Consider the following 54966-nt stretch of genomic DNA (forward strand, 5'->3'; position numbering starts at 1 on the left):
CCGAGGTTGAGCACGAACGTTCCGATGACGGCCGCGAGGATGACGGTGATCGCGACCATCAGGATAACGCCGATGACTGGACTTACTGCCGAATCGTCTGTAAAGAGGTTCTTCAATTCCATTGTGTCTGACTCCCTACTCTGGGTTCTCCCCCACATCATATAAGCGTGCTGTCAATAATATCAACGTTGATAATGTATCTGTGTGACCAGCTCAGCGGAGAACGGAATCCCTTAGCCACCGGCGGTGCTTGTTACAGATGTGTCCCGTCCCCAGCGCATCGAGTCGTCCATCGCGCGAGCACTGGCCGCCGCAGGCGTGATCCGGGAGCCACACTTTCACGACACCGTCGATTTAGCGTGGCCCCGGGTCGTCACTGGCTTCGCCATTATGTCCAAGCGGACAGTCGATCTCGCGCTGGTGGGTCTGGTCATCGGACCCACGGCCGTCGCGGGGTTAACGCTCGCGAGCGCGTTCTGGATGGTCGCGAAGTTCCTCGCGATCGGTCTAGCCGGTGGGACCGTGGCGCTGGTCTCGCAGAACTACGGCGGCGGCGACGACGACCGCGCGGCCGCCGTCGTCCGGTTGGCCGTCGTCCTCTCGGTTCTGACCGGCATACCGGTCGTCGCGTTCTTCGGCCTCGGAGCCGAGCCACTGGTATCCCTCCTCGGTGGCGACGCAGAGAGTATCGGCTACGGGGCGACCTACCTCGCCGTGGTCGCGCCGGGACTCTTCTTCGAGTATCTGAACCTGATCGCCAGTCGGACGTACGCCGGCGTGGGCGATACGGTAACGCCGATGGCGGTCCGGGCCGGCGGAGCGGTGGCGAACATCGCCCTCTCGGCCACCTTCGTTGTCGGACTCGATATGGGCGTGGCTGGGGCGGCCCTAGGCACGGCGGTGTCGACGGGGCTCGTGACAGTAGTGTTCACGTGGGGGATGACGGGACGCTCGTACGTCCGCGGCCGCGGAGCGAGTCCCGTCCCGCTCACGCTCTCGGGGCCGTTCTTCGATCGGGAACTGTTCCGACAACTCGCGAGCGTCTCCGCCCCGCTCATCGCCCGACGTGCCGCGCAGGGCCTCGTCGTTTTCCCGCTGCTTGCCATCGCGGCGACGTTCGGTCCCGTCGCGGTTGCGGCCATTGGCGTCGGCCGTCAGGTGCGGGAACTGATGGGGAGTTTCACCTGGGGCTTCTCGATTGCGTCCTCGACGCTCGTCGGCCAGGAACTCGGTTCCGGCGGCGAGTCCGAAGCCGAAGCCTACGGGTGGGGAATCGTCAAACTCTCGCTGTTGATCTACGTCGTCGTCACCGTCGCAGTTATCGGGTTCGCCGATCCGATCGCCGGAATCTTCGTCGACGACCCCGCAAATCAGGCGTTGTCGGCGCAGTTCGTCCGCGTGGCAGCCATCAGTGTGATCGCACTCGGTGTCGACGGCTCGGTGACCGGCGCACTCCGAGGTGCGGGCGATACTCGGATTCCCTTCCTCTCGGCGCTGGCGGGACTCTACCTCGTCGCACTCCCGGTTGCGTGGCTCGGAACGGTCGTCCCGGCGATCGGGATTACCGGCCTCCTTGCGGCGCTGTTGGCTGAAAAGGTGGTTCCGATGGCGGTCAATCTCTGGCGGTTCCGCACGAACCGCTGGAAGGCCGTCAGCCGCGGCTACCGTCCCGACCCGAGCGACTGACCCTCGGCCCCACGGTTTGGGAGGCGGTGAGTCGGTGGACATCCCGGCGTGAGCGCGTGTCTCGATCCGATGATTCGCTCGGGTGTTTGAAAGGGGGAACCGCGTAGTATCATATTTGATCACGTACTACACGAGCCGTGTTTGGTGTATGCGTACGGGAGGCGAGAGCCTGAGACGATTCGTGGACGAACTCGACTCCGTGATGTTCGGGGTCGGGTTCTCGATATCGCTTGTATAGTAGCGTTTGCAAGTCTTCGCTCACTCGATCGCACGACTGCGTGCGATCAGACGTGCAATCAGGTGCAAACGCTATTATATACGAGTACCTCTGGACGGAGGTTATGTGGGTGTGCGTCAGTGCGATGTTACTGATGGTGACGTTCAGCCTCTGGCTGATGTTCGGCCGCTGGGGTGGCATCAAACTCGGCAAGCCGAACGAGGATCCGGAGTTCAGTCTTCTGTCGTTCTTCTCGATGATGTTCTCCGCGGGTATCGCGGCTGGCATCGTGTTCTGGGGACCGGCAGAAGCGCTCGCACACTACGAGACGGTACCGCCGTTGATCGGCACCGATCCTCGCACACCAGCGGCGGCTATCGGAGCAATCCAGTATACGCTCTTTCGCTGAGGCATCTCCTGCTGGGTGCCGTCTCTGATCGTCGCGCTGCCGAGCGCGTACTACGCGTTCCGCAGAGACGCGCCGATGCGTGTCTCGACGCTCATCGCGCCGTTCGTCGGCGTCGACAATCTCGACGGCTTCTGGGCGAAGACGATCGACGTCCTCGTGGTCTTCGCGACGATCGGCGGCATCGCCACGACCCTCGGCTTCGTCGGCAGACAGTTCCTCACCGGGCTGGAGGACACGGCCGGTGTCTCACTCGGGGACGCTGGAACCGTGCCCGTGATCACCGGTCTGAAGTCGCCCTCACCGTCTTGGTAACCCTCGGCGTAAAGAAAGGCATCGCGCGCGTATCACTGTTCAGTACGGCTGTCTTCGCCGCCTTGGCGGCCGCGACGTTCCTACTCGGTCCGACGAACTACAGTATGAACACCGGGCTCCAGGCCGTCGGGAGTTACTTCGGAGAGTTCCTCTGGATGAGCCTCTACACTAACGCGACGGGAACCGGCGAGTGGGTCGGTAACTGGACGGTGTTCTACTGGGCCTGGGTGTTCTCGTGGGCGCCCTTCGGCGGGTTGTTCGTCGCCCGCATTTCCAGGGGGCGGACGATCCGACAGGTCGTTGCGACGGCCCTCATCGGGGCGACGGCTTCCACGATTCCGTGGTTCCTCTCGATGGGCGGGAGCGGCATTTTTTTCGAGCGCAACAACATCGTGCCGATATTCCAGACGGTTGACCAGTACGGTGTCTCCGTCTCGCGATTCCCGCTGTTCGGGTCGCTTCCGTTCGGCGGCGTCCTCTCGGCGGTGTTAAAGCTGCTCGTGGGTACGTTCTTCGTCACGTCGGCGGACTCCTCGACGCTGGCGCTTGGGATGCTCACGGCCGGTGGTAAGGAGCACCCCTCGACGGTCGATCGGCTGATCTGGAGCGGACTGTGGGGTGGTCTCGCGTCGCTACTCATCGTCGGCGGCGGCATCGACGCCCTCCGTTCCTCGGCCATCATCACCGGCCTCCGGTTCGCGCTCATCTCGGTCGCCGGCATCGCCGGAATGATACTGGAGTTCCAGTCGGTCTCACCGCTGCTCTCGTCTGAACTGAGTCCGGGTCCGTCGGTGACAGAGTCGAACGACGCCGCGGCGGTGTCGGCCTCGACGACCGACGACGACTGAGGCGGTCGGTCACAGACCGACACCGTCTGACTCTGATCGACACGGACGCGTTGGTGCGGTTCGCGGTCGAGTCCCACAGAGCCTTATGTCGAGCCACCACAGGTGGCGTATGGTCGATACCGAGACCTATACGATCGAAGCGCCGAACGGCGACGTCGAGAAGCTCGAACTCCCCGAGGGGCTCGCCGACGTCTTCACAGAGCAGGGCGAGTCGTCCACGGCCGTCGTCGGCGACCTCCTCATCCAGTCGTTCGCCCAGCAGGCGCACGCCGTCGTGCACCACAGTCAGGGCGAGACGCCGGCGGATCTCGACGCGCTGAACGGAAAGATGGAGGAAATCTTCGAGGAGCGCTTCGGCGTCCCGCTCGAAGAGGCGATGGGTCACAGCCACTGAGGCTGTCGACTGTCCTGATCAAATGAACGCGAGGGGCACCATCGCGATCACGCCCGCGGCGACGCCAGCGAGCAACTCCCGCCGGCCGCCACCGGGAAGCCCTTTTCCGGCTTCGAGCGCCTCAGGAATGAACTCCGAAAGCACCAGATAGATCATCGCTCCGGCGGCGAAGCCGAACCCCGCAGGAAGGAACTGCCGCGCTACGCGGACGAAGTAGAACGCGAGTACTGCGCCGACCGGTTGCGGCAGACTGGAGAAGACCGACCACCAGACGAGTTTCCAGTTGCCGACACCCATCGAGCGCAGCGGGATCGAGATTGCAATCCCCTCGGGGATGTTATGGATCGAGATCGCGATGGTCATAAAGATCGCCAAGAGCGGGACGACGAACCCGAACAGTTCTGCTCCCCCCTCCAGACCGAGATCGGCGAAAGAGACGCCGACGGCGACGCCTTCGGGGAACGAATGAACCGTCAGGACCCCGAGAATAAGGATCAATTTCTTGAAATCAGCCTCCTCGTACTGCCGGGGATCGACCTCTGCGGCCTCGATGAGATCGTGGGCGATGTAGACCAGCACGACTCCCGCGAGTAATCCAATCGTCAAGAGGACGAGTTGGCGCTGCGGAACCGCTCCGATCGACACCCCCGACAGCGAGACGCTGATGTACGCGCCGAGGGCCTCGAGTACCAGTCCGAACACCGACGCCGAGAGCATAATCCCCGAGGCGATTCCCCACAACGTGACGTTCCAGCGGTCGCTCACGTCCGAGATGAAAAAGAACGGCAGCGCTCCCAGTCCGGTGGCGAGCGCCGTGATGAACCCTGCGACGAAAACGAAGACGAAGGCTCCGAGCGCCACCATAGTCGGAAATAGACGACGAACGCGTATAAATATTTCATTTCGCTTATCATTTTTGGCTAACCTAAATCAGTCGGAGGAGCCGCTCAGCGGCGTTCGGGGGGATTTCGTTTCAGATACAAAATACTTTGCGTGAGCGAAACAGATGGACGAACGATGCTCGACAGCCAGCGACGCGTCGCCGCGTTTCTCGACGAGAAGGATCTCCACGCCCCGCCAGCGTATCGGTTGCTGGATCTGACCGCGGAGGTGGGCGAACTGGCCGCGGATGCGACAACTTCCAGCAAATACGGATCCGACCCCGATGCACTGTCGGTACAGCGTGACGAGTTGGGTGATGCGCTGTTCGCCCTCCTCGCGTTGGCAGAGGAACTCGACATCGACGCTGGGGCGGCGCTCGACGAATCGCTCCGCAAGTACGAAACTCGGATCGAGGACGAGGGATTGCCGGGATCCGGGGAGTGATAACCCACGGCGAAGTACTCTTGACGATAGACACGGAGTAAGCGTGTATGCACCCGCGAGCCCGCGAGTTTCGCGACCGAGTGCGCGATCGATATGGCCTCGATCTCACGATCGAAAGCTTCCCAGAAGGGACCGAGACTGCTGCGGACGCCGCCGAGGCAATCGGTTGCGCGATCGGACAGATCGCGAGTAGTCTGGTCTTCGCCGCAGGTGGCGACCTCGTCGTCGTCGTGACCAGCGGCGCGAACCGCGTGAGCGAGGCAGAACTCGCCTCACATCTCGATGCCGAGTCCGTCTCGATGGCTGATCCCGAGGCGATCAAGGACATCTTAGGGTGGTCGGTCGGTGGCGTGCCGCCGTTCTGTCACGATACGGCGCTTCCGGTCTACGTCGACGAGACGCTCCTGACCCACGAGACGGTCTGGGCGGCCGCCGGCGCGCCCACGGCGGTCTTCCCAATCGCCCCGGACGACCTCGTCGAACTCACCGACGGGACGGTCGCGGCCGTCTGATCCGACATCAGAGCCCGTGAGACTGCCAGCAATCGGTGACGATCGAATTGCGAATGATCGATAACTCGAAACCGAGTACACGAAGGCTGGATTTAAGCACCGAGGCGGAGTAGGTCCGGACGATGGCAGAGCTATCCGAGTTGTTCGCGCCCGAGCGCATCGCCGTCGTGGGCGCGACCGATCGCGAGGGCTCCGTCGGACGGGCCATTATGGAGAACCTCATCGACTCGTACGTCGGTGAGGTCGTGCCCGTGAATCCGAGCAGGGAGGCGGTCTTCGACCGCACTGCCTTCGACGGGGTAGGGGAGACCGACGCCGACCTCGCGGTGGTGGTCGTCCCGCCAGAGATCGCGGTCGACGCTGTCCGCGAGGCCGGCGAGGCCGGGATTCGGAGCGTGGTGGTCATCACTGCGGGCTTCGGCGAGACCGGCAGCGACGGCGCCGCCCGCGAGCAGGAACTCCGCGCGGTCGCCGAATCGTACGACATCGACCTGGTCGGCCCGAACAGTCTCGGCATTATGTCGACACCGGTCGGTATGAATGCCAGTTTCGGCCCCGAAGACGCCGAGTCGGGGCGGATGTCTTTTATGAGCCAGTCGGGCGCGTTCATCACAGCCGTCCTCGACTGGGCCAACGAGCAGGGTATCGGCTTCAAAGACGTGGTATCGCTCGGCAACAAGGCCGTTCTCGACGAATCCGATTTCGTCGAGTCGTGGGGTGACGACGCTGCGACCGACGTGATCATCGGATATCTCGAGGGCATCGACAACGGACAGCGGTTCATCGAAACCGCCCGTGAAGTCACCCAGGAGACGCCGATCGTACTCGTGAAGTCCGGTCGAACTGACGCCGGGGCGCAAGCGGCCTCGAGCCACACCGGCACTATCGCCGGCTCCGACGAGGCGTACGAGGCGGGTCTCGATCAGGCCGGCGTCATCCGCGCGGAGTCGGTTCAGGAACTCTTCGACGCCGCTCGCGTTCTCGAAAGCCAGCCCGTCCCGGAGCGCGACGGCGTCGCGGTGATCACTAACGCCGGTGGCCCGGGCGTGATGACCACCGACGCCATCGGCGACTCGCGGCTCTCGATGGCGTCCTTCAGTGAAGAGACGCTCGACGCCTTCCGGGAGACGCTGCCGGCGGGTGGCAACGTCTACAACCCCGTCGACGTCGTCGGCGACGCGGACAACGAGCGGTTCCGCGACGCGGTCGACGTCGCCCTCGCCGACGAGAACGTCGGGAGCGTCATCGTCCTCGCCTGTCCGACGGCGGTCCTCGATTACGAGGCGCTGGCCGAGGACACCGTCGCGCTGCAGGAGCAACACGGCAAACCGGTCGCAGCCTGTTTTATGGGCGGCGCGCGCGTCGATGCGGCGGAGAACGCGCTCGGTGAGGCGGGGATCCCGAACTACTTCGACCCCGCGCGGGCGGTCGGCGGGCTGGACGCGCTCTCGCAGTTCCGCGACATCTCGACGCGCGAGTACCAAGAGCCGACCGAGTTCGACGTCGACCGAGAGCGCGCACGGGAGATTCTCTCCGCCGTCGAGGATCGAGCGGACACCCGGCTCGGCGTCGAGGCGATGGAGTTGCTCGACGCGTACGGGATCGAGACACCCGAGGGCAGCATCGTGGACGCACCCACGGACGCACTGGAGATCGCCGAGGGGATCGATGGCGACGTGGTGATGAAGATCGTGAGCCCCGACATCCTGCACAAATCGGACATCGGCGGCGTCAAAGTTGGCGTCTCTCACGAGAACGTTTACGACGCCTACGAGGATCTGGTCTCGCGGGCTCGCAACTATCAGCCGGATGCGACGATCATCGGCGTCCAGGTCCAGGAGATGGTCGATCTCGACACCGGCGTCGAGACGATCGTCGGCGTGAACCGCGACCCGCAGTTCGGGCCGCTCTTACTCTTCGGTCTGGGTGGCATCTTCGTCGAGACGCTCGAGGATACCACGTTTCGCGTCGCGCCCGTCTCCCGGCCCGAGGCCGCGGCGATGACCGACGAGATCGACGCCGCTCCGCTCCTGCGGGGGGCACGCGGCCGTGATCCGGTCGATATCGACGGCGTCGTCGAGACGATCCAGCGGCTCTCACAACTCGTAACCGATTTCCCGGCGATCTTGGAACTGGACATCAACCCACTGGTGGCCGCCCCCGACGGCGTCTCCGCCGTCGACGTACGGCTCACCGTCGACCCCGATCGACTCTGACGGAGGACCCACACATGCACACCAACACCCTACTCGTCACCTCGATGGAGGAAAGCACCGGCAAGACGGCAGTCACGCTCGCGCTCGGCCGCCTGGCGCAGGAGCGCGGCCTCTCGGTGGGCTATATGAAACCCAAGGGCACCCGCCTCCAGTCGAACGTCGGCAAGACGCTCGACGAGGATCCGATGCTCGCGAGAGAACTACTGGATCTCGACAGCGAGATGCACCAGATGGAACCGATCGTCTACTCGCCGACGTTCATCGACGGCGCGATCAGGGGTCAAGAGGACCCCGAAGAACTCGGTGGCATCGTCGAGGAACACTTCGGGACTCTCGCCGCTGATACAGACCTGATGCTCGTCGAAGGCGGCGGTTCGTGGGCCACCGGCGGCATCGTCGAGTTGACCGATCCCGACATCGCCGCCCGACTCGACGCCAGCGTCCTGCTCGTCGCCGGCTACGAACAGCCCAACAGCGTCGACGACGTGCTCGTCGCCGCCGACGCGTTCGGGGACCGCCTCGCCGGCGTCCTCTTCAACGGCGTCGCTGACGCCGCGTTCGACGAACTCGAACAGGAGGTCGTCCCGTTCCTCGAGCGTCGCGACGTGCCCGTGATCGGCGTGGTCTCACGCGAGCGCGACCTCGCGGGCGTCACCGTCGACGCGCTCGCCGCCGAACTGGGCGCAGAGGATCTCGTCGCCGGTGACCGCGACGGCTACGTCGAGCGTTTCCTCGTCGGCGCGATGGGCGGCGACGCCGCACTGCGATACTTCCGCCGGACAAAGAACGCCGCGGTCATCACCGGCGGCGATCGATCGGAGATCGTCACTGCGGCGCTCGAAGCACCGGGAGTCGTCGCCATCATTCTCACCGGGGGACACCGGCCGACGCCGGCCGTCCTCGGGAACGCCGAGGAGAAGGGCGTGCCGGTCTTCTTGGCCACTGGCGACACGCTCTCGGTCGTCGACCGCGCCGAAGAGGTCGTCAATACCGGTCGCGCTCGCGACGCTGAGACCATCGACCGGATGCGCGACCTCCTCAACGACCACGTCGACGTGGACGCGCTGCTCGGTTCGCCATCGATAGAGGAGACCGAGGCCGACGGCGACAGCGACGTCTGAACAGGGTAACGATGTTCGGAGTGGGCATTCTCTCCGGGTCACTGCCGGAGGTCGACGCAATCAACACTACTCGCCGGTCGGGTTCGGCTCCCACCCTCTCGGCGTCTGGTTCAGTCGCTCAGATCCGCCCTCAGTCACGACTACGAGGTCCTCGATCCGGACGCCGAACGCACCGTCGAGGTAGATCCCCGGTTCGACGCTGAACACCATCCCCGGTTGCAGTTCCCGGTCGTTGTCGCCCACGATGTAGGGATCCTCGTGGACGTCGAGACCGACGCCGTGGCCAGTCCGGTGGACGAACGCATCGCCGTACCCGGCGTTTTCGATCACTGAACGGGCCGCCTCGTCGATCGCCGATGCAGTGACTCCGGGTTCGACGGTATCGACGGCAGTCGCCTGCGCTTCGTTGACGACCGCGTGCACCTCGCGGAACTGCGCGCCCGGATCGCCGTCGAAGACCACGGTGCGCGTCTGGTCGCTCGCGTACCCGTCGACGCGCGTCCCGAAATCGAGAACGACCGGATCACCAGCCTCGATCCGTCGCTCGCCGTGCGTGTGGTGCGGCATCGCGCCGTGCGGCCCGGAGCCGACGATCGTCTCGAAGGAGACGCCATCGCCGCCGGCGTCGGCGAGGAACGACTCGATACGAGCGGCGAGTTCTGCTTCGGTCATCCCGACCGCGTCAGAGCCCAGCGCACGGACGCGCTCCATCGCCGAATCGGCCGCCCGCGCGGCGGCCCTGAGCGCCTCCAGCTCCGCCTCGTCCTTCCGGATTCGGAGGTCGGCCAGAACGTCGCCTGCGAGACCGAACTCGGCCTCGGGCCGAACAGATCGGAGATCCTGCGTGAACGTCGCCCACATTCGGTCGTCAACCAGGAGTCGCGGTGCGGCCGAAATGCCGATGTCATCGAAGAGCCCCGCGAGCCCCGCCACCGGGTCCCCGGCGTCGCCCCAGGTGCGTAGCTTCCGGACCCAGGTGGTCGAGCGGAGTTGTGATTCGTACAGTTCGGGGGCGAAGAACGTCGCGTCGCCGTCGGCAGGCACTGTGAGAAAGAGGTGCCGTTCGCGCTGCTCGTCAGCGAACCCTGTGAGGTACTGGAGAGAACGGCCGGGGACACAGATCAGTGCTTCCACGTCACTGTCGGCCAACGCTGCTTGGACCGCCTCAGTGCGGCGCTCGTACGGATTCACACGTAGTGCGTTCACGCAGGCGCACAAGAAGGTTGTCGAACGTCATTCGGCCACACCCGACGCCCGTCAGTCAGCAGTCATACCAACGTCAGCCGCGCGTCTGACCACCCGCGTTCGGGCCGTGTTGGCGGTATAATGAGTGATTAATTATAACGGATGCTTCCTAAGTCAACCTATGGAATTCGACTGGACAACGTTCTTTGAGTGCGCTGCGTGTGGAGCCGAACTCCCGGCCGAATCGGTCCAGTACGACGACTTGGGCTATCCACAGTGTCCCGAGTGCTTGGCACGCACGGGTCCCCTCGCAATCATCGAAGCCGCCGAAGCAGCCGGACCAGAGGCCGCCGACTGAGGAGCCCTAGTCCCGTTCGCTCTGGACCGTCGTTAGCCGGGGAGACCGGAACATACAGGCCCCGTTGAGCCGATACACCCTGTATGGACTGGACACGAACGCGAGAGGAAGAGGGCCTCATAGAATGGACTCGTGAGGACGGGTACGCGACGCTGCGACGGCGACATCGTCCCGACGGAACCTGGGTCGTCAGGCTCGACCGCCTGCAGCAGGCTCCAGAAGGGAGCGGTTACCGCCGCGAACGCGTCGACGACGACGAGGCGGCTGTATCGCTGCTTGAAACGTGGAAAGGCGAAGTCGTAAGCGAGTCCGACGCCCAGTGAGGAGTCCGCTCCCGGTCACTCCTGTAGCCGCTGCGTCGTCTCGATCAACGGATGCCGGGCGTAGTCGGCCACCTCGATGTCGCTGATCGATTCGAGACCCTCCTTTTCGGCAGTGCGCTGCATTCCCAGTTCGACGGTCTCGTCGAGCACGATGACCGAGGCGTCCATCTCGTCGATGCCCAATTGGTAGGCCGCCATTACGCGGTGATGGCCGTCGGCGAGAAGCAGTGAGCCGCCGTTGTCGATGACCACGAGCGGTTCCGCGAGGCCACGTTCGAGCTCGTACTGTCGTCCTTCAAGTTCGTCTGCGTAGACGCGAGCCTGTGTGGGGGTCAACTCGTCGAGTTCGACGACCCGAGGCTCCTGGTGGACGGTAGTGTCGTGGATCTTCTCGAGCGTCCGCATCAACTTCCCGACCTTCTCCGGGGTCGCGCGCTCGATCTGTGAGCGAACGACGTCAGTGCTGGAGATGATCCCGACGAGATTGTCGGCGTCGTCCACGACCGGAAGCTTCTGGATGCCCGATCGGAGGATCACGCGCGCGGCGTCGATGACGTTCATATCCGGGTCGGCGACGATGATGTCCTCGGTCATTACGGTGAATACCGGATCCTCGTCGTCGACTACGAGTAGGTCCCGGGCCGTGATGAAGCCCTCGACCTTGCGGCCATCTGAGACCGGAAAGCCATTGTGACCGTCGCTTTCGATGATCCGGCGAGCGACGTCAGCGACCGTATCGTCCATCGAGACGGTCTGCACCTCGCGAGTCATATACTCCTTGACTTTCGGTCTTCCGCTCATTGTCGGCGATACGCGGCGGCCGCGCAAAAGCGTATTCCTCGTCGCAACTGGCAGTGTCCCTTCGCCTCTGTGTCGCCCAGGGCACCGGTCACTGGTGCGGTTCCTCGGGACCGTCTATCGCACTGCCACCACTCGGAAGCTCAGCTCCGGCCCGCTTACCACCGTGCCCCTCGAGCGGGAACTCGACCGTCCAGTCGGTCTCGTCGTCGCCGGCGTCGAGGAGCGTCGTCGCGTCTTCGAGCGTCTCGAAGAGCCGACCGGCGATCACGTCCGTGATGATGGCCTGCAGTTGTTCGGCGGAATCCTCCGCCGCTTCTGCGAGGATGCCGATGGGGATCTGTCCGCCAGCCATATCGGCGTGCCCCCCCGCACTGCCGATGGCGTCGAGGGCATCTCTGAGCGTCTCTCCGAGGTCGATGTCGGTGCCCCGGGCCCGACCGGAGACGTACACCGTTCCGTCGGTGAACCCGTAGACGACGGCGATCTTGATCCCCTCCATATTCAGGATCCGGTCGGCCGCCTGCGCGAGGGCGTCGCGGTCGCTGATCGCCCCGACGTTCGTCACCAGCGCGTCGCCGCGCACGTCGCGGTTCTTGATCGCCCGGGCGAGCGTTTCCACGACAGCGGGGGTCATACTGGGTGACTCGACGCGTTCCAGCATCTCGAGGTCGGCGTGAGTGAGCAACCAGGCGGCGGCCTCGAAGTCGGTCGTCGTGACTTCACGAGTGAAGTCGTCCGTATCGACTCGGATTCCGAACAGCAGTGCCGTGCCCAGCGTCTCCTCTGGGTCGATTCCGGCGCGTCGGAGATAATCCGACAGGAGCGTGCTGGTGGCGCCGATGTCCCGTCGGAGATCGACGAACTGCGCCTCCACGTGGGCCCGCGGCGGGTGGTGATCGACGACGATGTCGATCGGCGTTTCCTCGGGGAGTCCGTCGTTGATGCCGGGCCGAGAGTGATCGACCAGCGCGACCCCGCCGTAGTCGTCGATCGACGTTCCGTCGTCGAGTTCCACGAGGTCGAGATCCAGAAGGTTCACGAGCGCGCGGTTCTCCTGATGTGAGATCTCGCCGAAGTAACACGCGTCTGCGTCGAGTCCGGCGCGGGAGGCCACGCGCGTGAGTGCGAGCGCGCTGGCGATCGCGTCAGGGTCGGGGTTGTCGTGCATCACCACGGCCAGCGGGCCCTCGATGTCGCGGAGTGTCGCAAACAACCGCTGGAGCCGGCCGGCTCCCGGTCCGTGCGTGAGGTCGTTGAGGCGATTCAGCAGTGCGAGCCGCGCGTCAACGAAGTGATCGACCGCCCGACTGAACCGTACCCGCGATTCGTGGTCGGCATCACCACTCAGGAGTCCGACGATCTTCGCGTCAGGGAAGCGTTCTCGGGCGCACTCGGCCGCGGCGGCGTTGGTGGCATCGTCGCCGCTCGCGACGTAGACGAGATCCACCTCGGACGGGTACGCGTCCGGGGCGTCCGGCGAACGTCGCACGACCTCCACGCTGTTCCCGAGCCCATCCGGCAACGTGCAGTCGTTGCCAGCGATGATCGTCAGGTCGCCGGGCCACTCGGCGAGGCGTTTGACCGTCCTGCGTGCGGTCGATCCGCACCCGAGGACCAACCGGCGTTGCATACCCCGATATCCGGACTCGGATATAAAAACCCTGCCGACCCGTCGGCTACCCGTCGCCACGACGGGTCCGGGGATGGCTATCGGAGAGTGCAGCGAGGATTCCTCCGGCGACAGAGAGCGCGGCGACCGTCACCGTCGGAACGAGAGTCACTCCAATCTCTTGCCACCGCACGAACCTCCCGGGAGACGCTGTCCGAATGCCGATGTGAACGATCCCCTCGTGATACCCCGCCGGATCGATGGCACCCCGGACGGCGAGCCACACGGTCACCGTCCAGAGCGACACGCCGAGAAGCCCGGCTACCGCGGCGGCGACGACCGCGCGCGCTTGACGCCGAATCCCGCGGCTGGCGATCCAGCCACCGGCGATAGGACCGACGCCGGTGGGGACTGTGAGCAGGACGACGAGGGAACGGAGCAACGTCCCGGCGAGGATTCTCGTCGACCCTGGTGATCGTTTCGTTGACATTTGTACGTCGTAGATGAGACCGAAGCGGGGAGACAGTTCTACGTGGCTTCACCGAGTGAACCCAATCAGGGGCTTGAAACGACACAACGCATATTGGGAAACCGGGAGATGGATTCGATACCGTGTCCGACGTGCGAGATCCCGAGGCACTCGCAGACCTACTCGGTGACGACTGTGCCCGGACGATTCTCGTCGAGGCGAAAAAAGAGCCCCGTTCGGCGGCAGAACTCAGCGACCGCGCTGGCGTCTCCGAGCCGACGGTGTACCGCCGGCTCGAACGACTCAGACAGTACGACCTCGTCACGGAGGACATCAAGCCCGTCCCCGACGGGAAGAACTACAAACTCTACCGGACGCAACTGGAGGGTATCGAACTCGACCTCAGCGACGACGGCTTCGAGATCACGGTATCGCGTGGAGAACGGATGGCCGACCGGTTCACACGCTTCGTAGAGGGAAGATAGTATGCTCGACGCAGTTCTCCAACCGATCGATCTCGACGCCCTACGCACCGTCCGCCAGGCCAGTGAGGCCCTGATCGTTCTTATGGGGTTAGGCATCAGTTACGTCGCCTACACGGCGTACCGGCAGAACCAGAGCCGCCCGATGCTGTACATCGCGGCCGGATTCGTCCTGGTGTTGTTCGTTCCGGGCGTCCTCGCCGTCACGCTGTTTCTCGTATTAAACGTTCCCGCACCGGTCGTTAACAGCATCAGTCAGTTCAGCGAAGTCGCCGGCCTGGGACTGATTCTCTACGGTCTGTGGGCTCCGCGGCGAGACTAAAACAGGTCTTCGCACGGCGGAATCGACGCGGGTCGGACCGAAATCGCGGTTCGATCGCGGCGTCAGTCGGACGGTTCAGTCGCGCGTGGACCGTCGGAGGCACGATCGGACGCGAATCCGTCAGCAGACCGGGCCGCCGTCCAGCGCGGCCGGACGACCTCTCGGTGCGACAGCGTTTCGGGGCCGTAGCGGACGACGAGCAGGGCAGCGACGACCCCGAACACGCCGGCCAGGATCGCCGCGTAGGGGACCGGCACCGCCGCCGCGCCGCCGACAGCCTGCCCGGGGACGTTCACCGCGGCGTTTACCGTCCCGTGAAGCAGCACGGCGCCGAGCACGCAGCCGTCCGACGCGTTGTAGTACCACGTCAGGATCACCGCAAAGCAAATGACGCTGGCGGCGTATATGGCTGGCGAGAGCTGGTACACGCCGTAGACGAACATCGGGACGTGCCAGAGCGCCCAGACGCCACCGACGAGGAGGCTTGCAGTGAGCGCACTGAACCGCCGCTGAAGGTGTGGGAGCGCGAATCCCCGCCATCCGAACTCCTCGTTCCCGCCGGTGAACAGCGTCGCCAGCACCAGATTGAACGCGAAAAGCGGAGCCAGTTGCCCGAGGGAACCGCTGTCAGGGACTCCGACGAGTGAAAAGACGACGATAGCGACACCGAGGACGCCGACCACCGGGACCGCGATTGCGAGCCCGTACCAGCGGAGTTGCCGTCGCCAGTCGAAGGCCGCGGCGAGCCAGGCCCGGACGGATTCACCGCGGAGGCGCGTCACGACCGCTCCCGCGGCACCGGGACCGAACGCGCCGAGGGCCATCCCCAGAATCCCTAGTCCCGACCGCGGGGCAGTTACCGAAAACGTCGCGATCCATACCGACCAGGAGAGTCCGATCGCCAGCGCGGAAAACACCACGACCGGATGTTCGTTGGTGAGTCGTGCGAGCAGTGAGTGGTTCGCTTGCATCACACTCCAATAAACGGGTGATAATCATATCAGGGCCATCGGCCGGCTTCAGTTGCTGAAGTTGTCATCCAGTTTTAGAATACTAACGCGGCCGTCCGCCCTCTATGCAGGTCGTGTCTCGCCGGTCCAGTTGCCTCTCTAAATACAGCCGAGCCGACCTACAGGTCCCGGAATCGGAAGTGGACGACCATTCACGGATCGCAGCGACCGGTAGGAGACACACGCACTTCATCGCATCGCACTCGAAGCGCACGTATGCCCAACTGGTCCCGCAGGGCGTTCCTCAGGGCTTCTTCCCTCTCCAACCTCGGTGGCGTAGCCGGGTGTTCGGGTATGCCCGACAGGACACCTCAGGACGCCAACCTTCAGCAGCAGAACCGACCGATCACCAATTACGAACTGACGAGGGTTCGGAACGAGTCGAGAGCCGCGCTCATCGCGGGCGATTCCGAGTCCGAGCGGAGCCGCTTCTACGAACATCTCACCGACGCAGAGAGCGTGCCGACGTTCAGCGACGTCGCCGAAGCCGACGAACTCGCGCGGTTTATCGGCGAAACCGACTTCGAGTCCAAGTCGGTGCTACTCCTCGTTCGCCCGATTCCGGAGTGCTACGAACTGCGGCTCACTGGCGTCTCCAAAGAAGGCGACGGCGTCGACTCCCAGTACTGTCGGGATATGCGCCCGGCAGACGTGCAGTGTAAGAAAGACGCCGAAGACACCGTCGGCGTCGCAATCCGGCTGCCCCTTGCCGGGGATTCGTTCAACAGCCTCGGGATGGGGTTCGGCAGTTCCTGCGACGACCGGCCGTCTATGGTCCACTTCGAGCCTGTCACCCCCACCTCGAACGCAACGACGACGTCGACTGCAGAAACGGGCGGTGGTTCGGAGTGACTAGTCACTCGCGTCGGCGAGTGCTCGCCGGTGTCGGAACGGCGCTCGCGGGGTGTGGCGATGCCAGCGAGGTAATCTCGAGCGACGACGATACCGTCTCGTACGACCAGTCGGCCCTGACTGATCTGGCGGAGCGGACGCCCCCACAGCGCCCGAACGCGTTCCCGCTCTCGATTCCGTCGGACGCGTTCGGCAGACACTGATCCCGGATTCGCACGCTCCTCGATAAGGGTCCCCAGTCTCCGGACCTGCCGAACGAGGCGTTCGCGGCGAAGATTGCGGAGCGCCGATCGGAGGTCTTAGAGCGGTTTCGAACGATGACCGGAGCGGAGAATCCGAACCAGAGGGACGAAGCGTTCTGGTTGGATCCGTTCGGTCCGCGTGAGCGGCTGGACGACCGCCGATTGGTCCGTGCCGAAGCCGCGGGCCTCAACGCCGCGTACACCGCGGCCACCGGCCGGTTCGATCTGCAGGCACTCCGGTCCAGGCGGAACGCTGTTCGATCAGCGCTGAACGACTTCCTCGAAGCGTTGACGCCGCCGGCGGCTCACCGCTGGAAGCTCTGCTCGTGCACCAATACGTCGAGAACCTCGTCGGGGACGTTCAGCGGTCGTTCCGCGAGGGGCTGTTGATCCCGGAAGCACCGAGAGACGCGCCGTTCCGGGTGAGCGCTGCCGCCGCGTCGATCGAAGGCGCACGGCCAGCACTCGCGGACGCGAAACTGTTTCGAGAGACCTCCCGCGCGTCGGTGTCGGAGCCGACGTCCTCTCTCGAGACGATCCAGGCGGGTGCCGAACGGCTGAGCGAACAGTACAATATCACATCGGCACACAGGGACGCCAGCCAGTACGTCGATGCGAACGAACCGCCGTCCTCGCGATCGATCGAAGGAACCCCCGCAGGGGAGCTCTACCGGATGGCTCTGGAACTTGCCGATGAACAGTTCTTTGAGAGACGGCGGGGCAGGTTGCAGCCGGCGAACCGGTGCCTCCGGGCGGCCGTCGGGTTAGCCGGAATCGAGACGTTCAGTACGGTTGTCGAGAAGATTCGAGCGGGCGAGTCCGGTGTGCCGAATTCGGTGACGCCGATCGTGAAAGCCTACGACGACGCCGTCGCCGCACTCCGGATAGTGCGGGGCGGTGCGCCTCAGAGGCTCCGGATCGAACTCGACTGGCCCGCGAGAGAGGTGTTCGACTACCAGATGAGCGAGGTCCACGAGGAAGTGACAGAGAGCGAAGGCGGCGAGGTTTCCACGTCGCTAGTCAGCGACGTGTACGGCGGACTCGTCCACACATACTATTATGCCACGTGCGTTCCGCCGGCGGCGGATCACCTCGTTTCGGTTCTTCAAGAAGCGTAGCGGGCGGACGTGTGCTACCAGTCGGTCTGCGGACGAGAGTGCCGGCAGTCTTATCGCATCGAAACGAACGTCAGGAAGACGACGGCGACGAACTGGAGCCCTCGCATCGCCAACACCGTTTGCTGTGCCAGGGTCGATCCGGTGTAGAGCATTCCCATACTGAAGAAGAAAAACAGCGCCACCAGATTCTCCACAGCGAGGACAGCGGCGAAACCGAGGAGTCCGAGCGTGAGGGGCGACTGAAACGTCTGGTAGTTGCGTCCCCAGACCACACTCACCACGACGAGGAGAGCGACGTTCACCACCGAAAGCGCGGCGGCGATGCTCAGGAGGGGCGTCATTCGTCTCCCTCTCGGCAGGCTTCTATCGGCTGTGCGACCGCGTCAGTCGGTGTGCGTATCATCGCTCTCGTCCTCCATCTCGAACTCCGCTCTATCGACGATTCGCCCGAACGTCTCTCTGTTCGCCTCGAACCGGTCAGTGAGAAAGTACAGTTCACCGTAGTCCTCGCCGCCGGCTTCGACGACATCGTGATCGAGAAGAACGTCGAGGTGGTGCCGGATCGTATTGTAGTCCACCTCCAGCGCCTCGGCAAGTTGGTTGGCGTTACGCGGTCGGTGGTCGAGAAGGCGAATGATGCGGGCCCGGTTCGCCCCGCCGCGTGTGCCAGCCAGTAGATACCAGAGTGCCTTCTCCATCGCAATGTGCGGGTCATTGAGGACGTGCTTATAAATTAGTCCCGATACGGGTTAGGGGCTGACGGTCTGGGAAACCCAACCCGTCGACCCGCTCGGGAACGCGTCCGACTGCTCCTTCGGTTGCACCGTTCCGGTGCCATCGATGGCCCTGACCACGACTTCGTGCTTCGACTCGGCCTGATAGACGTGCTTCCATTGTCGCCAGACGTCCGTGCCGGGAAGCGGCTCTGAAAGTTCGGCGTCTTCCCAGTTCGCCCCGCCGTCTGTCGAGACTTCGACGTTCTCGATTCCACGAGTTCCCGCGTAGGCGTGTCCGGCCACCTCGATGCGATCGTCGTCGAGCGTCGTGGCGCTCCACAGTTTGGCGACCGTATTCACCGGGCCGGTGCCGTGCCACCCGCGTTTCTCCCAGTATCCCTTGGCCTCCTTGTTCAGCAGTTCGATCTCCGAGACCCACTTCACGTTCGTCTCGCCCCAATGACCGGGAACGAGCACCCGCACTGGATGGCCGTGTGAAGTCGGCAGCGCCTGTCCGTTCATTCCCCAGGCGAGAAACGCGTCTTCGAGCGCATCGACCGGGAACTGCACAAAGTACCCGTCCTCTGCCCGCAGCATTGCACACCCGCAGGCGCCCTGTGGGTCGATCTCGTCGAGCAGCGGTTTCAGCGGCGTTCCCGTCCAGATGGCCGTATCGAGTTTCTTCCCGTTGAGCGATTCGCCGACGCAGCGCAGCGTGACGTAGCGGTGTTCGACGGACCGCTCGGTCAGTTCCTCGAAGTTGATCGTCCGCTCTGCACCGACTTCCCCGGTGAACGTCAGCGACCAGTCCTCTGGGGGCAGTTCCGGATCGAACTGCGCGATGTCGACGTTGTAGAAGGAGCCGACCTCGCTGACGAGTCCAGGCAGACCGTCGCCGGCGAACTCCAGCGACTGAGACTCGGCCTGTGTGAGCAACTGCTCCACCTCACCTGGTTCGGGGTCGGTATCGTCAGTAGCGGCTGGTTTGGGTGTCTGTGCCGGTTCGTTCACCACCGCGGGATCCGACCCTGTCTGCGCCGTCGCCTCGGAGTCGAGCCTCCGGAGCAACCCGGCCCCACCGGCCAGTATGGCGACTCCCACCGAGCCGATTTCGGCGAGGAGTACCCGCCGCTGCGACGAGGTGGGTGTGTCGCGGGCAAGATCTCCCATCACTGCTTCCAGCGTGACGAGCAGCGCGACCGGGATCGCCGCGCCGAGAGATTCGATCGGGAGATTCGTCAGCCCCGTGGTGACGCCCCAGGCGAGAACTCCTCCAAGCACAGGCCCCACGAGTCGGGGCCGAAGGTTCAACCGCTGTGCGCCGAGGAATCCAGCCAGGCCAGCCGCTCCGAGCGCCACAATCGCGGCGAAGACCGCAAGCGCGATGTGGAGCACGTGCGCCTCCGAGCCGACGTTTGTGATCATAAACGAGACGATGCGGCCGGGCGTCGATCTGACGACGAATGCATCGATCGGAGCGACGACAAACTGACGGGAGTACCCCGTCACAGCATACGACCCGGCGACCCCGCTAACACCGGCTGCGGCCACGAGTCTCAGTCGCCGATCTACGTCGATCATCCCGACATCTCGGTGCCAGTGGATTCGTTCATCTCTCTGTCTCGGGTCGCTGTCTGATTAGCGCTGTCCATCGAGCCGTTCATTGTCTCAGTTTCCATTGACTCGTTCATCGTCGCGGTTTTTATTGACTCGTTCATCGTCTCGGTGCCCATCGAGTCGTTCATCGACGACTCGGTTGACTCGCTGTCCATCGATCTGTCAGTACCCGTCCCGGCCGTCGTCTCCGTATCCATCTCGTCGTCACCGGCCGTCTGTGTCACCTGATCGCTACCGGTCGTGCACCCGGCCAGTGCAGCGACCGTCACTGTTCCGGCAGCTCGCAGTATTCGCCGTCGTGTGAGGTTGGTTCGGTCCATCTACGTGGATGGAGACCCGATACTCGGAAGTACATTTTTCAAGCTCGCTTCGGAGTCACGCCCGTATCCCCTCATGGTTTGTGCAAACTCTGTGCAAATTTCGTCCCAATTTCGCGGGACGCGGACGACCTGACTGCCTCGTACAGCAGTATTTTACGCTATGCGCACGTTTGTTCACTTATGCCCATCACTGACGACGACGGACTCCGTTCGGTACTGGACGGCGACACGGTGGCTGTGGTCGGATGTTCGACGACCGCCGGTAAAGCGGCCCACGACATTCCGGCCTACCTCCAGCGGCAGGGTTACGAAATCGTTCCGGTCAACCCCTTCGCCAATGAAATTCTCGGCGAGACGGCGTACGACTCGCTGTCGGACGTCCCGGAGTCAATCGACATCGACGTCGTTGACGTGTTCCGGCCGAGCGAGGAAACCGGCGACATCGTCGACGCGGCGATCGATCGCCACGAGGACGTCGGCGACGTCTCGTCGGTGTGGCTCCAACTCGGGATCACCAACGAGGACGCCGGCGACCACGCCGCCGAGGCTGGACTCGATTTCGTCCAGGATAAGTGTATGAAAGTCGAACACGCTCGGCTCGCCGGGTAAGTCTACGTCCGAGCGTCAGCGGCGCACTCCGATTACGCGTCCGATTCGCTCGCTCCGTCAGCCTCGCCGGAGTCGTTCGCCCGATCCGCTGCGGTAGCGTCGTCCGCCTCGGCCTCTGCGATGTGTGCCTCGGCGGTCACGGTGTCGACGTCGATTCCTTCCTGCTCGGCGAGTGTCTCGAGGATCGCCCGCATCTCCGCGGTTTCCTTCTCGAGCCGATCGACCCGATCGGCGGTGTCCTGGGTCGTCTCGCGCATCTCGACGATCTGATCCCGTAGATCGTTCAGCCGCGTGTAGACGTCTTCGGCCATCTCCGTCACTTTCTGGAGCTTCTTTGCCGTGCCTCCGAGTCCCATATGCTTTCACGACGCCCGGGGGTTGTGTGTGTTCCGGCTTTCGGACGTCGTGCTCGGCCCCCACCAGGTCAGAGCGCGTCCGGATCGACCCGGCCGACGATCCCACGGAGTCCACCGTAGGCGGCGAGCGAGGCGACGATCACGACTCCCACCGCCACGTACTCGGCCCCGCCACCACTCCCGATGGCGAGCCGAGCGGCGGCGTTGATGGGGCCGTTCGGGAACACCGCGGTTCCGCCGAAGACGACCAGAACGCCGATCGAGTAAAGAAACTGCGCGGCCCGGCGCTCGGGGGCCAACAGGGCCACTGCGGCACCGACAGCACAGACCAGAAGCGCCATCGCCGCCACCAACGCGAGCAGCGCCGGAACGTTCGAGACGTTGGTCCCGTTCAGTTCCAGCAGGAGCACCCACAGCGCGGCCTGCACGGGGGCGAGTCCGGCGGCCGCGAGGAGTTTGCCGTCGACAACGTCGGTCATCGAGACTGGTGCGACTCGCAGTAACTCCAAGGTTCCGCGGTCGATCTCCTCGGTGAGTGCGTCGACCGAGATCGACCCCGAAATGAACACTGGGAGGAAGAGCAACAGCGGGAGGAGTATCGTGTAGGTGAACCCGAAGTACGGGCTCGATGAAGTCTTCGGCGGCAACTCAAGCGGCAGGGAGTTCAGAGACGCCGCTCGCTGAGAGCGCTCCAGGTCCTCGAACGACCGCAGCACCTCACGCAGTTGGACCACGACCACCGTCGTCTGCACGTTGCCGTCGGGCGCGACCGCTCTCACGAACACCCGGTCGTCCCGGGTTTCTGCGATCAACACCGCGTCGATGCCGGTGCCCCGGTACTCCTGAAACGCCCGTAGCGCCGTTTCCTCGCTGCGGTAGTACTGCGCGTTGACGCCGCGAACCTCGCGTGCGGCCCGGATCAGGTCCTCCGACGCGTCGCCCGTTACGGCGACGTCGACCTCGGTCCCCTGAACCTGCCCGGGGTCGTACAGCGACACGAGGCCGACGACCAGGAACGACGAGAACGCCGCAATGAACAGTTGCAAGACCAGTGCGAGCATAATAGTCTTTTCTTTCCGGAGGCTCCCGAGTTCCCGACGGGCGATCGTCGGGCGCGGATCGGTCCGGTCACCCAAAGCGACTCACCACCGTGAGGTTGTACGCCGTATGCAGCAGGACGCTGCCGACGAACGCAACCGCGTACCACCTGAGGTCCCGCTGCGCCCCGAGTGCAGTCACCGCCGCGGTGACGACGTGTAACACCAGCGGCGCAAACAGCAACCCGGCGGCCGAAAACAGGCCGATCCCGGCGGGGGCGAAGGCGGCCTGCCCCAGCGCCAACTCCGGAAGCCCGACGACCTGCGCCACCGCGGTGAACTTCTCACCGACAAAGAACCCGAGCCCTGAGAGCGCGCCGAGGACGAGTGCGACGCGCCGCGTTCCGGGGAACGTCCCGCTCTCGAACGCGGCGTAGACGTGAAGGCTCTTGGCGACCTCTTCGATCAGGGCCACGACGAACAGCAACAGCGGGATCGTGAGCGACACCGGGAGCGCGAAGAGCACGGCGATGGCGAGTAGTTCCGCGACGAAGACGAACGGGATCGACAGCCCCGAGAGGATCGCGACGTCTCGCGGTCGCGACACCCGAGCGTCGAGCGCGTCGAGGAACTTCAGCGGGACCGGTCGCTGGGTGAACATATCCTCCTCCCGATAGATGCCGACGCCCAGCAGGAACAGCACGCCAGCACAGAGCGTGAAGGGTGCCGTCGCGAACAGGAATGCGTCCGGCGTCACCGACTGCAGGGGCTGGAGGTCGCGGACGACGACCGTCAGCGGCGAGATGAGTGCGATCGGCGTGACGTTCGCGAAGATGGCCGGCACGAACGTGTAGGCGGTCAGGACCACCGAGGCCGTGACCGTCACGAAGGTGAGTTCCTTGAACGACCGCGCGAACATCGCCCCGGCGAACGTCGCCGCCAGAAATACCAGGGCGATCGGGAGCACGGCCGCGACAGAGACGAGGCTCCCGCCGACACCGAGCGCGACGAGCGCCGTCAGCGCGATCATCGCCCCCAGATACGGCAGTGTCTTCCCGGCGACGATGTCGGCCGGTGAGATCGGTGCCACGAGCAGCAGTTCGCCGCGGCGGTTGATCCGCTCGTTGAGCATCGTACTGCCGTACGCCTGAACGACGAAGTTCATCGGGACCAGAAAGGCGAAAGCGAGGACGAGCGACCCGAACGGGAACGGCGGCTGGATCTCCGCAGGCGATCCCGACCCACTGCTGCCGAGCGGGTTGATACCGCCGAGTCCCGGAACGCCGAGCGGGCCGCTGCCCCCGTCGCCACCTGTTGCCGACCCGCTCCCGTCGTCAGTGGGCGTGACCGTCCCGCCGTCGCCTCCCCCGCCACCGCTTCCTCCGCCCCCGACGCCCCCGACACTCCCGTCATCTCCGTCGGTAACGGACTTCGGCAGTCCGTCGGCGCGCGAGACGTACTGGAGAACGACCACGACGGGGAACGCTGCGGAGCCGTTTTCCTGTGTGCGCATCAGTCCGACGTTGTACGAGCGAACCGCAGACCGGAACTCCGAGAGCGCCGCGCGCCCTTTCGGCGTGCCGGCGACGCGGACCTGGCCGTCGGTCACCAGGACATCGACATCGCCGGCGCGGAGCGCGTCGGGGTCGGGTTGCCTCGCTTCCAGCGCCACGCTTCGCTCGACTGGTGCGCGGTACGGGCTGTCGTCGGCGACGCCGACGCGATAGATGTCGCGGTCGAGTGCGACGCCGCCGGCTATGGCGCTTGCGCCGACCACCGCCCCAGCGAGGAGTAGCGCGACTACGCCGAGAGCGGCCGTCCGGCGATCGACGACGCCGGCTGAGCGCTCACTCTCCCAGCGGGCAATCCGCACGATCGCCGAGAGGTGTTCCCGAAGTGAGCGCGTCACTACTCGTGACTCCTGTTCGATGTGTCCGGGGTGGATCGCCCGCCGTCCGACGCCTGTTCCGCCGCTCCCTTCGGGGCCGCCGTCGCTGCCTCATTCGGCGCACGCCCGTCACCGCCCGCTGCCGCAGGAGGCATCCCGCTTGCCAGGTCGAGGAAGATGTCTTCCAGACTCTGCTCTCGCGTTCGAATGTCGACGACCTCTCCGCCGGCCGCTGCAGCGGCCTCCCGGACCGACTCCACGGCGGTCATATCGTCGACGACAGCGCGGTAGCGCTCCGCGTCAGCGCGGTGATCAATTGTTGCACCGTTGATAGGAACGGTCGTAAAGACGTGGTACGCGGTGGTTCCGTACTGCTCGCGGATCTCTGGGATAGTCCCCCGAGCGATGATCTCACCGCGGTTCATAATCACGATCCGGTCGCAGACGCTCTCGACGTGATAGAGGTTGTGTGCGCTGAATACGACGGTCTTGCCCTCGTCAGCAAGATCGCGCGTGAACTCCAGTACGTAGTTCGTCGTCAACGGATCCAGTCCGGACGCCGGTTCGTCGTAAATGAGGAGGTCCGGGTCGTTGACGAGCGAGCGGGCAATCGCGACTTTTCGCTTCATCCCCTTCGACATATCGCCGAGGCGGCGCTCGCGGTGTTCGAGTTCGAGTCGGTCGAGCGTCGATTCGGTCCGGTCGCGCGCGGCCTCGCGAGGGACGTCGTACAGATCAGCGAAGAACTTCAGGTACGACCGAGGAGTCATATCCTCGTACAGCGGGGATTCCTCCGGGAGAAAGCCGAGATCTCGCCGCATCTCCGGGTCGCCAGCGTCCAGACCGGCTACCTCGGCACGGCCCGCCGACGGCTCGACGAGGCCCGCTAACATCTTCAGCGTCGTCGTCTTGCCCGCACCGTTCGGCCCGACGATGCCGAAGATCTCGCCGGTGTCGACGCTGAAGTCGCTGCCGACGACGGCGGGGAAGTCGCCGTAGGTCTTTCTGAGTCCCTCGACACGTATCGTCGCCATTGTCGGACCGTCGGCGGCACCCCGAATAAAGCCGCCGGCGAGGCTATCAACCCTGAGATTGGATCTGACGATGACGGAAATACTCAAGTTACCGTCTGCGGAGATACAACCTGAGAGACAAGCGTGACAGACGATGGGGATGGGTCCGAGGAGTCGATCGCCCCCGACCCCGACGTGGCGGACCCGGGGTTCGACAGCGGTGCCGACGTCCCCGACGGGGATCCGCTCGACATCCCGCTTCCGTGGAACACGGTCCCAGATGAGGAGAGCACGGGCACGGCATCCAGCGACGACGTGTCTGATGCGGACCGAGGCGGAATCAGCGACACAACTGGGGGCGCGTCGCGACCGCAGGCGGTCCCGGAAACGTTCGAGGATCTCCGATTCGTCGGTCCGAAGACTGCGCCGCTTCTCGCAGAGTCGAACATCTCTGTCGCGGACATCTGGAAGAAGCGCGTCTCGTACCGCGACCTGACGGACGCAGGCGTCAATCGCGGTGTCGCCGCAAAGGTCCGTCGCGAGCACTCGCTCTCGTGGTCGCTCGACGGCGGGGGGACCGATCTGGACAGGCGCTCCGACCAGATCCGCGGCCTCGATGACGAAGAGCGCGCGTGGATCGCCGAGTCGTCCGGTTGGTCGGAGTCCGACTCGGACGCGGAAGCCGACGGATCGGGCGATGCGACTGCCGGTGAGGCCGCCTGGCAGGGTCACACGAGCGATTCGGATACTGGCGACGACGGTTCCGATTCCGACGAGTCGCCGTCGACGGCGGGCGAGGCGGCCTGGCGCGCTGGGGGAATCTCGGAGTCAGACGACGCCGACGGCGACGCCCGCGACGCGGAGTCGGCCTGGCGGGAGCGAAGCGCGCCGACTCCGTTGACCGCCGTAGAAGGCTTCGGCGACGACGTGGCGAGGATCCTCCGGAAGGCGGGGATCGGGTCCGTCCGACGACTCGCGACGGCGGATCCAGAGAGCGTCGCTGATGCGCTCGATGTCGACACTGACCGTGTGTGGTCGTGGCGGCAGCGCGCCCGCGACCACGACGCTGACGGGTGAGGCTGGTCGGATACGCGCCCGAACCGGGACGGAGAGGGCCGTGACCGATTTCGGGCGGTGAGCCCTCGGTAGCAAGTGATTTTGATCAAAGATTTTATGTGATCCGTTACCGGATCAGTTCACACGCACGCGGTAATCCGAGTGATCTCACAGTTATGCCTGATCCTTCCGCTCCGTCCGACGCTGAATCGACGAGCGCGACGCTTGACGCCATCTTCGACGTCGTCGCGACATCCGCGCCCGACATCAGAGAGGGGCTTCCGGGTCGCCGGGCGACCGTGGAGGGCGAGAACCCCTCCGGGGAGACGCAGAAGGAGGCCGACGTCTACGCCGACGACCTGTTCGAAGCGCGGATCGGCGAACTCGACGGCGTCGGGGTGTACGCCAGCGAGGAGCAACCCGATCCGATCGACGTCGGGTCGGGACTCTCTGTGTGCGTCGATCCGCTGGACGGGTCGTCGAATCTCGAACCGAACGCCGCGATGGGGACCATCGTCGCGGTGTACGACGGTGACCTCCCTGCGACTGGCGACCAGTTGGTGGGCGCGGCGTACGTCCTCTACGGGGCGACGACGACGATGATGGTCGCGCGTGACTCTCACGTCACTGAGTACGTCATCCACCCGGACGGCCAGTACCAGGTCATTCAGGAGGACGTCTCCATTCCCAGCGACCCCTCGGTGTACGGGTTCGGCGGTCGCGTGCCCAACTGGGTCGAAGAGTTCGAGGACTTCGCCGAGGACGTCGAATCGGACCCGTCGATGAAACTCCGCTACGGCGGAGCGATGATCGGCGACGTGAACCAGGTGCTCACGTACGGTGGGATCTTCGCGTATCCGACGCTCGAAACCGCACCCGAGAGCAAACTCCGCGTCCAGTTCGAGGGGTATCCAGTGGGCTACATCGTCGAGACCGCCGGTGGATCATCCTCGGACGGATCTCAGTCGCTTCTGGCGGTCGAAAAAGACGACCTTCACGCCCGGACCCCGGTGTACGTCGGCAATCAGGAGTTCGTCGACGACATCGAGGCCGCGCTTGCTGATCACGAATCATCGTAAAAACAGATATATAGTTTTCTCTGAAGATATATGCTGTCTAAGCAGAGAGTAACGAGGCCGATTAGTGGATAGAAGGGTACAAACAGTAAGTAAATAAATGCTCTAGCAGTTTTTACGAGTCACATTGAGCCCCTGATGATGTATCAAAACACAAAATTCGCGGGAGCGACGACGTCCGAATATGACCCCGAAACGGTGTTCGTCCTCCCGCTGTTCGGGTCGGTGACGGTTCCGATCTTCATAGGCGTCGGTGCGTTCTTTAAGAGCGACACCGACGATCAAGAACCGAAGCGACGAGACGATGATCCGGAGCGTCGGCCGCAAACCGTGACGCGAAGGTTCGACGACGTGGAACGACAGGTGGAAGCCCTCAGCCAGCAGGCCGACGCCGGAGGGCGGCGCATCGACGGCCTCGACTCCGAGCGGATCTGATCACTCGGTCGGGTCACTCGACGACGTGTGCCGTCTCGTAGTGCGTCCGGAACGCGAACCAGAGGCCGTGGCGACCGGGAACTCGCTCGCGCGTCTCGCCGTCGGAAGAGCGCAGTTCGTTGCGGCGGAGGGCCCAGCGCGTCCCTGATCGGTCGATGAGGGCGACGCCATCCTCGTCCGCGACGCGCTCGACCGCCGGATCCGGGGCCTCGTAGACGGCCACATCGTCGGTCGCATCGAGCGTTGCGACCACGCGACGGCCCGCCACCTCGCCGCCGACAACGCCGCTCTCCCGCTCGCGGAGGGCGTCGATGGGGACGACCCAGACTTCGTCCGCACTGTCGCCCGTGAGACCGTAGACTGAGGCCTTCTCGGGGAGCGGCCCGTCAGCGCGCTCGACGCCCGGTTGGACGACCTCCTCACGGTTCCAGTAATGCTCGAAGAAGCCGATGTCACCGTCGTAGTGCTCGTAGTTGTATTCGTAGCCCGTATCGATGTCGAGCGCGAGCGTATCCGGAGACTGAGCCTTCCAGTCTGCCCACTCGGTCTGCGTGACCGCGAACTGGTCGAGAACGAGATCCGGGTTCTCGCCGAGTTCCGGCCCGCCGATCGGCGTCCCGGCGTGCTGGTCCCAGATTGTCTCGGTCTCCTCGTCGTACATCACTTTGTTGCCGGACGCGAGCATTCCACTGTTGCCGAACGTCCGCACGTCGCGGGTAGATCGACCGGTATCATCCTCGTGTGCCCCTGGCCCGTCGCTGCTGGTCGGCAGTCGGCGATCGTAGAGAATCGGGGCGTTACAGAGCGTGCAGTAGGTGAGACTCACCGGAACGCCGTCGAGTTCGGCGTTCAGTAGCTCGTGCGGGAACAGCACCCATCGCGGCACGGCGTAAGCCGTCCCCTGGATTTCGAACCCGAAGACGAGGTGGTCGTCCTCGAGATAGCGTTCCGAGGCGTCGGCTCCGCCGTCCGTGCTATCGTCGGGTTCGGCGCTCGCGTCCACGGCGTCACCGGGGACGAACGTGGGCGCGTTCAGGGCCGCCAGGAACGAGCGATCGCAGTTGCCCCAGCGGATGTCGCCGATGTCGAAGTCTCGCGGGTCGCAGTCCAGGAGTCCGCCAACTGGCGGGAGGTACGAGTGATAGAGGCGGAGTTTCCAGTCGTCGAAGCCCGGCAGTGGATCGAACGCTTGCTGGGAGTACCACGTCTCCCACTCGACCCACGCGTGATCGGAGTCGAAGTTCCGATCCGTGAGCGTTGCGAGGGCGTCGCGAACGCCGGGCCAGCGAACCTCGGGGAGATCCAGGTACCGCGGCGGGTCCCGCTCTCTGAGGACTGCGGGGAAGCCGAAGGACTCCCAATCGTTGGCGATACTGTCGATCACGATCAGTTCGGCCAGGTGTGGAACGACCCGTTCGTCGCCCGCTTCGGCGAGCGCGCCGACCGCTTCGGCGTGAGCGCCAGCGTCACGAACCAGGAGCCGGTCAGTCAGTTCCTGCAGTCGCTCGGTGCTCGCTGACATCTATAGGTGAACGTCTGTATGGAGCGACAAAATACTATCTCCGTGAGTGGAGATGCCGAAATCGCACCGGTCGTCGATCGAAACGAAACCGAGTGCGTCTCGGGGGTGCCGACAGCGGCGGTTATAAGTGCCCGTTCTACTCAGTAACAGGTAATATGCCTGATCGCGACAGCGATGCCGTTCCTGACGGCGGCGTGGCACGCCCTGCGCCGGCCCGCGACGACCGCTCGGACTATCAGTACGTCTCCGAGTCGGTCGAACGACCGGACCTCGTGGATGCGCTCGACGCGCGAGTCACCGGGGAGGTCCGCTTCGACACGTACACCCGACAGATGTACGCCACCGACGCGAGCGCCTACGAGGTGACGCCCATCGGCGTCGTCTTCCCGATGTCGACAGCCGACGTGGCGAAGGTCGTCGGCTACTGCGCCGAGGAGGGGATCCCGGTCCTCCCCCGCGGCGGCGGGACGAGCCTCGCCGGACAGACAGTCAACGAAGCCGTGGTACTGGACTTTACGCGCCATATGGACGGCGTTCAGTCGATCGACCCCGACGCCCGGGAAGCGCGGGTTCAGGCGGGGACCGTTCTCGCGACACTGAACGACCGCGCGGCCGAGCACGAACTGACGTTCGGCCCTGATCCGGCCGCGGGCAACCGAAGTGCCATCGGGGGCGCAATCGGCAACAACTCGACTGGCGCGCACTCGCTTGTCTACGAGAAGACGGACCACTACGTCGAGGAGGTCGAGGCGGTGCTGGCCGACGGAACCGTCACCACCTTCGGCGACGTCGAGGTGGCCGAACTCCGCGAGCGAGCCGACCTCGATGGCGACGCCGAGGAACGCGTCGCCGCAGGAGTCGTCGAACTCCTCGACGATCACGGCGACGAAATCGAGCGGCGCTACCCCGAGATGAAGCGGAACGTGTCGGGATACAACCTCGATCGCCTGCACGCGGAGGCCGAAGGCGAGTTCGGCGAGGCGGGCGTGGTCAACCTCGCGCGACTGCTCGCGGGGTCCGAGGGCACACTCGCAGTCATCACGGAAGCCACCGTCTCGCTGGAACCGAAACCCGAGACGAAATCGGTCGCCCTACTGACGTACGACAGCGTTCTCGACACCGTCAGCGACGTCGTTCACGTCCTCGACCACGACCCCGCGGCCGTCGAACTCATTGACGACGTGTTGATCGGCCTGGCCGAGGAGACCTCCGAGTTCGAGGAAGTCGCGGGGAGACTGCCGGATCGGACGGAGGCCGCGCTGCTCGTCGAATTCTACGCCGACAGCGAGGAGGACGGAAGAGAACAGATCCAGGATCTGCTCGCTGATCGAGTCCCCGCGCGGAAGGCTGACGGCGGGGTCGACGCGGAGAGCGCAACGGCCGCCACTGCTTCGGAGTGCTACGCCTTCGACGCGCTGAAGGCGCACGACAAGGCGGACCGCAAAGAACTCTGGAAACTTCGGAAGTCGGGGCTCCCGATTCTCCTGAGTCGGACGAGCGACGCGAAACACATCAGTTTCCTCGAAGACTGCGCCGTCCCGCCGGAGCACCTCCCCGAGTTCGTCTCCGGCTTCCAGGACGTCTTGGACGAACACGACACGTTCGCGGCGTTCTACGCCCACGCCGGTCCGGGCGTCCTGCACGTCCGCCCGCTCGTGGACACGAAGTCCCAGCCCGACGTTGACGCGATGCAGGCCATCGGCGAGGCCGTCACCGACCTCGTCGTCGAGCTCGGTGGGTCGGTGTCGGGCGAACACGGCGACGGGCGCGCCCGAACTCAGTGGAACCGGAAACTGTACGGTGACGAACTCTGGTTCGCCTTCCAGGATCTCAAGACCGCGTTCGATCCCGACTGGCTACTCAACCCGGGACAGGTCTGCGGCGACGTCTCGCTCACGGAGAACCTCCGCTTTGACCCCGACTACGAGTTCGAGGCCGGCTTCGAAGCCGCGCTTGAGTGGGACAACGAGAACGGGATGCAGGGAATGGTCGAACTCTGTCACGGGTGTGGCGGCTGCCGAACCCAGCAGTCCGACGGCGGCGTGATGTGCCCGACCTATCGCGCGGCCGACGAGGAGATCACCGCGACCCGCGGCCGGGCGAATATGCTCCGGCAGGCGATGAGCGGCGACCTCCCGGACGACCCGACGGATGAGAAATTCGTCACCGAGGTGATGGACCTCTGTATCGGGTGCAAGGGCTGTGCGAACGACTGCCCGAGCGAGGTCGACCTCGCGAAACTCAAAGCCGAAGTCACGCACGCCTACCACGAGGAACACGGCTCCTCACTCCGCTCGAAGGTCTTCGCCAACGTAGACACCCTTGCCAGTCTGGGCAGCACGTTCGCGCCGCTCACGAACTGGGCGACGAAGGTCCCCGGCGCACGGACGATCCTCGAGCAGGCCGTCGGTATCGCGACCGAGCGGACGCTCCCCACGTTCGAGCGTGAGACGCTGCAGGACTGGTTTGAGGCGCGTGGCGGTTCACGAGTCGCCCCCGACGACGCCGAGCGTCACGCCGTCCTCCTGCCGGATACGTACACGAACTACAGCCATCCGGACGTCGGGAAGGCCGCCGTCGAAGTGCTCGAAGCCGCCGGGGTGTACGTCGACGTCGCGGAGGTGACAGACAGCGGCCGACCGGCGTTCTCGAAAGGGTTCCTCGACGTTGCCCGCGAGACGGCCCGGGAGAACGTCGACGCGTTCCTCCCGCGGATCGAGGATGGCTGGGACGTCGTCGTCGCTGAGCCGTCCGACGCGGTGATGCTGCAGTCGGATTACGGCGATCTGCTCTCCGGCCCCGACGTCGACACGCTACGGGCGAACAGTTACGGCGTCTGTGAGTACCTCGACACGTTCCGGCTGGACGACGACATCGAGTTCGACGCCCCCGAGCGCTCGGTCGCGTATCACGGCCACTGTCACCAGAAAGCGACGAAGAAAGACCACCACGCCGTTGGCGTGCTCCGCCGAGCGGGCTACCGCGTGGACCCACTCGACTCGGGGTGCTGTGGGATGGCCGGCAGTTTCGGCTACGAGGCCGAACACCACGCGATGAGCACGGCCATCGGGGAGACGCTGAAAGAACAGATCGACGACAGCGAGACGGAGTCGGTTGTCGCCCCCGGTGCGTCGTGTCGGACCCAACTCTCAGATCTGGATACGACCGTCGATCACGCACTGCTAGCCCGCGAGAACAGCGGACGCGAAGAGCCGCCGACACCGATCGAGGCGCTCGCCGCAGGGCTGGTGAGGTAACGTCGCGCGCAGAGACTCAGGTTTCAGTTCCGTCGGCTGGGACGCCGTCAGTGGTTTCAGTCTCTTTTATCGGGGCGGTCCCGCGGTAGAACAGCACGCCGCCGAGCAGGGTCAATCCACCAACTGCGAGCAACGGGACCGTGTAGCCGCTCGAGAGGTCCTGTAGGATGTTCAGCGCGACGGGGGTCATAAACGACGTCGCCGCCTGTCCGAGGGTGAACAGGCCGACGATGGCAGTCGCGTTCGCGGGCCCGAAGCGGCCGATAATGATCGGCGAAAAGAGCGGCGCGACGGTTCCGAGGCCGATCCCGAACAGGACGAGCAATGCGTACATCACGGGCCGAGAGCCCATCCACGGCAGCGCTGCCATCGCGAGTGCTGCCAGCGCGACACCGCTCGTCATCGTCACCCGCATTCCGATCCGGTCGCCGAACTCCCCGCTGGCCAAGCGGCCGGCAATGCTGACGCCGCCGATGATCCCGAACGCCGTCGCGGCGACCGATTTGTCGATCCCGTTTGCGGTGAGCACGCCGACGGCGTCGACCGAGAGGACGAAGTACCAACTCCAGAGGAACGAAAAGCCGGCGAGCGCGCCGATGAATCGCGGGTCGGTGAGTTTCGCGCGCAGCCACGAGATGTCGACCGGCGAAGCGTCGCCCCGACGGCCTGGCGGTCGGCGATACACCAGGCTGGCTCCGAGAACCACGACGGCGACCGTGCCACCGACGACGGTGAACGCGTTGCGGATGCCGGTTCGGGCCAGCAGCCAGATCCAGGCCGGTGGTAGCACCAGGATGCCCAGTCCGTTGCCGATCATCGTGATCCCCATCGCTCGGCCCTCGTACTGCTCGAACCACTGTGGGACCAGCGACACCACGATGACGAACATCGACCCGCCGGCCATTCCGACGAGCGCGAAGGCCACCACGAGGCCGACGTACGAGCCAGTGACCTGCAAAAGGCCGACGGCGGCGGCGAACCCCATACCGGCGACGGCGACGACGGGACGGAGCGGCACGCGGGCGATGAGGACGCCGATCAGCCCCCCGGCGACGTAGAAGGTGGCGGTGGTGATCGAGAACACCGACGAGACCTGCAGTCCCGAGAGTCCGAACGCGTCGGCGAGCGCGTCCGAGTAGACGGTAAAAGTAAAGATGAGGCCCCAATCGAGCACGAGGATGGTCAGGCCGAGTGCGACGATGACCCACCCAGTGAGGGAGTCGAGTGCCGCATCGTCGGCGTCGGTCATCGCACACCCTCCGGGAGGGTGCTCCGAGACCGGTGGCGATAACGCGTCATCTTCAGAATCTGGTGACTCGACTGTCTTGTATGGTTTGCTTTTCGGTGAGCCACCCGTTCACAGGACACGGGTGGAAATTCAGATATCACCGATGTAACCGGGTGACAGCCGGTAAAATCGGGGATCTGACCAAACTTTCATTAGTAATACGCCTTATTACACTGTATGGCACTCGAAGGCCAGTCACCGTACAGTATCGACGCGGACTGGAACAGCCTGTATATCGACGGCGAGTGGGTCGAATCGGAACGCGGGGAGAGCACGCCTGTCGAGGATCCCTCGACTCGGGAGGTCGTAGCCGAGGTTCCTGCGGGCACAAAAGTAGACGTCGACGACGCCTACGAAGCGGCCGTCGAGGCACAGGAGGAGTGGGCCGAACAGCCCCCCGCCGCGCGTGAACAGGCTGTCAAGGGTCTCATTCAGGCGCTCGAAGAGCACAAAGAGGAAGTCATCGAACTGAACACGGCCGAAATCGGCGGCATCCACGGCGTCGGCGAGACCGCGGTTCAGATCACGATGGACCACCTCGGCGAAGCCGCAACGCTCCCCCGGCGGATGAAGGGTGAGACGGCCGCCTCGAACATCCCCGGCAAGGACAACCTCGTCTACCGTGAACCTGAGGGCGTCGTCACCGTCATCTCGCCGTGGAACTTCCCGCTGAACCTCACGGCCCGCGCGCTCGCGCCGGCCGTGGCCGCCGGAAACTCGGTGGTTCTCAAGCCCGCGACCGATGCGCCCATCGTCGGCGGACTGCTCTGGGCGCGACTGGCCGAGGAGGCCGGCATCCCCGACGGCGTCATCAACGTCGTCACCGGCTCCGGTTCCGAGATCGGTGATCACCTCGCCAGCCATCCCCACAGCGACGTCGTCGCCTTCACTGGCTCGACAGAGGTCGGTCAGCACGTCGCCGGTCTCGCCGCGGAGAACCTCGCGGTCCCTGCGATGGAACTCGGCGGCAACAACGCCCACATCGTCACCGAGGACGCCGACGTCGACGAGGCTATCAACTCTGCGGTGTTCGGCTCGTTCATCCATCAGGGTCAGGTGTGTATCTCCATCAACCGCCACGTCGTCCACGAGTCGATCTACGAGGAGTACGTCGAGAAGTTGACCGAGCGCGCGGAGGCGCTCCCGGCCGGAAGCGCTCACGACGAGGTCGTCATCGGGCCCATCATCAACGAGTCCCAGCGCGACGAGATGCTCGACTACGTCGAACGGACGCTCGAAGCCGGTGCGACCCTCGAAACGGGTGGTGGGACCGTCGAAGTCGACGGTGTCGAGGACTCGCTCGTCGTCGAACCCACCGTGATCTCTGACGCGACGAACGAGATGGCGGCCGCCTGCAACGAGCACTTCGGCCCCATCGCGCCGGTGATTCCCTTCTCGGACGTCGACGAGGCGATCGAGATTGCGAACGACACCGAATACGGCCTGACTGGCTCCGTCCACGCCGGCGACGTCGGCGAGGGTCTCCAGATCGCAAAGCGGATCGACTCCGGAAACATCCACGTCAACGATCAGGGTATCAACGACGAGGCGCACGTCCCGTTCAGCGGCACGAAGGCGTCCGGCCTCGGCGGCTACAACAGCGACGACTTCCTCGAGGAAGTCACCGAGAAGAAGTGGATCTCACTGCAGCACGAACCGCGCGAGTACCCGTTCTGAGCCGCGATGCTTCAGGATGCAGTCTGTATCGTCGCAGGCGGCGGCAACGGGCTCGGTGAGGCCGCCGCGCACGAACTCGCCTCCCACGGCGCGCGGGTGGTCGTCAACGACCTCGGTGCGGCCGTCGACGGGACCGGAAGCGACGCGTCAGTTCCCGAGGCGGTCGCGACCGACATCCGCGAGAGCGGTGGCACGGCGATCGCCCACCACGGCGACGTAAGCGACTTCGAGTACGCGGAGACGCTGATCGCGGACGCGGTGGCCGAGTACGGCCGTCTCGACTTCGTCTGCAACTTCGCGGGCATACTCCGCGACGGCATCAGTTACAAACTCACCGAAGCGGACTGGCACGACGTTATCGAAACCAACCTCACCGGGCAGTTTGCGCCGCTTCGCGCGGCCGGCGCGCACTGGCGGGAGATGGCCGACGATGGCGACGAGGCGTTTGAGCGAGAACGATCGTACCTCGCGGTCAGCGCCGGTGCGGCCCGCGGCAGTCTCGGACAGGCCAATTACGCCGCCGCAAAGGCGGGCGTCCTCGGGATGGTGCGCTCGGCTTCGAACGAACTGCTCCGATCCGGCGTCAGAGTCAACGCGCTGGTACCGAACGGGTACACTCGGATGACCGAGACCGTTCCCGAGGAGCACCGCCCATACAGCCGCGAGGAGATGCCGCCCGAGAACGTCGCCCCGCTCGTTGCGTACTTGGCAAGCGAGGCGAGCGCGGGAATCACGGGCTGTACGCTGTACGCCGGTGGCGACCGCGTCGGCGTCCTCTCGGACCCGGCGATGGAGGCGGTGGGCGTCGAACCAGCAGGCTGGACGCTCGACTCGCTCGCAGCACACTTCCGGGAGGACGTCGCCGCCGCCGTCGACCTGTCGCGCACCGAGAGTCACCTGTAGGTGCGCCTTCGCTGGGTCCCCTCCCGGCCGGGACTCAAACGGGTGTCTGGCTCCTCTGAACGCATCTGTCTCACGGGTCTCTATCTCCGAGTATTACCGCGTCACTGACAGACCTGACGCGCCGGACGTGCCTCGCGACAATCGGGACCGCAGCCGTCTCGCTGTCTTCGGCCGGGCGTCTGGGGGTTAATTCCGGAGCAACGACTCCGGAACGGTCGCGGCCGGTGCCGGTCGAGAGTGGACGATATGCGTCCGTTCTCTCGGGACGGGTCGGCACGGCGGCATCGACGCCGACTCGAACGCCCGTACCGACCGATCTGAAATCGATCGAGTGGATCACGGGCTTTGACGTCCGCCCCGTCGGCAGGTGGCAGAGTGTCGGTCTCGAAACGCGACGTGACCGCGACCCCCCGGTATCGGCCGGGAACGGAACCTTTTATCACCGATTCCGACCAACTCGGTGGTATGCGATTCGTCCGTTACGACGACAATCAGCTCGGACTGCTCACAGACGACGGCACCGGCGTAATCGACCTCACCGATCGCCTGGGGCTCGAGAGCGACGAACCGCTCGTTGAGTACATCGAGGGCGACTACGACGCGTCCGAATACGAGGACGCAGACCCCGATCACAACGTCGACGCCGTCGACGTCGGTTCGCCGGTCGGCCGTCCGGGCAAAGTCATCGCCGCGCCGCTGAACTACGAGAACCACATTGAGGAGGCCATCTCCGATACGGACATCACCACCGACGAGTGGTTCTCGATCAAGGACAAGGGGTACTTCCTGAAAGCGCCCTCCAGCGTCGTCGGCCCGGATCACGGGATCGAACTGCCGTTCGACGACCGCCGCACCGACCACGAAGTCGAACTCGCGTTCGTGATGGGCGAGGAGACCAAGGACGTCTCCGCCGAGGAGGCGTGGGACCGCATCTTTGGGTATACGATTCTCCTCGACATCTCGCTCCGCGGCGATCAGGACCGCTCGAACCGGAAGTCCTACGACACGTTCACCGTCATCGGCCCGTGCGTCGTCACGGGCGACGAGATCGACGATCCGCAGGACCTCCAGATGGAACTCGAACTCAACGGCGAGCGCCGCCAGTACGAGAACACCGGCGATATGGTCTACACCTGCGCCGATGTCGTCCAGTACGCCTCGCTCGGTGCGACGCTCGAAGTCGGTGACGTCATCACCACCGGCACGCCCGAGGGCGTCAGCGAACTGCACGACGGCGACACCATCGACGCCGAGATCGAGGACGTCGGCTCGATGACCGTCGACGTCACCGGCCGCGACGTGAGCTACGCCGACGCGAACGTCCAGAAGGGCGGGCAGGAGTAGGCTGCACTCGGCGCGCTCTGCGCTCATCGCTCTTTTTCTGGCCAAGTGACCGGTGAGCTCCCCGCGGCGCGTCGACCGAAAGGTAGGCTTAAGAAAGACCGTGACAATCCACGTGGTAGTCAATGTCACTACTCGAAGTGGACGCCATCGACGTCGCGTACGGCAACGTACAGGTTCTCTGGGACGTGAGCCTGGAAGTCGACGAGGGCGAGACGGTCGCGCTCCTCGGCGCGAACGGCGCAGGGAAGACGACCACGCTGAAGACCATCTGTGGGGACCTTTCGCCGATGAACGGTGAGATCAGGTACAACGGCGAGCAGATCGGCAATATGCCGCACGAGGAAGTCGTGTCTAAAGGCGTCGCACACGTCCCCGAGGGGCGCGAAGTGTTCACCGAAAGCACAGTCCGCGAGAATCTCGAACTCGGCGCGTATCTCGACCGGTCCCGGATGCAGGATCGACTGGATCGGATCTACGACATCTTCCCGCGGCTCGAAGAACGCAAGAAACAGCGCGCTGGGACGCTCTCCGGCGGAGAACAGCAGATGCTCGCGATCGGCCGGGGACTGATGAGCGAACCCGACCTCCTCCTGCTCGATGAGGCCAGCCTCGGACTCGCACCCGTTCTCGTCGACGACGTCTTCGAGGCCATCCAGCGGATCAACGAGGATGGAACGACTGTCCTCCTCGTCGAACAGGACATATACAACGCCCTCCGCGTCGCTGATCGCGGCTACGTCATCAAGACCGGCGAAATCGCGCTCTCTGGGACCGCTACGGAACTCGCTCAGGACAAGCGGGTCGAAGAGTCGTACCTCGGTGCGTGAGCGACGGCCTTCGGCCGGATGCACGAGTCTGCTCCGCTTCCGTGACACTCCTCAGCCGATAGTCGCGTTTGCACGTCGCATTTGTGCCCTTTCTTGCCGCATTTCTCGGCACTAGACGGTCCACCAACCGGAGCAAGCACTTCGAGGACGTTTGATTCAAAACCCGGGATGGTTTCGGTCAGTCGTTTGCGAGGTCCGCGTCGACCTCGTCACCCACCGCGTCGGCGTCGGCGGTCTCTTCGACGAGATACTGTTTGACCAGACCGTAGAGCCCCGAGGGAAGAAAGATGATGAACAGGATAATGAACAGTCCCTCGACGGCCGAGGAGAGGCCACCGACGAAGGCCGACAGGCCGTTGTCGAGGAACAGGAACAGCAGGGCACCGAAGAACGGCCCCGCGAACGTTCCCATCCCGCCGAGGATGACGACAACGAGCGAGTCGACGGTCCACGAGACTGCGAGCGTCGACTGGGGATTAATGTACAGCGTGTGGTGCGCGTAGAGCGCGCCCGCGATCCCCGCGAAGAACGACGAGACGACGAACGCGTACATTTTGTACTTCAGCGGATTGACGCCGAGGCTGCTCGCGGCGTCCTCGTCATCGTGGATCGCCTTCATTCCCAGGCCCGCCGGTCCACGGACGATGTAGTACGAGACTACGACAGTGAGAACCGTCGCGAGCAGAGTCAGAAGGAACATCACATCGCCGTGTGAGATTGTCTCGCCGAGGGAGAGGTCGGCGTTGACGTAGTAGCCGGTCGCGCCGCCGGTTAGGTCACGACGGTCGAGCATCACCAACTCGACGACCGCCGCGAGCGCCAGCGTTCCAATCGCGAAGTAGTGACCGGACAGTCGGAAGACGATCGGCCCGAGGACCAACGCGATGAGCGCCGAGGCGAGACCGCCGAGTAGAATCGCCACGAGTAGCGGCATATCCAGCGCCGCCGGAAAGCCGGCGGCCGTCGGCGTCGTCAGCCACGCGGAGACGAACGCCCCCATACCGAAGAAAGCGGCGTGGCCCAGCGAGATCTGGCCTGCGTAGCCGGCGAGTAGGTTCCACGAAATGCCGAGCATCACGTAGACGAGTCCGGTCAGAACGAGTCCCGTCAGCGACTCTGTCGTCGAGAACGGCACCGCCGCGAGCGCGAGTACGGCGACGACACCGAGCGCCTGGATCCGGCGGTCCTCCGCGAGCGAGCCACCCGGTGCACGCTTGAGGAGGCTCACGAGCCACCCCCCGAGCCGAAGAGGCCCTGCGGTCGCACCAGGAGCACGCCCAAGAAGATCAGGAGGCTCACGACGTTACGGTAGCCCCCGCCGAGGAAGAGCGCGCCCAGATTTTCCGAGACGCCGATGACGATGCCACCGACAAGCGTTCCGAGGACGCTCCCGACACCCCCGAGGACGACCACCGCGAACGTCGTCAACAGGTACGACCAGCCGACGTACGGGTCGATGGGGAAGATCATCGACAGAAGCGCGCCGGCCGCCCCGGCAAGCGCCGTTCCGATTCCGAGCGTGATGACGTAGATCCGGTCGGTGTCGATCCCCATATACTTCGCTGCAGTCCTGTTCTGTGCCGTCGCGCGGATGGCCTGTCCGGTCTTCGTGTACTGGAGCAGCGCCCACGTCGCCACGATGAGGAGCACCGAGACGACGAACGTTACAGTCCGGGGCAGTGACAGGAACACGAATCCGAAGTCGAAGCCGTTCCCCGGGATTCCGAGGTCGGCCGTTCGGGCGTCGCCACCGAGGATGATCCGACCTACGTTCTGTAGAATCAGCGCGAGGCCGAACAGCACGATGATCGGCTGCTCTAACCCCTCGTCGACGACGTACTGCAGGAGCACCTTCTGCAGGAACACGCCGAATCCGAACATAATCGTGATTGCGAGGAACATCCCGATGAGCGGCGTGATACCGGTTGCTGCGAACACCAGGATGGCGATGTACGCGCCGACCATCAGCATATGGCCGTGCGCGAGGTTCACGACATCCATAATCCCGAACACGAGCGACAGTCCGAGGGCTGCGAGGGCGTATATCCCGCCCAGCAGAAGCCCGTTTGCGACTGACTGGATGACGAGGTCGCTTGCGACCATTGTCAGGCGTACTCGTCAGCGTTCATCGCTCACTCCACGGTGGGATGGGGTACTTGAACTCGAGAGCGCGGTCGGAGTCCGTGTCGGGGTACACGAGCCGCTGCGCGCCGTCCCACCACTGGCCGACCGGCGCGGTCAACCCGGTCGGGATGCCGTTGTCCTGGAAATTGAAGTTCCCGATGACGGTCTGGAACTCCGTGTTGCGCAGTGCGCTCTGGACGTCGTCGGGGGCAACGGTTCCCGCGGCGGCCACGGCCTGCTCGGCCGTTTGCGTGAGGTTGTACGAGCCGCCGACCAACACTGGGAGGAACTGGTTGTCGGTGTCGTAGGTCGACAGATACGACTCTCGAAGTTGCGCGTTGCCGTTGCCAGTCAGGCCCGGAACCCACCCGGGGCACATCTCCGCGTACTCGCCCGCCTGCCCGAGCGCTGACCACCAGGCGGTCGGGTCCGCACCGCGAACGTACTTCAGTACCTTCGGCGCCCAGCCGTTCGACTGCATCTGGTTCACCGACGTGATCGCCCCTCCCGGCGTCGGGTTCGAGAGCAGGACTTCGACGCCTGCGCTCTGTGATTGGGAGATGAGCGTCGAGAAGTCCGAGGAACCGATCTCGAACGTCTCCCGCAGTGCGATGTCGTAGCCCGCTTCCGAGAGGGTCTGCTCCCAGTAGTCGGCCTGCTCTTTGCCCCACCCGGAGTTGGGCTCCCAGATGCCGACGATCGACGGTCGGTTCTCTTCCGGGATGAGTTGGAGGTTTCCGAGCGTCGCATCGGCGACGTGACGGGACTTCGGGAACGGCGCGTAGGTCCACTCGTAGTTGCTGTTGTTGTGCGGCGCTTCGTACGCGAAAGCGATGCCGAGGAACGGAAGGTTCTGGTTCTCGGCGAACGCGCTGCCGGCAGTGACTAATAGACTGGAGAAACTCCCCCAGATCATATTCACGTCGTTGTTGCTGACGATGGCCTGGAGTTGCTCTCGAAGCGTCTGAGCGTCACTTTCGTCGTCGCGAATGATGAGTTCGACGTCGCGGTCGAGGTTCTGGCGCATCCGATCAGCCCCGAGCTCGTATCCTCGGCGAAGGTCCTGGCCGACTGAGGAGAACGCTCCGGTCTCCGGGACAGTCGCTGCGACAACGAGCGGCGTGGTGTCGCCACCGGACTGAGTGGTCCCGGTCCCAGTGTCGGTGCCAGTGCCGTCTGACTCCGTGGTGTCAGTTGCGGTATCGCCGTCGCCCCCGTCCCCACCGAGGGTGCAGCCGGCGAGGCCGGTGATCGCGACTGTCCCTGCCGCACCAGCGCCTTTTAAATATGTCCGCCGTCGAATCGTATCATCACGAGCCATATCGTACCCGACGTTACTTATTATAGAATATAAATATGGTGGGTTCAGACGGCTGCGCTCGATGCTTCGTGTTGGGGCCTTCCTCCAACGATGATCGCTCGATCGGACCACAGCAGCGGCCTATCGCTGCCACACTATATTGGTCAAAAAACGAGTAAATAAAAAATAGGGACGTCGTTATGAGGACGGAGTGGCCTCGGCGTAGAGGTTGAACGCCTCGAAGACCGGACGGTCAGTCATCGCGAGCAACGTCGCTTCGTCGTCGGGTTCGTGGTGGTGAATCTCGTCCGGCGGGATAATGAAGGTGTCCCACTTGCCCCATTCGAGCGCCTCGTCGCCGACGTGGGTGGCCCCCTCGCCTTCGATGACGAAGAAGACCTCCGTCATATTGTGGAAGTGCGGATCGGTGTCATCCTGCATCAACTGGGCGCGGAACGACATCGTCGGGAACAGCGGCGGTTCACCAGTCGCCGGGTTGACGTACGAGAGGCTATAGCCGTCGTGTGGGTTGGGATCGTTGTTGTCGGAGCGCTGATGGAGGGATTCGACCATATTATCCCACTGGAACCGGTACGGCGGCGTCGGCTCGCGAATGCCGTCGAACGGTCCGGGAATGTCGTCGCCCGCTATGTCCTCCTGAGCGCGGCCGCGACCGTACTGAGACGCCCAGTAGCCTTGGCTCTTGGTGACCGGCTGGCGTTCGAGTTCGTGGTACTCGAACGTGTTCTTCGCGTTGAGCGAGTCGAGCACGAGCGGCAGGTCCAGCACGTCCAGCCACGCGGCGGTCTCGTCGCTCTCGTTGACGTGATCGTGCCACTCCCACTGCGGCGTCGTGATCAGGTCGTTGTCGTTCATCGGGAACTCCTCGCCCGCGACCACCGTCTTCATATCCTCGTGTCCGTCGATGGTGAATCGCAGGGCGTTCGCTCCGTGACGGTGTGAGGGGGCAGTCTCGCCGGGCGAGACGGTCTGGACGCCCACGTAGATCGAGTTCGAGATGGCGTGAGCGGTGTTGATTGGCACGGCGACCCGCCGCTGGAAGCCCGGCGGGAGTTCCGAGATCGGAACGTCGCGTTCGATCGCGTCGATCGCTTCCTGCATATCCTCCCACTTCCAGATTTCCGCCTCGGGGTCCTCGAGAGCAGTCCCCATATCGTCCTCAATCTCCCACAGCGGCTGGAGGTTGTGCTCCTCGAGAATGTCCCAGGTGTCGGAACTCATCTCTAGGAGTTCCTCAGGTTCTTGCTGTGCCATACGATTCAGTAAGACAAACTCGATAATAAGTGTGTTGGACGTGTTCACGCAGCACGGTAGTTGAGCAGTGGCTACCGCCGAAAATTGAGCTCGCAGAGTCACGTGCTCCGGATTCTGACTCGCACTGTACGCCGTCTCTGTTGCACTTTCTCTCGTGACCCGTGAGTCAAGCGGCGCGTCGATCCGGTGCTCGATTACGCCTCGGCCTGCGCCTTCGCTTGCGCGCTGAACACTTCTTCGGTCGGGAAGATTGACCGGCAATCCTCGCACACCATCTGGCGCTGAATCCCGTACTCCCAGAGTTTGCCGCCACACTCCAGACAATCGAAGTGTGCCTCCACGAACGGATCCTCCGTCGCATATGGGTTCTCGAACTCGGCCATACAGTACAGATGCCCCGATAGTGTAAAAAGGGTATCGTCCGGCGACGCCAGGACACCCGGCGGTGGCACTATCAAGAGGAGCACGTCCCGCGAAATCCAACTCCGACAGCACAGATCAGTCTGTCCGGAGCGCGTTACTCTTCGGCGTACGCCTCAAACTGCTCGTAGATTTCGTCGGGAATCTCCACTGCGCCGCCGCCACCCGTCTCCGCACAGACGCGCTGTTCGTAGCCCGAAAACGCCAGCGTGTCACCGACGTAGGCCTCGTATATGAAGCGGACGGCGCGCGTGCTCGGTTCGGGCGTCAGCGTGATCCGGACGTCGTCACCCGCGTTCAGCGGCGCCTCGAACTCGAAGCCCATATCCACGAGCGGGAATCCGAAATCGTAGTCCTGGGTGAGGTCCCAGAAGGGGTACCCGATCTCCTGCATAAACATATCTGAGGTCTCGTGGAGCGCGTCGACGATGCGCGGATAGTGAGCGATGCCGTGTGGGTCGGTGTCCGAGAATCGGACCGTCCAAGTTCGTTCGAACATTAATGTTCCTCACGCACCACCAGAGCGTCGAGCGCTATCACTCCATCGGTCCCCGCCAATACGGGGTTGACGTCGAGTTCGGCGATCGGGTGTTCGACGACGAGGTTGCCCACGCCCACGACAGCGGCCGCTAGTGCGTCGATGTCCGCCGGCTCATTCCCGCGGTACCCGCGGAGGAGATCGACGGCTTGCAGGTCCTCGACGGCTGCGCGCGCCTCAGCGTGATCAATCGGCGCGATCCGGTGACTCGTGTCATCGAAGATTTCGGTGAAGACACCGCCGAGTCCGGTGAGCACGACCGGCCCGAACGAGGGATCGCGGAGTCCCCCGACGATCACCTCGGTGCCGCGCTCGGTGTCTACCGCCGACTCAACGAGGACGTCTGCGTCGATCCCCCGTTCGTCTGCCGCCTCGAGGATCGTCGTCGCGGCGTCTCGAACTGCCACCGCGTCCTCGAGACCGACACCGACGCCGACCCCGCCGGCCCAGTCGCTTTTGTGGGTGACCGCCGCCGCCGACAGCTTCACCACGACAGGGTATCCGATCTCTGTCGCCGCGTCCACTGCCGCGTCGGCGCTCCCACAGACCGAGAAGGTGGGAGTATCGATACCGACTGATCTGAGCAACTCCTTTCCTTCAGCCTCGGTCAGCGTGACTCGCCCCTCGGCTCGGGCCGACGCGATTGGGGCTGGTTCACTCATCGTCACCCACCTCCGTCGCGTCGTTGACCGCGGTGGAAGTCCAGTCGTTGGCGGACCCGCTGTCGTCTTTGATCCCGGTGTCGTCGTTGGTCCTGCTATCGTCGTTGGTCCGGCTGTCTTCGCGTCCCCCGTCGGTCGCGGCGTTCTCACCGGCGTGCATCTTGGCGTATCGCGCCAGCGCGCCAGCGGCGTCGGCCGCACGTTCCGGCGTTGGGAAGGTCGGGATTCCGATGGCTTCCAGGCTGGATTTCTCTTCGCGGAGGTCCTCCTCGATTCCCTCTGTCGCGAAGAGGACTGGCTTGTCCACGCGCGCTGGTAGGTTCTCGAGGGCATCGATTGGGAACCCGATCGACGCCTCGAAGAGTTCGTAGACGAGAACGATGTCGATGCGGTCGTCCTCGGCGACGGCGGTGACGACGTCGCCGAATTCAGGCATCGGCCGGCCACTGTCGACGGGGTTGTCGGCGTAGGTGAGTCCGGGGAGTATCTCGTCGACGCGCGATTGGGTCTCCTCGGTCAGTTCCGGCAACCGTCCACCGGCGCGCTGGATTCGATCGGAGATGATTATACCCGGGCCAGCCTGGGCCGTGACGACACCCACGTTCGGTCCACCAGGTTCGGGAGCGGTGGCGAGCGCCGCGGCCGCGTCCAGAAGGTCGTCGGTCGCGTCGACGGTCAGTGTATTGTACTGGGCGAACCCCGCGGTATACAGTTTATGATCGCCCGTGAGAGCACCCGTGTGCGACTCCGCGAAGTCGCCGACGTCCGACTGACCGACTTTGTACGCGACGACGGGCGTATCGCTCTCCCGGCAGGCTTCAAGCACTCGGCGACCGTCGTCAGTCCCCTCGATGTGGAGGACGATGGCGTCGGTCTGCTCGTCGCCGTCGAAGTACTCGATTGCCTCGGCGAAGCCCACGTTGGCACGGTTCCCGAGGCCGACCTCTGCGGACACGCCGCGGCCCTGCCGACGGGACTGAAACGCCAGGACGAGTCCCACACCGCCGCTCTGGGCGACGACTGCGACGTTCCCATCCGGCACCTCCTCGGCCCCGGTGGCGAAGGAACACCGGAGGTCGAGCGACGGGACGAGGAACCCGCTCGTGTTCGGGCCGAGCAACGAGATGTCGTACTCCTCGGCGACTTCGACAGCGGCCTCCTGGAGCGCTTCGCCCTCTCCGCCGGCCTCGGCGAATCCGCTGGCGTAGATGACCGCCGCGCCGATTCCGGCCTCACCGCACTCTTCGAGAACGTCCGAGACCGCTGGTCCCGGGACACAACAGAGCGCCAGGTCGACCTCGCCGTCGATGTCCGTCACCGACGCGAGAAACTCTCGTCCGAACAGTTCACCCTCCGTCGAGGGGTTCACCGGGTAGACGGGACCGTCGAACGTCACCGCGTTCGCCATCGCCTCGTATCCGATCTTGCCCTCGGTCTGGGACGCGCCGACGACGGCGACGCCCGAGGGGTCGAATAACTGACCAAGCGTCACGGCCCAACATAGCGGGAACTCCGACAAAGCGTTTTCCACTGTGTGCCGCCCATTCGTCGGTGCCGCCGGCCCGAGTCGGAATGTCGACTCGACTCGCTCATTCCGTAAGTTTATGATTGCGCATAGGGTATGAGCCGACAATGACGCTACTCGAAGGCCGGGGCCTCACGAAGAAGTTCGGCGGGGTCGTCGCGATCGAGGACATATCGTTCACCGTCGAACGGGGCGAGGCTGTCGGACTCATCGGGCCGAACGGCGCGGGCAAGAGTACGCTCTTCCGGACGATCACCGGCGTTCACCCGCCGACGGAGGGCAAAGTGTACTTCGACGGCGACGAGATCACCGGCAAGAGTCAACACGAGATCTGTCACCGCGGACTGGCGAAGACCCACCAGATCGTCCGGCCGTTCGAGAGCCTCTCGCTCTTAGAAAACGTCGTCGTGGGCGCGGAGTACGGCGGTCGCGAATTCGACGACACGCGGGCGAGAGCACGGGAGATGCTGGCGTTCGTCGACCTCGGCGATCAGATGCACGCCGACCCGGGCGAACTCAGCGTCGGGGGACTCAAGCGACTGGAGATCGCCCGGGTGCTGGCGACTGACCCCGAGATGGTCCTCTTCGACGAGGTCGCCGGCGGCCTCGATCCTGAAGAGACGGAGGGCATCATCGATCTCGTCGGCGATATTATCGACGAGGGCAAGACAGTGTTCCTCATCGACCACGTGATGCGCGCGCTGATGTCCGTCAGCGAACGCGTGATGGTGCTCGACAACGGGAAACTCATCGCCGAGGGGACGCCCGACGAAATCCAGAACGACGACGAGGTCATCGAAGCGTACCTCGGTGAACACGCCGGCAAGGACCTCTCCGACGCCATCGCCGACGACGAAGCGATCGCCGGCGACTAATTGTCTTCGCCGCGCTCAGCGCTTGCCACCGAAATCAACGAATGCGGCGACCTTCTCGCTCGCGTTTTCTGTCACGTTGGTCCCGTGATAGAGGAGGCCGACGTCGAAGTCGTACGCGAGAAAGTTCGATAGTTCGTCGTCGGCCCGTCCGAGGTCATCGGAGTAGTGAGCCGTCGGTAGCACGAAGTAGCCCGGCGGCAGGCCGCGAGTGTCAGATCCGAACAGCGCGTCACCGATGACAGCGATCCCGCGGTCCTCGTCGACGAGTGAGTGGTGACCTCGCGCGTGGCCAGCGATCGACACGGCGATGAAGGGTCCGATCTCGTCGCCGTCACCGAATCGGTAATCCGGTTCGACCTCGACCTCAACCGCCTCGGGAACCCACGATTCGAGGTCGAATCGGTCAACGAGCCCTCCGAGCCCCCCGACGTGGTCGCCGTCGCCGTGCGTGATGATGATTCGTTCGGGCGTGATTCCGAGTTCCTCAGCGGCGGCGGCCACGACGTCGACGGTGTCAGCGAACCCGGCGTCGACGAGCGTCGGCGTCGGGCCGTCGAAGAGGAATACTCGCCATCGAGCGTCGGGGGCTTGTTTGACAGTAATGTCGTATACGTCCGCCACGATTTCGGTGACCTTCGGAATCTCAGTAGTCATCAGGAAATTATAGATCGGAGGGGGGTATAAACGTACGTCGCGAGAGCACGACTGCTCGATGAGAGGCGACGGATCGCCGGACGCATCGTCATCCTCATAACCGACCGCGGTGACGTCTTCCGCAACGAACGGTTATGTCTGAAGGACTCCCCACGCGCGCGCTCACTGCAGTCCCGTTCGATCCGTCCTGGTTCGCGCTTCCTGCCGGCGTTCTGGCGGCCGGCGGCGTCCTGGAGTTCGCGCCGTTCGCGTCGGATGCGGCCCGGATGCTCGCGATCACCGTCTTCTGCGTCGCGCTCTGGATCGGGACGCCGGTCAAACCGTGGTTCACCGCGCTGGTGGGGATCGGCCTGATGGGCGTCGGGTTCTCGACCGAACTGGCGCTCTTCGGCTTCCGCTCGCCGGCAACCTGGCTCGTCGTCGTCGGCCTCCTGATCGGTGAAGCCGCAAGCGAGAGCGGTCTGGCCGAACTCGTCGAGCGGATCACGCTCTGTCGGATGCCCGAGCGGATTACGACCGACGCTATCGCGGTGTATCGCTACCTCCTGGTCGTCCTTTCGCTCGGGAGTCTGGCGCTCGCCGTCCTCGTGCCGTCCTCGCTCGTCAGAGTGCTCATCCTCGCGCCGATCCTCAAGTCGCTCGGCGATCTGTTCACCGAACGGAGTGCGAAGATCGGGCTCTTTCTCGGGCCGCTTTTCGCGACCTACTACGGCGGATCGGGCTTTCTCACCGCGTCGCTCGCGAACATCATCGTCAGCGGGTTGGTGGAGTCCGGCGGCGGTCCAGCGATCTCGTGGGCCCAATGGGCGCTGTTTATGAGCCCAGTGATGGGGATCGGTCGCGTGGCTCTGACCGTGATTGTCACCTACCTCCTTTATCGGCCGAGCGACAGCGACGCGATGTCCGACGCCGACATCGAGACGACCGTCGCCTCGCCGTCTGAGCGGCGGATGCTCGGATTCCTCTCTGTCGGTGTCGTGATCTGGGCGACCGACTTCATCCACGGCCTGCACCCGCTGTTCGGAGCGGTCGTGGTCGCGCTGCTCGCGTTCGCGCCACGGATCGGCGTCATCGACCACGACGCTATCGGCGAGACCGACTTCTCGATTCTCTTCTTTCTGGGTGCGATCTTCGCAATCGCCGAGGGCCTCCAGCGAACCAACTTCACCGATCTGGCGGCGCAGTCGCTCTTATCGTACCTCCCGGCAGACCCATCGCTACCGGTCGTGTTGGTCTTCGTTCTGGGGATCTCCGCCGGACTCGCGTTCTTGATGGAAGGACTTGCGGTTGCGAGCGTCATCACGCCGGTCTTCGTCTCCTTCGCGCAGAGTGCCGGGCTCCCGCTCGTGCCGATCGCGATGATCGAGAGCGTGGCGCTGAACGCGTACTTCTTCCCCTACCAGTCGGCGGTGCTGGTCGGCATTCTGGGATTGGGGGTAGTGGACACGGTCGAACTCAGCCGAATGGCGAGCATCTGCACCATTGCGACGTACGTGGTGCTGTTGCCGATTCAGATCGGCATTTTCGTCCTCTTCTTCTGAGAGTGCTGCGGACGCCCTCCGGTCGGCGGCACGAGGCGAGTAGCAGACGGCGGTGGACTACTCGAAGAACCGGCCGACCAACTGCTCGCGCAATATCGTCCCCGTGTCGGACCGCGGCAGCCCCTCCTCTGTGACCGCGTACGCCCGCGGCCGCTTGAAATCGGCGAGGCCGTCGTGCTGGAGGCAGTACTCGTCGAGTTCGTCGTCGGTCAGTTGGACGCCCTCCTCGACGACGACCACGGCTGTGACGACCTGTCCCCACTGCTCGTCGTCCTGGCCGAAGACGCACGCCTCGGTGACATCGGGGTGGTTGCCGAGTACGCGCTCGACTTCGGCCGGGTACACGTTCTCGCCGCCGCTGAGGATCATATTGTCGACGCGGTCCACGATGTACAGGTAGTCCTCTTCGTCGATCCGCGCCACGTCTCGGGTGCGGAGCCAGCCGTCGAAGTACGAGCGCTCGCTCGCCGCCTCATTGTCGATGTACTCCTGAGACATCCCCGGTCCGCGGGCGATGATCTCTCCCCGTTCGCCGGCGTCGACGGTCGCCTCGGGATCGGGATGCTCGTCGAGCGGGACGCTCTCGACTACGCGGATCTCCCAGGTGAACGACTCCTTGCCAATGGTCCCGGGATGCTCTTCCTGGGCGCTCGGGTGCGCGAACGAGAGGTTTGGGCCCGCCTCGGTCATTCCGTAGGTGTTGTAGACTTGCTCACTGAGGTACTCGTGTGTCGCTTCGATGAGAGTCTCCGTGACGATCGCCCCGCCGGTCCGGATGTACCCGATGGTATCGGAGTCGTACGTCCGTCCGGTGCCGCGCTGGATGTCGTTGAGAGCCTTCAATTGCGTCGGGACCGCGAGCAGCCCTGTGACGCCGTGGGACTCGATGAGTTCCAGCGCCTCCCGAGGCTCGAACGTGGAGTGAAGCACGACGGTCGCGCCCGCAACGAAGTGCGGGTAGAGCCACGCGTCGGTCGTGACCATATGATACCACGGCGACGTGCACAGCGCGACGTCGGTCTCGTCGATGCCGTGTTCCATAACAACCTGGACGGCACCGTACCATAGTTGATCCTGATCGAACTGGACGGTCTTGGGAACGCTGGTGGTGCCGCTGGTGTGCAGGACTGCGCACTCCTCACCGTGCGGTAGCGACTCGTCGAGTTCGGGCGACGCGTCGTCGAGGACGGCTTCGTAGGACTCGACGGCCTCGTGGTCGAGCGCCTCCTTGCCTGCATAAATTGCCTGGTCGAACACCCCGCAGTCCACGAGTTCGAGCGCGTTCTCGAGGTTGTGATCGTCGAAGAGGAGCAGTTCCGCGTCGGCCGTCGAAGACATCTCGGCGAGTTCGGTCACCGTGGCTCGATACGAGAGTTGGACAGTGGCCGATCCCCGTTTGTTGCCCGCCCACATCGACTCGATCGAGGAGACGTCGTTGATCGTCAGGACGGCGACTCGAGCCGACCCGACGCGCGATGTGAGTGCATTCGCCAGTCGTGTACTCCGCTCGTCGAGTTCGGCGTACGTGAACGACCGCCCGTCGTCGGTCACGAGTGCGGGTTTGTCGGGGTGACACCGGACCGTTCGGGCAAGGGCGTCGTTGAGCTTCATAATGAACGTTAGAAATCTACAACGGAACCGCGACATTAATTGTTTTGATTGTGGACGGGTCGTCCGTCTTTGCGCGACAATCAGCGTCTGACGAGTAGTTTTATTCGGGCACAGCGGGACGGATCGTGTATGTCGCGGGCGTGGTCGGCGTCCTCACGATCGATCCAGTGCCGGCACTCGCGGCGACAGCGCCCCCGGCGGGGGTGTCTCGTTGCAACTGCGACAACCGACGGAGAGCGAACCGTCCGGCTGCAGATCGGACTCGCGTACGTGTTCGCCGCGTTGCTGTTTTTCGCCGCCTGTCAGGGGTGCGCCGGCGGAGTTCTCCTCCGTTCGATCGGATTGATTTTCGGTTGACGGGCCGAACCGCTCCGGGACCGGTCGTTACTGGTACGCGAGCGTGAGGTCGATTTCGTCGGTCGCGGCCCGGAGGCGGTCGAGAACTTCGCCTTCACACCGATCTTTCGACATCCGATGGGCGGGTCCAGCGACGCTCAGTGCCCCCTGAATCTCGTCGCCGACGGTGAGCGGGACACCGATCGCCTGGATCCCGTCGATGTCCTCGCTGAGGTTGAGCGCGTAGCCCTGTTCTTTGATCCGCGCGAGTTCCTCACCGAGGCGCTCACGATCGGTGATCGTGTTGTCAGTCTGCTCGGGTAATCCGTGTCGGTCGATGATCTGATCGACTCGCTTCTCGGGAAGGTTAGCGAGGATGGCTTTCCCACCGGAGTTACAGTGCATATACGCTCGGGTTCCCAGGAGCGCGTTGACGTTGATGTCGTTGTCGCCGGCGCGGCCGTACACGTACATCGCTTTCCCGTTCTGATGTGTGATCAGCCAGACCATCTCGTCGGTCTCCCGTTCGAGTCTGTCCACGACGAGCATTCCCGACTGGAAAATGTCCAGTTCACTGCGGACGTACTGCCCGTACTCGAAGAATTTCAACCCGAGATGGTACGTACTGTCCCGTTTGACGACGAACCCCCGATCGCGCAACGTCGTGAGATGGCCATGTGCGGTGCTCTTGGCGATCCCGAGGGAGTCAGCAATTTCCGTGACGCCAGCTCCGTTTCGGTCCCGAATCAGTTCGACGATGTCGAACAATTTCTCGTCGGACTTGATTCCGCGCCCGGTGGTCGCGTCCCATTTCATACGTATTCTCACGGTGCGGCGAGTAAGTATTTATCGTGCGGGTTTTCGACGTACAAGTAAATAGCACCCCGTCTTACGTCCCATTTTGTTCGATGATGTCGAATATAACTGTGGTCGTTGGGACTCATAACAACCGTACGGCTGTTACTATAATAGTTCTATATTTTCAGGAACAAAATGGCAAGACTGGGGGTCGAAACGACAATCGTGACGGCGGGACGGAGGTCGGGCAGGTCTCCCTCCGTGACACCAGTATATCAGATTCGGTTACGCCATCTACTCGCGACCGAGTCCAGCGGTTCGAAACCGCTTGGCAAGTTCGACGTACGTCTCGTGCGTTCGGTTGATCTGTGTCAGTTGCTCGTCGGTCAGTGGCCGAGTCTCGGCGGGTGTCCCGTACGCCAGATGGCCCGAGGGAATCGTCTGGTCCTGCAATACGACTGCGTTGGCGGCCACGATGCAGTGGTCCTCGACGGTCGCCCCTCGCATCACCGCACTCTGCATTCCGACGAGCGAGTGGTCACCCACCGTCGCATAGTCGACGACAGCTCCGTGGCCGACCGTGACCGCGTCACCGAGCGTCGCGCCGTGGAGCGTGGTAAACTCCTGAACGTTCGTCTCCGTGCCGACGGTCACCCCGCCGTCGTTCCCTCGCAGACAGACGAACGGCCAGACGCTCGCTCTGCCGTCGACGGCGACATCCCCGACGAGATACGCCATCTCCGAGACGAAGGCCGTCTCCGCTACCGTCGGTTTCATTCCTTCGAACACACGCTGCATAGAGACGCTGCCGTCGGCGTCGGTCATAAAACCACGCGCTGGGCGACAACCAGCGCAGACCCCGCGGCCCGTGTGCCAGTTCTGCCGATTCGTCGTATTCGATGGTGTCGAACGCAACTGTCGATCCGCTGTGAGCGCTCGAATCGTCGCACGGGCGCAGGTTTTGCTCGGCTCGATCCTGCAGGAACGACCGTGGAGTTATAAGTGGGTGGCCGGCGGAGGTAGCGTATGGTTCGAATACTACTCGCACTCGACGACGAACTGCCACAGGCCCGCGCACAGACCAACGCGATCAGGGACATCGTCGATACCGCCGAGAGCGCGGAGGTGTACATTCTCCACGTGTTCTCCGACAATCCCGAAGGAGCCTCGGTGCAGCAGGTCGAGGCCGTTCGAGAGGCGCAAGAACGACTCGAATCGGCCGGCGTCCACGTCAATCTGCTGGAGGCGAGCGGGTCGTCGTCCGACGAGATCCTGCGGTTCGCCGAGGAGTACGATGTCGATCAGATCTGTGTCGGTGGGCGCAAGCGCTCGCCCGCGGGAAAGGCGCTGTTCGGGAGCGTAACGCAGGACGTCATTCTCGGCACACATCGTCCCGTGCTCGTCTGTGGCAGCACTCCAGGAGAAACGTAACGGTTCGAGACCTGTCCACGGATCGCCGTCGGGCAGACGGTTTCACGACCCGATTGCCGTCTCAGTTCTCGTCGATCACGGCGTTCAGGTTTCGCTCCAGTGACTCGACGCTCTGCCGGATCTCGGCGACCTGGTCGCTCTGTTGTTGATTGGCGGCGGCGAGTTCGGCCACTTCGTCGGCGATCCGTTCGACGCCTTCGACAGTCGTTCCCAACATCGTAGAGATGTCCTCGGCGCTCGACGCCTGCTCGTCGGTGGCGGTTGCGATCTGTTCTAATTGCTCTGAGACGTCCGCGATCGCGTCCTGAATCTCGCGTTGGTTCTCGTTCACCGTCTCGATCTGCGATTCGATCTCGTCGACCCGCTCTGCGGTCTGTTTGACCCCGTTGACTGTCTCCGTGGCGATCGTTGCGACCGACTCTACGAGCCCTTCGATCCGCTCAGCCTCCTGTTTGGACTCCGCTGCGAGCGATTTTACCTCGTCGGCAACCACGGCGAAGCCCTCGCCGGCCTCACCGGCCCGAGCGGCTTCGATCGAGGCGTTCAGCGCCAGGATGTTGATCTGGTCGGCGATGTCGTCGATCACGGCCACGACGTCGTCGATCTCTTCGACCTGGTCGGCGAGATCAACCGCGTCGTCAGCCATTCGGTCGCTGGCGTCGGCGACGTCTGCGACCGTCTGCAGCAGTTCGCTCGTCGACTCCTCCGATTGGGTTGCGAGGTCCGCCGTCTCGGAACTCTGCGTCGAGATGGTCTCGACGCTCGCAGCGACCTCCTCAGTCGTCGCGCTGAACGTCTGGATCTCGTCGTCGACGTCCCGGACGTGCTCGGCTTCCTGTTCTGCGACATCGGCGATCACGTCGACGTTCTCTGTCACCTGTGAAGAGGCCGACTCCAGTCCTCCGACGGTCTCCTCGAGGTCTTCGCGGACCCGGGTCTGGACCTCCTGCATCGACTGCCGTTGCTTGACGAGGTCCGTGACGCGATAGAGGATTTCGAAGGACCCGACGACACCACCCTCGGGCGCCGTCAAGGGGACACCCATCGCCCGACCGTGACGCTTCTCATCGTCGGCGCTGGTGATGGTCCGGACGTCGTTCTCTCTGATCCGCTCGCCAGTCCG

General features: G+C 64.2%; 56 protein-coding genes and 1 pseudogene (1 of these 57 only partly in view). 27 read left to right on the forward strand and 30 right to left on the reverse strand.

Annotated features, from left to right (window positions below; genetic code table 11):
• The coding region (locus tag ABEI27_RS01445) for an archaellin/type IV pilin N-terminal domain-containing protein (RefSeq protein ID WP_375797738.1) at nt 1–122 on the reverse strand (122 nt) is incomplete at its 3' end.
• A gap of 139 nt (nt 123–261) precedes the next feature.
• Here ABEI27_RS01445 and ABEI27_RS01450 point away from each other — a divergent pair.
• From ABEI27_RS01450 to ABEI27_RS01465, 4 genes and pseudogenes are all read left to right on the forward strand, one after another.
• Nucleotides 262–1686, forward strand: coding sequence for an MATE family efflux transporter (locus ABEI27_RS01450; protein ID WP_375797637.1), 1425 nt, complete (start codon nt 262–264; stop codon nt 1684–1686).
• Between the two features lie 362 nt (nt 1687–2048).
• A pseudogene (locus tag ABEI27_RS01455) lies at nt 2049–2624 on the forward strand (BCCT family transporter).
• On the forward strand, nt 2618–3472 hold the full coding sequence (locus tag ABEI27_RS01460) for a BCCT family transporter (protein WP_375797638.1): 855 nt from the start codon (nt 2618–2620) through the stop codon (nt 3470–3472). The pseudogene ABEI27_RS01455 and the gene ABEI27_RS01460 overlap by 7 nt, the downstream one beginning before the upstream one ends.
• Before the next feature lie 109 nt (nt 3473–3581).
• Nucleotides 3582–3866 carry a hypothetical protein gene (locus ABEI27_RS01465; protein WP_375797639.1) on the forward strand — a complete coding sequence of 95 codons (285 nt, stop codon included), beginning with the start codon at nt 3582–3584 and terminating at the stop codon, nt 3864–3866.
• A gap of 18 nt (nt 3867–3884) precedes the next feature.
• Here the strand turns inward: ABEI27_RS01465 and ABEI27_RS01470 are convergent, their stop codons facing one another.
• Nucleotides 3885–4730, reverse strand: coding sequence for a ZIP family metal transporter (locus ABEI27_RS01470; RefSeq protein ID WP_375797640.1), 846 nt, complete (start codon nt 4728–4730; stop codon nt 3885–3887).
• 153 nt (nt 4731–4883) lie between these two features.
• Here ABEI27_RS01470 and ABEI27_RS01475 point away from each other — a divergent pair, with 153 nt between their 5' ends.
• From ABEI27_RS01475 to ABEI27_RS01490, 4 genes are all read left to right on the forward strand, one after another.
• Nucleotides 4884–5192: a MazG nucleotide pyrophosphohydrolase domain-containing protein gene (locus ABEI27_RS01475; RefSeq protein ID WP_375797641.1), complete on the forward strand. Its 309-nt coding sequence runs from the start codon at nt 4884–4886 to the stop codon at nt 5190–5192.
• A gap of 47 nt (nt 5193–5239) precedes the next feature.
• The gene (locus ABEI27_RS01480; protein WP_375797642.1) at nt 5240–5704 is read left to right on the forward strand and encodes a YbaK/EbsC family protein; all 465 of its coding nucleotides are present in this window, start codon (nt 5240–5242) and stop codon (nt 5702–5704) included.
• 122 nt (nt 5705–5826) lie between these two features.
• Nucleotides 5827–7920, forward strand: a complete 2094-nt coding sequence (locus ABEI27_RS01485; RefSeq protein ID WP_375797643.1) for an acetate--CoA ligase family protein — start codon at nt 5827–5829, stop codon at nt 7918–7920.
• A gap of 14 nt (nt 7921–7934) precedes the next feature.
• The gene (locus tag ABEI27_RS01490) at nt 7935–9041 is read left to right on the forward strand and encodes a phosphotransacetylase family protein (protein ID WP_375797644.1); all 1107 of its coding nucleotides are present in this window, start codon (nt 7935–7937) and stop codon (nt 9039–9041) included.
• A 66-nt stretch (nt 9042–9107) separates the two neighbouring features.
• Here the strand turns inward: ABEI27_RS01490 and ABEI27_RS01495 are convergent, their stop codons facing one another.
• On the reverse strand, nt 9108–10232 hold the full coding sequence (locus ABEI27_RS01495; RefSeq protein ID WP_375797645.1) for a M24 family metallopeptidase: 1125 nt from the start codon (nt 10230–10232) through the stop codon (nt 9108–9110).
• Between the two features lie 175 nt (nt 10233–10407).
• On the opposite strand from ABEI27_RS01495, the gene ABEI27_RS01500 reads away from it, so the two are divergent.
• The gene (locus ABEI27_RS01500; RefSeq protein WP_375797646.1) at nt 10408–10584 is read left to right on the forward strand and encodes a hypothetical protein; all 177 of its coding nucleotides are present in this window, start codon (nt 10408–10410) and stop codon (nt 10582–10584) included.
• 83 nt (nt 10585–10667) lie between these two features.
• Nucleotides 10668–10907, forward strand: a complete 240-nt coding sequence (locus tag ABEI27_RS01505) for a hypothetical protein (RefSeq protein WP_375797647.1) — start codon at nt 10668–10670, stop codon at nt 10905–10907.
• Nucleotides 10908–10922: 15 nt separating this feature from the next.
• Here ABEI27_RS01505 and ABEI27_RS01510 read toward each other — a convergent pair whose 3' ends face one another.
• The 3 genes from ABEI27_RS01510 to ABEI27_RS01520 form a co-directional block, all read right to left on the reverse strand.
• A complete protein-coding gene (locus ABEI27_RS01510; RefSeq protein ID WP_375797648.1) occupies nt 10923–11708 on the reverse strand; it encodes a CBS pair associated ParBc domain-containing protein in 786 nt (261 codons plus the stop codon).
• An 88-nt stretch (nt 11709–11796) separates the two neighbouring features.
• Nucleotides 11797–13338, reverse strand: coding sequence for a bifunctional oligoribonuclease/PAP phosphatase NrnA (locus ABEI27_RS01515; RefSeq protein ID WP_375797649.1), 1542 nt, complete (start codon nt 13336–13338; stop codon nt 11797–11799).
• A 46-nt stretch (nt 13339–13384) separates the two neighbouring features.
• Nucleotides 13385–13807 carry a hypothetical protein gene (locus ABEI27_RS01520; protein ID WP_375797650.1) on the reverse strand — a complete coding sequence of 141 codons (423 nt, stop codon included), beginning with the start codon at nt 13805–13807 and terminating at the stop codon, nt 13385–13387.
• Nucleotides 13808–13929: 122 nt separating this feature from the next.
• On the opposite strand from ABEI27_RS01520, the gene ABEI27_RS01525 reads away from it, so the two are divergent.
• Together ABEI27_RS01525 and ABEI27_RS01530 are read left to right on the forward strand one after the other, a co-directional pair.
• Nucleotides 13930–14271, forward strand: a complete 342-nt coding sequence (locus ABEI27_RS01525; RefSeq protein WP_375797651.1) for an ArsR/SmtB family transcription factor — start codon at nt 13930–13932, stop codon at nt 14269–14271.
• Between the two features lies 1 nt (nt 14272).
• Nucleotides 14273–14590 (forward strand): hypothetical protein, encoded by a 318-nt coding sequence (locus ABEI27_RS01530; RefSeq protein ID WP_375797652.1) that lies wholly within the window; start codon nt 14273–14275, stop codon nt 14588–14590.
• A gap of 62 nt (nt 14591–14652) precedes the next feature.
• Here the strand turns inward: ABEI27_RS01530 and ABEI27_RS01535 are convergent, their stop codons facing one another.
• Entirely contained in the window at nt 14653–15561 is a 909-nt protein-coding gene (locus tag ABEI27_RS01535) for a type II CAAX prenyl endopeptidase Rce1 family protein (RefSeq protein WP_375797653.1), read from the reverse strand.
• A gap of 333 nt (nt 15562–15894) precedes the next feature.
• Here ABEI27_RS01535 and ABEI27_RS01540 point away from each other — a divergent pair, with 333 nt between their 5' ends.
• The 3 genes from ABEI27_RS01540 to ABEI27_RS01550 all read left to right on the forward strand — a co-directional run bounded on the left by ABEI27_RS01540 (nt 15895) and on the right by ABEI27_RS01550 (nt 17812).
• The gene (locus tag ABEI27_RS01540) at nt 15895–16452 is read left to right on the forward strand and encodes a hypothetical protein (RefSeq protein ID WP_375797654.1); all 558 of its coding nucleotides are present in this window, start codon (nt 15895–15897) and stop codon (nt 16450–16452) included.
• Nucleotides 16449–16655, forward strand: coding sequence for a hypothetical protein (locus ABEI27_RS01545; RefSeq protein WP_375797655.1), 207 nt, complete (start codon nt 16449–16451; stop codon nt 16653–16655). Before ABEI27_RS01540 ends, ABEI27_RS01545 begins: the two co-directional genes overlap by 4 nt.
• A 365-nt stretch (nt 16656–17020) precedes the next feature.
• Nucleotides 17021–17812 (forward strand): hypothetical protein, encoded by a 792-nt coding sequence (locus ABEI27_RS01550; RefSeq protein ID WP_375797656.1) that lies wholly within the window; start codon nt 17021–17023, stop codon nt 17810–17812.
• A 50-nt stretch (nt 17813–17862) separates the two neighbouring features.
• Here the strand turns inward: ABEI27_RS01550 and ABEI27_RS01555 are convergent, their stop codons facing one another.
• From ABEI27_RS01555 to ABEI27_RS01570, 4 genes are read right to left on the reverse strand one after another with little or no spacing between them, the layout of a single operon-like run.
• Nucleotides 17863–18153, reverse strand: a complete 291-nt coding sequence (locus ABEI27_RS01555) for a hypothetical protein (RefSeq protein WP_375797657.1) — start codon at nt 18151–18153, stop codon at nt 17863–17865.
• Between the two features lie 42 nt (nt 18154–18195).
• Nucleotides 18196–18510: a winged helix-turn-helix domain-containing protein gene (locus ABEI27_RS01560; RefSeq protein WP_375797658.1), complete on the reverse strand. Its 315-nt coding sequence runs from the start codon at nt 18508–18510 to the stop codon at nt 18196–18198.
• A gap of 51 nt (nt 18511–18561) precedes the next feature.
• Nucleotides 18562–20109 carry a molybdopterin-dependent oxidoreductase gene (locus tag ABEI27_RS01565; RefSeq protein WP_375797659.1) on the reverse strand — a complete coding sequence of 516 codons (1548 nt, stop codon included), beginning with the start codon at nt 20107–20109 and terminating at the stop codon, nt 18562–18564.
• Nucleotides 20106–20414: a hypothetical protein gene (locus ABEI27_RS01570; protein WP_375797660.1), complete on the reverse strand. Its 309-nt coding sequence runs from the start codon at nt 20412–20414 to the stop codon at nt 20106–20108. Before ABEI27_RS01570 ends, ABEI27_RS01565 begins: the two co-directional genes overlap by 4 nt.
• 231 nt (nt 20415–20645) lie before the next feature.
• Between ABEI27_RS01570 and ABEI27_RS01575 the strand changes: the two genes are divergently transcribed.
• Nucleotides 20646–21074, forward strand: a complete 429-nt coding sequence (locus ABEI27_RS01575; RefSeq protein WP_375797661.1) for a CoA-binding protein — start codon at nt 20646–20648, stop codon at nt 21072–21074.
• A gap of 32 nt (nt 21075–21106) precedes the next feature.
• On the opposite strand, the gene ABEI27_RS01580 is transcribed toward ABEI27_RS01575, so the two are convergent.
• From ABEI27_RS01580 to ABEI27_RS01595, 4 genes are all read right to left on the reverse strand, one after another.
• On the reverse strand, nt 21107–21430 hold the full coding sequence (locus tag ABEI27_RS01580; RefSeq protein ID WP_375797662.1) for a DUF5798 family protein: 324 nt from the start codon (nt 21428–21430) through the stop codon (nt 21107–21109).
• Between the two features lie 68 nt (nt 21431–21498).
• Complete coding sequence (locus tag ABEI27_RS01585) at nt 21499–22566, reverse strand: ABC transporter permease (RefSeq protein ID WP_375797663.1); 1068 nt, start codon at nt 22564–22566, stop codon at nt 21499–21501.
• Nucleotides 22559–24376 (reverse strand): ABC transporter permease, encoded by a 1818-nt coding sequence (locus tag ABEI27_RS01590; protein WP_375797664.1) that lies wholly within the window; start codon nt 24374–24376, stop codon nt 22559–22561. The genes ABEI27_RS01585 and ABEI27_RS01590 overlap by 8 nt, the downstream gene beginning before the upstream one ends.
• Nucleotides 24376–25389 carry an ABC transporter ATP-binding protein gene (locus ABEI27_RS01595; RefSeq protein WP_375797665.1) on the reverse strand — a complete coding sequence of 338 codons (1014 nt, stop codon included), beginning with the start codon at nt 25387–25389 and terminating at the stop codon, nt 24376–24378. Before ABEI27_RS01595 ends, ABEI27_RS01590 begins: the two co-directional genes overlap by 1 nt.
• A gap of 123 nt (nt 25390–25512) precedes the next feature.
• Here ABEI27_RS01595 and ABEI27_RS01600 point away from each other — a divergent pair, with 123 nt between their 5' ends.
• The 3 genes from ABEI27_RS01600 (at nt 25513) to ABEI27_RS01610 (ending at nt 27935) form a co-directional block, all read left to right on the forward strand.
• Nucleotides 25513–26445: a helix-hairpin-helix domain-containing protein gene (locus ABEI27_RS01600; protein ID WP_375797666.1), complete on the forward strand. Its 933-nt coding sequence runs from the start codon at nt 25513–25515 to the stop codon at nt 26443–26445.
• A gap of 155 nt (nt 26446–26600) precedes the next feature.
• A complete protein-coding gene (locus tag ABEI27_RS01605) occupies nt 26601–27503 on the forward strand; it encodes a class 1 fructose-bisphosphatase (protein ID WP_375797667.1) in 903 nt (300 codons plus the stop codon).
• A 138-nt stretch (nt 27504–27641) separates the two neighbouring features.
• Nucleotides 27642–27935 (forward strand): hypothetical protein, encoded by a 294-nt coding sequence (locus ABEI27_RS01610; protein WP_375797668.1) that lies wholly within the window; start codon nt 27642–27644, stop codon nt 27933–27935.
• A 13-nt stretch (nt 27936–27948) separates the two neighbouring features.
• On the opposite strand, the gene ABEI27_RS01615 is transcribed toward ABEI27_RS01610, so the two are convergent.
• Entirely contained in the window at nt 27949–29457 is a 1509-nt protein-coding gene (locus tag ABEI27_RS01615) for a DUF3179 domain-containing (seleno)protein (RefSeq protein ID WP_375797669.1), read from the reverse strand.
• A gap of 155 nt (nt 29458–29612) precedes the next feature.
• Between ABEI27_RS01615 and ABEI27_RS01620 the strand changes: the two genes are divergently transcribed.
• A complete protein-coding gene (locus ABEI27_RS01620) occupies nt 29613–32714 on the forward strand; it encodes an FAD-binding and (Fe-S)-binding domain-containing protein (protein ID WP_375797670.1) in 3102 nt (1033 codons plus the stop codon).
• Between the two features lie 16 nt (nt 32715–32730).
• Here ABEI27_RS01620 and ABEI27_RS01625 read toward each other — a convergent pair whose 3' ends face one another.
• Nucleotides 32731–33963, reverse strand: coding sequence for an MFS transporter (locus tag ABEI27_RS01625; protein WP_375797671.1), 1233 nt, complete (start codon nt 33961–33963; stop codon nt 32731–32733).
• 216 nt (nt 33964–34179) lie between these two features.
• On the opposite strand from ABEI27_RS01625, the gene ABEI27_RS01630 reads away from it, so the two are divergent.
• The 4 genes from ABEI27_RS01630 to ABEI27_RS01645 all read left to right on the forward strand — a co-directional run bounded on the left by ABEI27_RS01630 (nt 34180) and on the right by ABEI27_RS01645 (nt 38753).
• Nucleotides 34180–35679, forward strand: coding sequence for an aldehyde dehydrogenase family protein (locus ABEI27_RS01630; RefSeq protein WP_375797672.1), 1500 nt, complete (start codon nt 34180–34182; stop codon nt 35677–35679).
• 6 nt (nt 35680–35685) lie between these two features.
• Nucleotides 35686–36582, forward strand: coding sequence for an SDR family oxidoreductase (locus tag ABEI27_RS01635; protein WP_375797673.1), 897 nt, complete (start codon nt 35686–35688; stop codon nt 36580–36582).
• Between the two features lie 465 nt (nt 36583–37047).
• Nucleotides 37048–37926, forward strand: a complete 879-nt coding sequence (locus ABEI27_RS01640) for a fumarylacetoacetate hydrolase family protein (RefSeq protein ID WP_375797674.1) — start codon at nt 37048–37050, stop codon at nt 37924–37926.
• Between the two features lie 122 nt (nt 37927–38048).
• Nucleotides 38049–38753, forward strand: coding sequence for an ABC transporter ATP-binding protein (locus ABEI27_RS01645; protein ID WP_375797675.1), 705 nt, complete (start codon nt 38049–38051; stop codon nt 38751–38753).
• Nucleotides 38754–38931: 178 nt separating this feature from the next.
• Here the strand turns inward: ABEI27_RS01645 and ABEI27_RS01650 are convergent, their stop codons facing one another.
• The 8 genes from ABEI27_RS01650 to ABEI27_RS01685 form a co-directional block, all read right to left on the reverse strand.
• On the reverse strand, nt 38932–39981 hold the full coding sequence (locus tag ABEI27_RS01650) for a branched-chain amino acid ABC transporter permease (protein WP_375797676.1): 1050 nt from the start codon (nt 39979–39981) through the stop codon (nt 38932–38934).
• Nucleotides 39978–40856, reverse strand: coding sequence for a branched-chain amino acid ABC transporter permease (locus ABEI27_RS01655; protein ID WP_375797677.1), 879 nt, complete (start codon nt 40854–40856; stop codon nt 39978–39980). Before ABEI27_RS01655 ends, ABEI27_RS01650 begins: the two co-directional genes overlap by 4 nt.
• Before the next feature lie 22 nt (nt 40857–40878).
• On the reverse strand, nt 40879–42198 hold the full coding sequence (locus ABEI27_RS01660; RefSeq protein ID WP_375797678.1) for an ABC transporter substrate-binding protein: 1320 nt from the start codon (nt 42196–42198) through the stop codon (nt 40879–40881).
• Between the two features lie 177 nt (nt 42199–42375).
• Complete coding sequence (locus ABEI27_RS01665) at nt 42376–43452, reverse strand: cupin domain-containing protein (protein ID WP_375797679.1); 1077 nt, start codon at nt 43450–43452, stop codon at nt 42376–42378.
• Nucleotides 43453–43646: 194 nt separating this feature from the next.
• Nucleotides 43647–43835, reverse strand: a complete 189-nt coding sequence (locus ABEI27_RS01670) for a hypothetical protein (RefSeq protein ID WP_375797680.1) — start codon at nt 43833–43835, stop codon at nt 43647–43649.
• Between the two features lie 134 nt (nt 43836–43969).
• Nucleotides 43970–44371 (reverse strand): acyl-CoA thioesterase, encoded by a 402-nt coding sequence (locus tag ABEI27_RS01675; RefSeq protein WP_375797681.1) that lies wholly within the window; start codon nt 44369–44371, stop codon nt 43970–43972.
• Complete coding sequence (locus ABEI27_RS01680; protein ID WP_375797682.1) at nt 44371–45072, reverse strand: acetate--CoA ligase family protein; 702 nt, start codon at nt 45070–45072, stop codon at nt 44371–44373. The genes ABEI27_RS01675 and ABEI27_RS01680 overlap by 1 nt, the downstream gene beginning before the upstream one ends.
• Nucleotides 45065–46564 (reverse strand): CoA-binding protein, encoded by a 1500-nt coding sequence (locus ABEI27_RS01685; protein WP_375797683.1) that lies wholly within the window; start codon nt 46562–46564, stop codon nt 45065–45067. Before ABEI27_RS01685 ends, ABEI27_RS01680 begins: the two co-directional genes overlap by 8 nt.
• Nucleotides 46565–46704: 140 nt before the next feature.
• Between ABEI27_RS01685 and ABEI27_RS01690 the strand changes: the two genes are divergently transcribed.
• Nucleotides 46705–47472: an ABC transporter ATP-binding protein gene (locus ABEI27_RS01690; protein ID WP_375797684.1), complete on the forward strand. Its 768-nt coding sequence runs from the start codon at nt 46705–46707 to the stop codon at nt 47470–47472.
• Between the two features lie 15 nt (nt 47473–47487).
• Here the strand turns inward: ABEI27_RS01690 and ABEI27_RS01695 are convergent, their stop codons facing one another.
• On the reverse strand, nt 47488–48126 hold the full coding sequence (locus ABEI27_RS01695; protein ID WP_375797685.1) for an MBL fold metallo-hydrolase: 639 nt from the start codon (nt 48124–48126) through the stop codon (nt 47488–47490).
• Between the two features lie 134 nt (nt 48127–48260).
• Between ABEI27_RS01695 and ABEI27_RS01700 the strand changes: the two genes are divergently transcribed.
• The gene (locus tag ABEI27_RS01700; protein ID WP_375797686.1) at nt 48261–49667 is read left to right on the forward strand and encodes an SLC13 family permease; all 1407 of its coding nucleotides are present in this window, start codon (nt 48261–48263) and stop codon (nt 49665–49667) included.
• Nucleotides 49668–49724: 57 nt separating this feature from the next.
• Here ABEI27_RS01700 and ABEI27_RS01705 read toward each other — a convergent pair whose 3' ends face one another.
• From ABEI27_RS01705 to ABEI27_RS01715, 3 genes are all read right to left on the reverse strand, one after another.
• Nucleotides 49725–51278: a class I adenylate-forming enzyme family protein gene (locus ABEI27_RS01705; RefSeq protein ID WP_375797687.1), complete on the reverse strand. Its 1554-nt coding sequence runs from the start codon at nt 51276–51278 to the stop codon at nt 49725–49727.
• 384 nt (nt 51279–51662) lie between these two features.
• A complete protein-coding gene (locus tag ABEI27_RS01710; RefSeq protein ID WP_375797688.1) occupies nt 51663–52430 on the reverse strand; it encodes an IclR family transcriptional regulator in 768 nt (255 codons plus the stop codon).
• Nucleotides 52431–52706: 276 nt separating this feature from the next.
• Nucleotides 52707–53210, reverse strand: coding sequence for a gamma carbonic anhydrase family protein (locus ABEI27_RS01715; protein WP_375797689.1), 504 nt, complete (start codon nt 53208–53210; stop codon nt 52707–52709).
• Between the two features lie 228 nt (nt 53211–53438).
• Here ABEI27_RS01715 and ABEI27_RS01720 point away from each other — a divergent pair, with 228 nt between their 5' ends.
• Entirely contained in the window at nt 53439–53843 is a 405-nt protein-coding gene (locus tag ABEI27_RS01720; RefSeq protein WP_375797690.1) for a universal stress protein, read from the forward strand.
• A 61-nt stretch (nt 53844–53904) separates the two neighbouring features.
• Here the strand turns inward: ABEI27_RS01720 and ABEI27_RS01725 are convergent, their stop codons facing one another.
• Nucleotides 53905–54966, reverse strand: partial view of a methyl-accepting chemotaxis protein gene (locus tag ABEI27_RS01725; RefSeq protein WP_375797691.1) — the 3' portion only. The gene runs 297 nt beyond the window's last position; the window shows 1062 of its 1359 coding nt (coding positions 298–1359); its start codon lies beyond the right edge, outside the window; its stop codon occupies nt 53905–53907.

This window comes from Halobellus sp. (assembly GCF_042218505.1).
Lineage (GTDB): Archaea > Halobacteriota > Halobacteria > Halobacteriales > Haloferacaceae > Haloquadratum.

What these genes read in the sequence shown, in the direction of transcription:
- ABEI27_RS01465 (WP_375797639.1), top strand. Translation starts at nt 3,582, where the DNA reads ATGGTCGATACCGAGACCTATACGATCGAAGCGCCGAACGGCGACGTC.
- ABEI27_RS01470 (WP_375797640.1), bottom strand. Translation starts at nt 4,730, where the DNA reads ATGGTGGCGCTCGGAGCCTTCGTCTTCGTTTTCGTCGCAGGGTTCATC.
- ABEI27_RS01475 (WP_375797641.1), top strand. Translation starts at nt 4,884, where the DNA reads ATGCTCGACAGCCAGCGACGCGTCGCCGCGTTTCTCGACGAGAAGGAT.
- ABEI27_RS01480 (WP_375797642.1), top strand. Translation starts at nt 5,240, where the DNA reads ATGCACCCGCGAGCCCGCGAGTTTCGCGACCGAGTGCGCGATCGATAT.
- ABEI27_RS01485 (WP_375797643.1), top strand. Translation starts at nt 5,827, where the DNA reads ATGGCAGAGCTATCCGAGTTGTTCGCGCCCGAGCGCATCGCCGTCGTG.
- ABEI27_RS01490 (WP_375797644.1), top strand. Translation starts at nt 7,935, where the DNA reads ATGCACACCAACACCCTACTCGTCACCTCGATGGAGGAAAGCACCGGC.
- ABEI27_RS01500 (WP_375797646.1), top strand. Translation starts at nt 10,408, where the DNA reads ATGGAATTCGACTGGACAACGTTCTTTGAGTGCGCTGCGTGTGGAGCC.
- ABEI27_RS01505 (WP_375797647.1), top strand. Translation starts at nt 10,668, where the DNA reads ATGGACTGGACACGAACGCGAGAGGAAGAGGGCCTCATAGAATGGACT.
- ABEI27_RS01510 (WP_375797648.1), bottom strand. Translation starts at nt 11,708, where the DNA reads ATGAGCGGAAGACCGAAAGTCAAGGAGTATATGACTCGCGAGGTGCAG.
- ABEI27_RS01515 (WP_375797649.1), bottom strand. Translation starts at nt 13,338, where the DNA reads ATGCAACGCCGGTTGGTCCTCGGGTGCGGATCGACCGCACGCAGGACG.
- ABEI27_RS01520 (WP_375797650.1), bottom strand. Translation starts at nt 13,807, where the DNA reads ATGTCAACGAAACGATCACCAGGGTCGACGAGAATCCTCGCCGGGACG.
- ABEI27_RS01530 (WP_375797652.1), top strand. Translation starts at nt 14,273, where the DNA reads ATGCTCGACGCAGTTCTCCAACCGATCGATCTCGACGCCCTACGCACC.
- ABEI27_RS01535 (WP_375797653.1), bottom strand. Translation starts at nt 15,561, where the DNA reads ATGCAAGCGAACCACTCACTGCTCGCACGACTCACCAACGAACATCCG.
- ABEI27_RS01540 (WP_375797654.1), top strand. Translation starts at nt 15,895, where the DNA reads ATGCCCGACAGGACACCTCAGGACGCCAACCTTCAGCAGCAGAACCGA.
- ABEI27_RS01555 (WP_375797657.1), bottom strand. Translation starts at nt 18,153, where the DNA reads ATGACGCCCCTCCTGAGCATCGCCGCCGCGCTTTCGGTGGTGAACGTC.
- ABEI27_RS01560 (WP_375797658.1), bottom strand. Translation starts at nt 18,510, where the DNA reads ATGGAGAAGGCACTCTGGTATCTACTGGCTGGCACACGCGGCGGGGCG.
- ABEI27_RS01565 (WP_375797659.1), bottom strand. Translation starts at nt 20,109, where the DNA reads ATGATCGACGTAGATCGGCGACTGAGACTCGTGGCCGCAGCCGGTGTT.
- ABEI27_RS01575 (WP_375797661.1), top strand. Translation starts at nt 20,646, where the DNA reads ATGCCCATCACTGACGACGACGGACTCCGTTCGGTACTGGACGGCGAC.
- ABEI27_RS01580 (WP_375797662.1), bottom strand. Translation starts at nt 21,430, where the DNA reads ATGGGACTCGGAGGCACGGCAAAGAAGCTCCAGAAAGTGACGGAGATG.
- ABEI27_RS01595 (WP_375797665.1), bottom strand. Translation starts at nt 25,389, where the DNA reads ATGGCGACGATACGTGTCGAGGGACTCAGAAAGACCTACGGCGACTTC.
- ABEI27_RS01605 (WP_375797667.1), top strand. Translation starts at nt 26,601, where the DNA reads ATGCCTGATCCTTCCGCTCCGTCCGACGCTGAATCGACGAGCGCGACG.
- ABEI27_RS01610 (WP_375797668.1), top strand. Translation starts at nt 27,642, where the DNA reads ATGTATCAAAACACAAAATTCGCGGGAGCGACGACGTCCGAATATGAC.
- ABEI27_RS01615 (WP_375797669.1), bottom strand. Translation starts at nt 29,457, where the DNA reads ATGTCAGCGAGCACCGAGCGACTGCAGGAACTGACTGACCGGCTCCTG.
- ABEI27_RS01620 (WP_375797670.1), top strand. Translation starts at nt 29,613, where the DNA reads ATGCCTGATCGCGACAGCGATGCCGTTCCTGACGGCGGCGTGGCACGC.
- ABEI27_RS01625 (WP_375797671.1), bottom strand. Translation starts at nt 33,963, where the DNA reads ATGACCGACGCCGACGATGCGGCACTCGACTCCCTCACTGGGTGGGTC.
- ABEI27_RS01630 (WP_375797672.1), top strand. Translation starts at nt 34,180, where the DNA reads ATGGCACTCGAAGGCCAGTCACCGTACAGTATCGACGCGGACTGGAAC.
- ABEI27_RS01635 (WP_375797673.1), top strand. Translation starts at nt 35,686, where the DNA reads ATGCTTCAGGATGCAGTCTGTATCGTCGCAGGCGGCGGCAACGGGCTC.
- ABEI27_RS01640 (WP_375797674.1), top strand. Translation starts at nt 37,048, where the DNA reads ATGCGATTCGTCCGTTACGACGACAATCAGCTCGGACTGCTCACAGAC.
- ABEI27_RS01645 (WP_375797675.1), top strand. Translation starts at nt 38,049, where the DNA reads ATGTCACTACTCGAAGTGGACGCCATCGACGTCGCGTACGGCAACGTA.
- ABEI27_RS01655 (WP_375797677.1), bottom strand. Translation starts at nt 40,856, where the DNA reads ATGGTCGCAAGCGACCTCGTCATCCAGTCAGTCGCAAACGGGCTTCTG.
- ABEI27_RS01660 (WP_375797678.1), bottom strand. Translation starts at nt 42,198, where the DNA reads ATGGCTCGTGATGATACGATTCGACGGCGGACATATTTAAAAGGCGCT.
- ABEI27_RS01665 (WP_375797679.1), bottom strand. Translation starts at nt 43,452, where the DNA reads ATGGCACAGCAAGAACCTGAGGAACTCCTAGAGATGAGTTCCGACACC.
- ABEI27_RS01670 (WP_375797680.1), bottom strand. Translation starts at nt 43,835, where the DNA reads ATGGCCGAGTTCGAGAACCCATATGCGACGGAGGATCCGTTCGTGGAG.
- ABEI27_RS01675 (WP_375797681.1), bottom strand. Translation starts at nt 44,371, where the DNA reads ATGTTCGAACGAACTTGGACGGTCCGATTCTCGGACACCGACCCACAC.
- ABEI27_RS01680 (WP_375797682.1), bottom strand. Translation starts at nt 45,072, where the DNA reads ATGAGTGAACCAGCCCCAATCGCGTCGGCCCGAGCCGAGGGGCGAGTC.
- ABEI27_RS01690 (WP_375797684.1), top strand. Translation starts at nt 46,705, where the DNA reads ATGACGCTACTCGAAGGCCGGGGCCTCACGAAGAAGTTCGGCGGGGTC.
- ABEI27_RS01695 (WP_375797685.1), bottom strand. Translation starts at nt 48,126, where the DNA reads ATGACTACTGAGATTCCGAAGGTCACCGAAATCGTGGCGGACGTATAC.
- ABEI27_RS01700 (WP_375797686.1), top strand. Translation starts at nt 48,261, where the DNA reads ATGTCTGAAGGACTCCCCACGCGCGCGCTCACTGCAGTCCCGTTCGAT.
- ABEI27_RS01705 (WP_375797687.1), bottom strand. Translation starts at nt 51,278, where the DNA reads ATGAAGCTCAACGACGCCCTTGCCCGAACGGTCCGGTGTCACCCCGAC.
- ABEI27_RS01710 (WP_375797688.1), bottom strand. Translation starts at nt 52,430, where the DNA reads ATGAAATGGGACGCGACCACCGGGCGCGGAATCAAGTCCGACGAGAAA.
- ABEI27_RS01715 (WP_375797689.1), bottom strand. Translation starts at nt 53,210, where the DNA reads ATGCAGCGTGTGTTCGAAGGAATGAAACCGACGGTAGCGGAGACGGCC.
- ABEI27_RS01720 (WP_375797690.1), top strand. Translation starts at nt 53,439, where the DNA reads ATGGTTCGAATACTACTCGCACTCGACGACGAACTGCCACAGGCCCGC.